The 43,457-nt window shown below is 59.9% G+C and carries 37 protein-coding genes; 26 read left to right on the plus strand and 11 right to left on the minus strand.

The window, feature by feature from the left end; all coding sequences use genetic code 11:
- Positions 1 to 119: 119 nt before the first annotated feature.
- From ssb to KBF66_RS08375, 6 genes are all read left to right on the plus strand, one after another.
- Positions 120 to 629, plus strand: coding sequence for a single-stranded DNA-binding protein (gene ssb, locus KBF66_RS08350; protein ID WP_296655008.1), 510 nt, complete (start codon positions 120 to 122; stop codon positions 627 to 629).
- Positions 630 to 746: 117 nt separating this feature from the next.
- Positions 747 to 1,850: an efflux RND transporter periplasmic adaptor subunit gene (locus KBF66_RS08355; RefSeq protein ID WP_296655011.1), complete on the plus strand. Its 1,104-nt coding sequence runs from the start codon at positions 747 to 749 to the stop codon at positions 1,848 to 1,850.
- A 7-nt stretch (positions 1,851 to 1,857) separates the two neighbouring features.
- Positions 1,858 to 5,157: an efflux RND transporter permease subunit gene (locus tag KBF66_RS08360; RefSeq protein WP_296655015.1), complete on the plus strand. Its 3,300-nt coding sequence runs from the start codon at positions 1,858 to 1,860 to the stop codon at positions 5,155 to 5,157.
- Between the two features lie 29 nt (positions 5,158 to 5,186).
- Entirely contained in the window at positions 5,187 to 6,473 is a 1,287-nt protein-coding gene (locus KBF66_RS08365; protein ID WP_296655018.1) for an FAD/NAD(P)-binding oxidoreductase, read from the plus strand.
- A 27-nt stretch (positions 6,474 to 6,500) separates the two neighbouring features.
- Entirely contained in the window at positions 6,501 to 6,725 is a 225-nt protein-coding gene (locus KBF66_RS08370) for a DUF2892 domain-containing protein (RefSeq protein ID WP_296655020.1), read from the plus strand.
- Between the two features lie 42 nt (positions 6,726 to 6,767).
- Positions 6,768 to 7,058: a metal-sensing transcriptional repressor gene (locus tag KBF66_RS08375; RefSeq protein ID WP_296655023.1), complete on the plus strand. Its 291-nt coding sequence runs from the start codon at positions 6,768 to 6,770 to the stop codon at positions 7,056 to 7,058.
- Between the two features lie 6 nt (positions 7,059 to 7,064).
- Here the strand turns inward: KBF66_RS08375 and mnmA are convergent, their stop codons facing one another.
- Complete coding sequence (mnmA, locus tag KBF66_RS08380) at positions 7,065 to 8,195, minus strand: tRNA 2-thiouridine(34) synthase MnmA (protein WP_296655026.1); 1,131 nt, start codon at positions 8,193 to 8,195, stop codon at positions 7,065 to 7,067.
- Positions 8,192 to 8,707, minus strand: a complete 516-nt coding sequence (locus KBF66_RS08385) for an NUDIX hydrolase (protein ID WP_296655029.1) — start codon at positions 8,705 to 8,707, stop codon at positions 8,192 to 8,194. Before KBF66_RS08385 ends, mnmA begins: the two co-directional genes overlap by 4 nt.
- A gap of 132 nt (positions 8,708 to 8,839) precedes the next feature.
- On the opposite strand from KBF66_RS08385, the gene KBF66_RS08390 reads away from it, so the two are divergent.
- From KBF66_RS08390 to KBF66_RS08405, 4 genes are all read left to right on the plus strand, one after another.
- The gene (locus KBF66_RS08390; RefSeq protein ID WP_296655031.1) at positions 8,840 to 10,486 is read left to right on the plus strand and encodes a Re/Si-specific NAD(P)(+) transhydrogenase subunit alpha; all 1,647 of its coding nucleotides are present in this window, start codon (positions 8,840 to 8,842) and stop codon (positions 10,484 to 10,486) included.
- A gap of 11 nt (positions 10,487 to 10,497) precedes the next feature.
- Entirely contained in the window at positions 10,498 to 11,910 is a 1,413-nt protein-coding gene (pntB, locus tag KBF66_RS08395; protein WP_296655034.1) for a Re/Si-specific NAD(P)(+) transhydrogenase subunit beta, read from the plus strand.
- A 150-nt stretch (positions 11,911 to 12,060) separates the two neighbouring features.
- Positions 12,061 to 13,734, plus strand: coding sequence for a long-chain-fatty-acid--CoA ligase (locus tag KBF66_RS08400; RefSeq protein WP_296655037.1), 1,674 nt, complete (start codon positions 12,061 to 12,063; stop codon positions 13,732 to 13,734).
- Between the two features lie 11 nt (positions 13,735 to 13,745).
- On the plus strand, positions 13,746 to 14,507 hold the full coding sequence (locus KBF66_RS08405) for a 5'-methylthioadenosine/adenosylhomocysteine nucleosidase (protein WP_296655039.1): 762 nt from the start codon (positions 13,746 to 13,748) through the stop codon (positions 14,505 to 14,507).
- A gap of 36 nt (positions 14,508 to 14,543) precedes the next feature.
- On the opposite strand, the gene corA is transcribed toward KBF66_RS08405, so the two are convergent.
- A complete protein-coding gene (gene corA / locus KBF66_RS08410) occupies positions 14,544 to 15,530 on the minus strand; it encodes a magnesium/cobalt transporter CorA (RefSeq protein ID WP_296655041.1) in 987 nt (328 codons plus the stop codon).
- A 290-nt stretch (positions 15,531 to 15,820) separates the two neighbouring features.
- Between corA and raiA the strand changes: the two genes are divergently transcribed.
- The 3 genes from raiA to hprK all read left to right on the plus strand — a co-directional run bounded on the left by raiA (position 15,821) and on the right by hprK (position 17,684).
- Positions 15,821 to 16,150, plus strand: coding sequence for a ribosome-associated translation inhibitor RaiA (gene raiA, locus KBF66_RS08415; RefSeq protein ID WP_296655045.1), 330 nt, complete (start codon positions 15,821 to 15,823; stop codon positions 16,148 to 16,150).
- Positions 16,151 to 16,231: 81 nt separating this feature from the next.
- Entirely contained in the window at positions 16,232 to 16,699 is a 468-nt protein-coding gene (locus KBF66_RS08420; RefSeq protein ID WP_296655047.1) for a PTS sugar transporter subunit IIA, read from the plus strand.
- 34 nt (positions 16,700 to 16,733) lie between these two features.
- Positions 16,734 to 17,684: an HPr(Ser) kinase/phosphatase gene (hprK, locus tag KBF66_RS08425; RefSeq protein WP_296655049.1), complete on the plus strand. Its 951-nt coding sequence runs from the start codon at positions 16,734 to 16,736 to the stop codon at positions 17,682 to 17,684.
- 19 nt (positions 17,685 to 17,703) lie between these two features.
- Here hprK and fur read toward each other — a convergent pair whose 3' ends face one another.
- Entirely contained in the window at positions 17,704 to 18,129 is a 426-nt protein-coding gene (fur, locus tag KBF66_RS08430) for a ferric iron uptake transcriptional regulator (protein WP_296655052.1), read from the minus strand.
- 97 nt (positions 18,130 to 18,226) lie between these two features.
- Between fur and KBF66_RS08435 the strand changes: the two genes are divergently transcribed.
- The 6 genes from KBF66_RS08435 (at position 18,227) to lptE (ending at position 24,111) form a co-directional block, all read left to right on the plus strand.
- Positions 18,227 to 18,757 carry an outer membrane protein assembly factor BamE gene (locus KBF66_RS08435; RefSeq protein WP_296655054.1) on the plus strand — a complete coding sequence of 177 codons (531 nt, stop codon included), beginning with the start codon at positions 18,227 to 18,229 and terminating at the stop codon, positions 18,755 to 18,757.
- A 30-nt stretch (positions 18,758 to 18,787) separates the two neighbouring features.
- Complete coding sequence (gene dapB / locus KBF66_RS08440; RefSeq protein ID WP_296655056.1) at positions 18,788 to 19,597, plus strand: 4-hydroxy-tetrahydrodipicolinate reductase; 810 nt, start codon at positions 18,788 to 18,790, stop codon at positions 19,595 to 19,597.
- Complete coding sequence (locus KBF66_RS08445; protein WP_296655058.1) at positions 19,594 to 20,244, plus strand: MotA/TolQ/ExbB proton channel family protein; 651 nt, start codon at positions 19,594 to 19,596, stop codon at positions 20,242 to 20,244. Before dapB ends, KBF66_RS08445 begins: the two co-directional genes overlap by 4 nt.
- A gap of 18 nt (positions 20,245 to 20,262) precedes the next feature.
- Positions 20,263 to 20,697 carry a biopolymer transporter ExbD gene (locus KBF66_RS08450; RefSeq protein WP_296655060.1) on the plus strand — a complete coding sequence of 145 codons (435 nt, stop codon included), beginning with the start codon at positions 20,263 to 20,265 and terminating at the stop codon, positions 20,695 to 20,697.
- A 99-nt stretch (positions 20,698 to 20,796) separates the two neighbouring features.
- Complete coding sequence (gene leuS, locus KBF66_RS08455) at positions 20,797 to 23,526, plus strand: leucine--tRNA ligase (protein ID WP_296655062.1); 2,730 nt, start codon at positions 20,797 to 20,799, stop codon at positions 23,524 to 23,526.
- 3 nt (positions 23,527 to 23,529) lie between these two features.
- On the plus strand, positions 23,530 to 24,111 hold the full coding sequence (gene lptE, locus KBF66_RS08460; protein WP_296655064.1) for an LPS assembly lipoprotein LptE: 582 nt from the start codon (positions 23,530 to 23,532) through the stop codon (positions 24,109 to 24,111).
- Here the strand turns inward: lptE and KBF66_RS08465 are convergent.
- Positions 24,095 to 25,198: an ornithine cyclodeaminase gene (locus tag KBF66_RS08465; protein WP_296655092.1), complete on the minus strand. Its 1,104-nt coding sequence runs from the start codon at positions 25,196 to 25,198 to the stop codon at positions 24,095 to 24,097. The genes lptE and KBF66_RS08465 overlap by 17 nt on opposite strands.
- A 137-nt stretch (positions 25,199 to 25,335) precedes the next feature.
- Here KBF66_RS08465 and KBF66_RS08470 point away from each other — a divergent pair, with 137 nt between their 5' ends.
- A complete protein-coding gene (locus tag KBF66_RS08470) occupies positions 25,336 to 25,761 on the plus strand; it encodes an Lrp/AsnC family transcriptional regulator (RefSeq protein WP_296655066.1) in 426 nt (141 codons plus the stop codon).
- A gap of 13 nt (positions 25,762 to 25,774) precedes the next feature.
- On the opposite strand, the gene KBF66_RS08475 is transcribed toward KBF66_RS08470, so the two are convergent.
- Entirely contained in the window at positions 25,775 to 26,755 is a 981-nt protein-coding gene (locus tag KBF66_RS08475; RefSeq protein WP_296655068.1) for a MurR/RpiR family transcriptional regulator, read from the minus strand.
- A 165-nt stretch (positions 26,756 to 26,920) separates the two neighbouring features.
- Between KBF66_RS08475 and KBF66_RS08480 the strand changes: the two genes are divergently transcribed.
- Both KBF66_RS08480 and holA read left to right on the plus strand, forming a co-directional pair.
- Positions 26,921 to 28,798: a S9 family peptidase gene (locus KBF66_RS08480; protein WP_296655095.1), complete on the plus strand. Its 1,878-nt coding sequence runs from the start codon at positions 26,921 to 26,923 to the stop codon at positions 28,796 to 28,798.
- 5 nt (positions 28,799 to 28,803) lie between these two features.
- Positions 28,804 to 29,862: a DNA polymerase III subunit delta gene (holA, locus tag KBF66_RS08485; RefSeq protein WP_296655072.1), complete on the plus strand. Its 1,059-nt coding sequence runs from the start codon at positions 28,804 to 28,806 to the stop codon at positions 29,860 to 29,862.
- Positions 29,863 to 30,020: 158 nt separating this feature from the next.
- Here holA and KBF66_RS08490 read toward each other — a convergent pair whose 3' ends face one another.
- Positions 30,021 to 31,724 carry a GMC family oxidoreductase N-terminal domain-containing protein gene (locus KBF66_RS08490; RefSeq protein ID WP_296655074.1) on the minus strand — a complete coding sequence of 568 codons (1,704 nt, stop codon included), beginning with the start codon at positions 31,722 to 31,724 and terminating at the stop codon, positions 30,021 to 30,023.
- A 125-nt stretch (positions 31,725 to 31,849) separates the two neighbouring features.
- Here KBF66_RS08490 and KBF66_RS08495 point away from each other — a divergent pair, with 125 nt between their 5' ends.
- Genes KBF66_RS08495 through KBF66_RS08510 form a run of 4 tightly spaced genes read left to right on the plus strand, consistent with a single transcriptional unit; the run spans position 31,850 to position 35,507 of the window.
- Positions 31,850 to 32,977 carry an ABC transporter permease gene (locus KBF66_RS08495; protein ID WP_296655076.1) on the plus strand — a complete coding sequence of 376 codons (1,128 nt, stop codon included), beginning with the start codon at positions 31,850 to 31,852 and terminating at the stop codon, positions 32,975 to 32,977.
- Entirely contained in the window at positions 32,974 to 33,777 is an 804-nt protein-coding gene (locus KBF66_RS08500; RefSeq protein WP_296655078.1) for an ATP-binding cassette domain-containing protein, read from the plus strand. Before KBF66_RS08495 ends, KBF66_RS08500 begins: the two co-directional genes overlap by 4 nt.
- Before the next feature lie 23 nt (positions 33,778 to 33,800).
- Positions 33,801 to 34,769, plus strand: a complete 969-nt coding sequence (locus KBF66_RS08505) for an MlaD family protein (RefSeq protein WP_296655080.1) — start codon at positions 33,801 to 33,803, stop codon at positions 34,767 to 34,769.
- Between the two features lie 12 nt (positions 34,770 to 34,781).
- Positions 34,782 to 35,507 carry an ABC-type transport auxiliary lipoprotein family protein gene (locus KBF66_RS08510; RefSeq protein WP_296655083.1) on the plus strand — a complete coding sequence of 242 codons (726 nt, stop codon included), beginning with the start codon at positions 34,782 to 34,784 and terminating at the stop codon, positions 35,505 to 35,507.
- A gap of 68 nt (positions 35,508 to 35,575) precedes the next feature.
- Here the strand turns inward: KBF66_RS08510 and KBF66_RS08515 are convergent, their stop codons facing one another.
- From KBF66_RS08515 to KBF66_RS08530, 4 genes are all read right to left on the minus strand, one after another.
- Positions 35,576 to 38,737: an EAL domain-containing protein gene (locus KBF66_RS08515; protein WP_296655086.1), complete on the minus strand. Its 3,162-nt coding sequence runs from the start codon at positions 38,735 to 38,737 to the stop codon at positions 35,576 to 35,578.
- Entirely contained in the window at positions 38,734 to 39,585 is an 852-nt protein-coding gene (locus tag KBF66_RS08520) for a PhnD/SsuA/transferrin family substrate-binding protein (RefSeq protein WP_296655088.1), read from the minus strand. The genes KBF66_RS08515 and KBF66_RS08520 overlap by 4 nt, the downstream gene beginning before the upstream one ends.
- 247 nt (positions 39,586 to 39,832) lie before the next feature.
- Positions 39,833 to 41,329 carry an aldehyde dehydrogenase family protein gene (locus tag KBF66_RS08525; RefSeq protein ID WP_296655097.1) on the minus strand — a complete coding sequence of 499 codons (1,497 nt, stop codon included), beginning with the start codon at positions 41,327 to 41,329 and terminating at the stop codon, positions 39,833 to 39,835.
- 248 nt (positions 41,330 to 41,577) lie between these two features.
- Positions 41,578 to 43,359 carry a nickel-dependent hydrogenase large subunit gene (locus KBF66_RS08530; protein WP_296655090.1) on the minus strand — a complete coding sequence of 594 codons (1,782 nt, stop codon included), beginning with the start codon at positions 43,357 to 43,359 and terminating at the stop codon, positions 41,578 to 41,580.
- Between the last annotated feature and the right edge of the window lie 98 nt (positions 43,360 to 43,457).

A 43,457-nucleotide genomic window follows, 5' to 3' on the forward strand; every position in this document is an offset into this window, starting at 1 on the left:
TGTGTGGCGCACTGATGATCGTCTGGCTGCTGTTGGCGTGGCGTATGCCGCCAGTTATGCCGACCAAGCCGCAGACCAGCGGCAAAGCCGTTTAAACTGAAACTTTTGAGGGACTCACCATGGCATCAGTGAACAAAGTTATTCTTGTCGGCAATTTGGGGCGAGACCCGGAGGTGCGTACTTTCCCCAGCGGAGACCGCGTGGCCAATGTCACGATTGCCACCACAGACAAATGGCGCGACAAGCAGACCAATGAGATGCGTGAAGCCACGGAGTGGCACCGTATCCAGTTCAATGGCCGCCTGGCTGAGATCGCCGAGCAATACCTGCGCAAGGGATCGCAGATTTACGTCGAAGGCAGTCTGCGCACGCGCAAGTACACGGACAAAGATGGTATCGAGAAATACACCACCGAGATTCGTGCGGATCAAATGCAGATGCTGGGTAGCCGACAAGGCATGGGCGGACCATCCGGTGACGACGACAGTTTCGACAGCCCACCTGCCAGCAACTACAGCCAGCGCGCGCCTGCTGCCAGACCCAGTCCGGCACCGGCTCGGACCATGGCCCCGCCAGCAACCCGCCCGGCCAGCGGCTTTGATGACATGGACGATGACATTCCGTTTTAGCGCGAAGTTTTGAGAAAACCCACGTTTTCTCAGCGGCGATTGCGGGAATTTTGCGTCATTTTCACAGCCAAAGCGAGATTCCAATATACTCCCGGCCGTATTTATCAAGGAAGCGTCATGTCTGACTCGTTATTGGCCGATCTCAAGGACAGCACATCGTCCCGCTGTGCAAGCATCTGCCTGTGGGCCGTCCTGTCGAGCACGGCCACGTTTGCCCAGAGCACAGTTCAGGTGCCGGTGGCGGCCGTGCAAGTGAAATCTGTCGGCACCGGATTTGAAATGGACGGTGTGGTGCAACCCGTTAAACAGGCCACCATCGCGGCGCAGACCGGAGGACGGCTGATTTCGATGCCGGTCAAAACGGGAGACAGGGTTCGCGCTGGCCAGCTGCTTGCCACCATCGACGACAGTGAGACCCAAACCGGTGTCCAGCGCAGCCAGGCGCAGATCGCCCAGACCCAAGCGGAAATGCGCAATTCTCAGCTGAATCTGGATCGCACCCGCGACTTGATGCGCCAGGGATTTGTCAGTGCCGCAGCGTTGGACAATGCCGATGCCCAGCTCAAAGGTGCCACTGCAGCGCGCGACCAGGCCGTTGCCGTCGCCAAGCAGGCCAGTCTCGCGAACGCCTACACCCGCGTCACCGCACCGTTTGATGGCTGGGTCTTGCAGACCGAGGCCGAGGCCGGTGATTTGGCTATGCCTGGCAAGCCGCTGTTGACGCTTTATGCGCCGTTGCCAATGCGTGCGGTGGTGCAAGTCCCGGTTTCCCGCTCAGGCCAGGTCGGTGCCAGCAGCTTGATTGAGCTACAGGTTCCCGGTGCTGACGGCGCACAGCAATGGATCCGTCCGACACAGACCAGCAGGATGCCAAGCGCGGATGCAGTTTCTCAAACCATCGAATGGCGGCTGGATCTACCCGGTTCTACCGCGAGCACCTTGCTGCCTGGCCAGCAGATTCGCGTGCGGTTTGCCGCTGGATCCACCAAACGCCTGACCATACCCGCCGCTGCGGTTCTGCGGCGTGGTGAACTCACTGCGGTCTATGTGGTTGAAAACAAAGGCTTTGTTCTCAAGGCAGTGCGCCTGGGAAGTGACCATGGTGCTCAGGGTTATGAGGTGCTGGCCGGCCTCAAGGAGGCCGATTTGGTGGCCCTTGACCCGGTCAGGGCTGGCTTGAGCGCAGCGCAGGCTGCCCCCGCCAGCGTGGCCCCTCAGTGAGATGAGTATGCAGGAACCAATCCAACTGGGCGTTTCTGGCCGTCTGGCGAAAGCGTTCAAGCTCAACGCCATGACCCCGCTGCTGGCGCTGGTGGCTCTTTTGCTGGGCGCTTTTGCGGTTTTTGTGACACCCCGCGAGGAAGAGCCACAGATCAATGTGACGATGGCCAACGTGCTGATACCGTTTCCCGGCGCCAGCAGCGTTGATGTGCAAAACATGGTCGCGCGGCCGGCCGAGCAGGTTTTGAGCCAGATTGCCGACATAGAGCACACCTATTCTGTGTCACGGCCTGGCATGGCGATCATGACCGTGCAATTCAAGGTCGGTATCCCCCGCACCGAGGCATTGGTCAGACTTTACGATGTGCTCAATGCCAATCAGGACTGGTTGCCTCGGGAACTCGGCACCTTGAGCCCCATCGTCAAGCCAAAGGGAATTGACGATGTGCCGGTGCTGGCAGTGACCATGTGGAGCCGGGAAGCCATTCCGGCCGTGGACCTGGAGCGGGTAGCCCACGCCATGGAAACGGAGATCAAGCGCGTCCCCGGGACACGTGAAGTCCAGACCATTGGCGGACCCTCACGTGCGGTGCAGGTCTGGCTTGAGCCGGTTCGCCTGCGTGAACGCGGCATTGACGTGTTGACCATCAAATCGATGCTGGCCGCCGCAAATGTCAGTATGCCGTCTGGCTCGGTCATTCAAGGAGGCGCCCAGAATGCTGGGCAGATGTTGAAGGTGGAGACGGGTGAATTTCTGCGTACACCCGAGGACGTTGGGGATCTGGTGGTGGGCGTGAGTCAGGGGGCGCCGGTGTTCCTGCGAGAGGTGGCACGTATCGAGTCCGGCGCCCAATTGCCGCAACGTTATGTCTGGTTCACACCCGGTACGGCACAGGCATCAAGTGCCTCGCCCGGCCAAGGCGCGGCATTAAGTCCAGGCGGCGTTTATCCGGCCCTGACGCTGACAGTCACCAAAAAGCCCGGGACCAATGCGGTTGATGTGGCCAGTGCGGTACGAGCACGCGTTACAGAACTGCAAAACACCATCATTCCGGCCAACATCGAAACCAACATCACCCGTGACTACGGTGAAACCGCGGCCGAAAAGGCCAATAAGTTGATCCAGAAACTGGCTTTTGCAACGGGTTCTGTGATTTTGCTGGTGGGTTTTGCGCTTGGCCGTCGCGAAGCCGTGATTGTTGGCTCAGCCGTCATCCTGACGCTGGCGGCCACTTTGTTCGCCTCCTGGGCGTGGGGTTTCACGCTGAATCGCGTCTCACTTTTTGCTTTGATTTTCTCGATTGGTATTTTGGTCGACGATGCCATTGTGGTGGTGGAGAACATTCACCGGCATCAGCAACTCAGACCCGGTGTGCCCTTGCGGGAGATCATTCCGCTGGCGGTCGACGAAGTGGGCGGCCCGACCATCCTGGCCACCTTGACGGTCATTGCCGCCCTGTTGCCCATGGCTTTTGTGAGTGGCCTGATGGGGCCATACATGAGCCCGATACCAATCAACGCCAGCCTTGGCATGGCGCTTTCGCTTGGCATCGCCTTCACAGTGACGCCCTGGCTGGCCCTGAAGTTGATGAAATCACATGGCCACGCGGCTACGTCGGACAATGCAGTAGACGTGGTGAAAATTTCTCGCCTGCAGAGATTGTTTGCCGGCCTGCTGACTCCTTTTCTGAACAGTGCGCGCAAACGCTGGCTGCTGCTGCTGGGTATCCTGATTGCATTGGTCTTGTCAGTTGGGCTGGCCCTGGTAGAGTGGGTGGTACTCAAGATGCTGCCTTTCGACAACAAGAGCGAATTCCAGGTCGTGGTTGAAATGCCGGCAGGCACACCTCTGGAAAATACGGCGGCCGCCTTGCATGAGCTTGGGGCACATCTGGCACGCCAGCCAGAAGTCCTCAATCTGCAGGCCTATGTCGGCACCGCCTCCCCAATTACTTTTAATGGCTTGATCCGGCAGTATTACCTTCGCGCCGACGCGGAACAAGGGGACTTGCAAGTCAACCTGGTGGATAAAAAACATCGCCATGATCAAAGCCATGTGATCGCGCAGCGCCTGCGCCCCGAGCTTGAGAAGATCGGGCAACGCCATCAGGCACGTATCAGCGTGGTGGAAGTGCCTCCGGGTCCGCCGGTGATGTCGCCCTTGGTGGCTGAGGTCTACGGACCTGACGAGGCCGGGCGCCAACAACTGGCCAGCCGGATCGCTAAAGCGTTTGCGAGCACCCCCGATATCGTCGGCGTGGATACCTCCCTGGAAGAGGATGCACCGCGCGCCTACCTGCGGGTTCGTCGGCAACGTGCTGAGTCGTTGGGAATTCCAGTTGCCGCAGTGGCGCAGACGGCCGCCATGGCACTGACCGGCTCCGACGCCGCCTACTTGCATGACGGCCACACCAAATATCCGGTGCCGGTGCGCTTGCAATTGCCGTTGAGCGCCCAAATCGGCTTGGACGATATCTTGGCCATGCCATTGCGCACCGCCAGCGGCAGGATGGTGCCCTTGTCCGAGTTGGTCCAAGTGGAACACGGTGTCATCGACAAGCCCCTTTTCACCAAGGACTTGCAGGCTTTGAGCTATGTGTTTGGTGACATGGCGGGTAAGCTCGACTCACCTTTGTATGGATTGTTTGCCATTCGCAACAAGCTCCAATCGGCGGCCTTGCCGGGTACCGGTGAACTTGGCGAATACTGGATCAGCCAACCCACGGATCCGTATCGCCAGTACGCCATCAAATGGGACGGCGAATGGCAAGTCACGTATGAAACCTTCCGCGACATGGGCGCGGCGTATGGTGTTGGTCTGGTGTTGATTTATCTACTGGTGGTGGCTCAATTCAAGAGCTACCTGACACCGCTGGTGATCATGGCCCCCATCCCACTGACCCTCATTGGTGTTATGCCAGGGCATGCCTTGCTTGGTTCACAGTTCACCGCAACCTCGATGATCGGCATGATCGCGCTGGCGGGCATTATTGTGCGCAACTCGATTTTGCTGGTTGACTTTATCGAGCTGCAGGTTTCCCAAGGAATGGCCTTCAAAGACGCGGTCGTGCAATCCGCTGCAGTGCGTGCACAGCCCATCGCGCTGACCGGTCTGGCGGCCATGATTGGCGCGTTTTTCATTCTGGACGACCCCATCTTCAATGGTTTGGCAATTTCCTTAATTTTTGGTATTCTGGTTTCGACGGTGTTGACGCTGGTCGTCATCCCGGTCCTGTATTACGCGATGTACTGGCGGCATATCCAGTCGCGCGAAAGTGCGGCAGTTTCAGACGGTAACCCTCATTAATTCAATCATTCAACAACCGGAGACAACACATGGCTCACATCGTCATCATGGGTGCAGGCATTGGCGGCATGCCCGCTGCATACGAAATGCGCGAGATCCTGCCCAAAGAACATCGCGTGACCGTCGTCAACAGCACCGACTATTTTCAGTTTGTGCCCAGCAACCCCTGGGTCGCGGTAGGCTGGCGAACCCGTGACGCCGTGACTTTACCGATTGCGCCTTACCTGCAACGCAAAGGCATCGGCTTTATTCCCAAAGGCGTGACACACATCGATGCGGCGGCCAGCAAGTTGACGCTGGCGGGCGGTGAAACCCTGGATTACGACTACCTTGTCATCACCACCGGCCCCAAACTGGCCTTTGACGAGATTGCGGGTGCTGGTCCGGTCAGTTCTGGCGGTGGTGGCAATACCCATTCGATCTGTCATGTCGACCATGCACTGGAATTTTTTGCAGATTACGAGAACTTTCTCAAAAACCCCGGCCCGATCGTGGTGGGCGCGATGCCCGGTGCAAGTTGTTTTGGTCCGGCCTATGAATTTGCCATGATCCTGGACACCGACTTGCGCAAGCGCAAGCTGCGCAGCAAGGTGCCAATCACCTTTGTGACCAGTGAACCCTACATTGGCCATCTCGGTCTCGGTGGCGTGGGCGACAGCAAGTCGATGCTGGAGTCCGAGATGCGCAATCGGGACATGAAATGGATCACCAACGCAAAGACCACCAAGGTTGAGCCGGGCAAAATATTCGTCACCCAGATCGATGATCAGGGCAATCTGGTGAAGGAGCACGAGGTGAGCTTCAAGCTTTCCATGATGCTGCCAGCATTCAAGGGTGTGGATGCAGTGGCTGCGGTTCCCAACCTGTGTAACCCGCGTGGCATGGTGCTGATCGACGAGTTCCAGCGCAGCAAAGCTTACCGCAACATCTTTTCGGCAGGTGTTTGCGTCGCCATTCCACCGGTTGAAGTGACCCCCGTGGCCACCGGAACGCCCAAGACGGGTTACATGATCGAAAGCATGGTCGGCGCCATTACACACAACATCGCTGACGAATTGGCCGGCAAACCCATTGTGGCCAAGGGCACCTGGAACGCCATTTGTTTGGCTGACATGGGTGATACCGGTGCGGCATTTGTGGCATTGCCGCAAATCCCGCCACGCAACGTCAACTGGTTCAAGAAAGGCAAGTGGGTACATCTGGCCAAGATTGCTTTCGAAAAATACTTCATCCGCAAGATCAAAAAAGGTACTTCAGAGCCGGTCTATGAGAAGTACGTGCTCGGATTGCTCGGTATCAACCGGGTCGACAAGTAGTCTTCAACCCTATCAGGAGCTATCAATATGACAGTGCAACGCTACGTTTTTGTCATTGCAGGTTTTTTCATCATGTGCTCCCTGGCCCTCGGGGTCGAGTCGAGTCCGCTGTTTGTCAGCCGATGGGCGCTTGCCTTTACCGCCTTTGTTGGCTTGAATCTGTTTCAGTATGGCTTCACCGGATTTTGTCCGATGGCCCTGATTCTGAAAAAACTGGGCGTACCAGAGTCCCGCGGCAATTGTGCGGTTTGAGCTCGTCTTGTTGGCAACCACGACACTGAAAAGGATCTGCACATGCCAGCATTGACCAACGAGGCAGATCGTACCGATGTGCTGAACCGGTTGCGACGGGCCGAGGGACAGATACGCGGTGTCCAGCGCATGATTGAGGAGGGTGAAAGCTGTCTGAAAATCGGCCAGCAGTTTTCGGCGGTACGCAAGGCACTGGACAGTACTTATGTGCGGATGACCATGTGTTTTATGGAGCAGGAGCTGGGTAACTGCCTGCAAGCGGACGAAGATCAGAAGGACGGTGTCAAGGTCATGCTCAAGGACATGGAGTCCTTGTTGGCACGCATGACCTGAGCCGCGTCACCAAGCGGTTTGGGGGGTGGCGATCACACCACCCCCCAAGCAGACATCCCCGTGGTACAGAACGGCCGATTGCCCGGGCGTGACGGCCCATTGAGGATCTTTAAAGCACAGCTCAAAACAATCTGCTGCCTCGAGCGACATGGTGCAGGCAGCATCTTTTTGCCGATAACGGGTCTTGGCTGCCAGTGCATGTGCCTGATATGGAGCGCCAGACACCCAAGCGACGTCCTGCGCCAGCAATCTGGACGACTGTAGCCACGGATGGGCATGGCCCTGTACGACCCACAAGGTGTTTTCTGCAAGGTCTTTTCGGGCCACAAACCAGGGCAAATGAGCACCGCCGCCGCGCTGCGCACCTTTGGATTTGAGTCCACCGATACCAAGCCCCTGGCGTTGACCCAGCGTGTAAAAACTCATTCCCATATGTTGGCCGATGACTTGCCCCTTGTCGTTCTTGATGGGACCCGGCTCAGTGCGGATGTAGCGATTCAAGAACTCACGAAAGGGCCGCTCGCCGATGAAACAAATGCCTGTGGAATCACGTTTTCCGGCATTGGGCAAGCCGGCTTCGGTGGCGAGGCGACGCACCTCGCTTTTCGGCAACTCACCCACGGGAAACATGGTTTTTGCCAGTTGAGCCTGGGTAAGCCGGTGCAGAAAATAACTTTGATCCTTGCTGGCGTCAGCGCCTTTGAGCAACTCATGGCGTTGGGTCTGCAGATTGAGCCGCGTGCGGGCATAGTGTCCTGTCGCAATCCTTTCCGCGCCCAAACGCAAGGCATGATCCATAAATGCCTTGAACTTGATCTCCGAGTTGCAAAGAACATCCGGATTGGGTGTCCGGCCTGCACGGTACTCCTGCAAGAAAACAGAAAAGACTCGGTCCTTGTAGTCGGTCGCAAAGTTGACGTGTTCGATCTCGATGCCAATCACATCGGCCACCGAGGCCGCGTCCACAAAGTCGGCATTGGACGAGCAATACCCATTGTCGTCATCGTCCTCCCAGTTTTTCATGAAAACACCGACCACCTCATGCCCTTGTTGCTTGAGGAGAAGCGCCGTCACCGCAGAATCGACCCCTCCGCTCATGCCAACCACAACCCGGTGATGTTTCAACGATGGGTTCATGCTGCACCAGTCCCCGGCCAAACACTGCCCACGACCGAAAGGTCGGTATGGAGCAGGCTCAAACCAAAGCGCTGACCCGCCAGATAGTCTTCCACACAGCGCAGTACCATCGGGCTGCGGTGCAGAGTCTGGGTACAGCGAACCTCATCGGCGGTGAGCCACAAGGTCCGAACGATGCCGGGGTCGAGCACGCGATCTGGCTGCAAATCACCCAACTGGCCACAAAATGCGAAGCGCAGATAGGTCACACTTGGTGTCGCCCTATGGTCACGCTCCGGCCGTTCGACCCGTGACAGGTACACGCCAACCAGCGACTGCGGCGCAAAGGCGTACAAGGTCTCCTCCAGCGTCTCGCGGACACAGGCGGCGATCAGGCTTTCTCCCTCATCGAGGTGACCGGCCGGGTTGTTGAGCCGCAATCCATCGGGTGTGTGCTCCTCCACCAGCAAAAATCTTCCGTCGCGCTCAATGATTGCCGCCACAGTGGCGTTTGGTTTCCATCGGTTCGTCATGCCCAATTATCCGAAACATTGCGAACTTGAGTGCTGTTGATTTTAGTCAAGAGTCAATCGGTATAAAGGCAAAGAAACTGATGTAAGCTCAACAGGTTGTCTGATTTCCAATAAAAGCGAGGAGTCGCCCCCATGCAAGCCAGTGCCGCCACTGATGGTTCGTCAGGTCAAGCCGTCGTTGCTCTCCCCCCGGTTACGCCCAAAGTTGCACAGCGAATAGGTGTACCGCGAGAAGTTTTCCCCAATGAAAAGCGCGTCGCCACGGTACCCGAGGTGGTTGAAAAGCTGATCAAACTTGGCTTCGCCGTGTCAGTGGAGTCCGGCGCAGGCGATGCGGCCAATTTTTCCGACGACACCTACCGTGCAGCCGGCGCACAAATTGTTGAGGGTGCCGCCGCCTTGTGGGCCGCGTCAGACATCGTTTTCAAAGTGAGTGTGCCAACCCCTGCAGAGATTGACCTGATGCGCGAAGGCGGCATCCTGATTGGTTTCATCTGGCCGGCGCAAAACCCCGAGTTGATGCAGCAATTGGCCGCCAAGAAGGCGACCGTGCTGGCCATCGACTCCTTGCCACGCATGCTCAGTCGAGCCCAAAAGATGGATGCCCTGACCTCGCAAGCCGGCGTGGCCGGCTACCGTGCTGTCGTCGAGGCTGCCAACGCTTTTGGTCGATTTTTTGCCGGGCAGATCACGGCCGCTGGCAAGGTTCAGCCTGCCAAGGTCTTTATTGCTGGCGCTGGTGTAGCCGGATTGGCAGCCATCGGTACCGCCGTTGGTTTGGGCGCGATCGTCCGTGCCAATGACACGCGGGCCGAGGTGGCCGACCAGGTGATCTCCATGGGCGGTGAGTTTGTCAAAGTCGATTTTGAGGAAGAAGGCGGCGGCGGCGGCGGTTATGCCAAGGTGATGAGCGAGGGCTTCCAGCAGGCCCAGCGCGACATGTACGCCAAGCAGGCCCGAGAGGTGGACATCATCATCACCACAGCGTTGATTCCTGGCAAACCGGCACCCAAGCTGATCACCGCTGAGATGGTCAAGAGCATGAAGCCCGGCAGCGTCATCGTTGACATGGCCGCCGAGCGGGGTGGCAACTGCGAACTGACCGTGCCAGGTGAAGCCGTCGTGCGGCACGGTGTGACCATCGTCGGGTACACCGACCTGGCCTCACGCCTGGCCAAGCAATCATCAACGCTGTATGCCACCAATCTGTTTCGCCTCTCGGAAGAGCTGTGCAAGGCCAAGGACGGGGTCGCCAATGTCAACATGGACGACGACGCCATCCGTGGCCTCACCGTCATCAAGGAAGGTACCGTAACCTGGCCACCTCCTGCGCCCAAACTGCCGGCGGCGGCCACTGCGCCAGCCAAATCGGCGGCGGCACCTGCCAAGAAGGGTGGCCATGGCCATGGTGCGGCCAGCGAACCCATGTCAGGCAATAAGCTGGCCATCATGTTCGGCGTCGCGGCAGCCCTCTTCTGGTTTGTCGGAGCCAACGCGCCCGGGGCGTTCCTGGCTCACTTCACGGTGTTCGTGCTGGCCTGCTTTGTCGGCTACATGGTGGTCTGGAACGTGACACCCGCACTGCACACACCGCTGATGAGTGTGACCAACGCGATCTCGAGCATCATCGCCATTGGTGCACTGGTGCAGATCGCGCCTCCGGCAGGCACCACCGACTGGATTCGCTGGCTCGCTGTGGCTGGTATTGTGCTGACCACCATCAATATGTTTGGCGGCTTTGCGGTCACGCAACGCATGCTGGCCATGTTCCGTAAATAAAGGAGACCCTCATGAGCGAAAGTCTGGCGACCGTCTCCTACATTGGAGCGACGATTCTTTTTGTGTTGAGTCTGGGTGGTCTTTCCAACCCGGAGACATCGCGGCGGGGCAACCTGTACGGGATGATCGGCATGACCATTGCCGTACTGGCCACGGTGTTTGGTCCGCGCGTTTCTGCGGCTGGCATCCCCTGGATCATTGGTGCCATGGTGGTGGGGGGTGCCATTGGTATCTACGCAGCGCGTACCGTACAGATGACGCAGATGCCCGAACTGGTGGCCTTGATGCACAGCCTGGTTGGTATGGCTGCCGCGCTGGTGGGCTTTGCCAGCTATTTCGACCCGACATCGAATCTGCAAGGTGCCGAGAAATCCATTCATGAAATCGAAATCTACGTCGGCATCCTGATCGGTGTGGTGACCTTCACCGGCTCACTGATCGCCTTTGGCAAGCTCAACGGCAAAATTGGTGGCGCGCCGCTGACACTGCCCGGGCGCCACTGGATGAATCTGGTCGGGCTTTTGGTGGTGATCTACTTTGGCGGTGTTTTCATCAACTCCCACAGCATTGCCGACGGCATCACCCCGCTGATTGTCATGACCGTCATTGCCGGTCTGTTTGGCATTCACATGGTGATGGCCATTGGCGGCGCTGATATGCCGGTGGTGGTGTCGATGCTCAACAGCTACTCCGGCTGGGCGGCAGCGGCCACTGGTTTCATGCTGTCCAACGACTTGCTGATTGTGGTCGGTGCCCTGGTCGGCTCCAGCGGTGCCATTCTCTCGTACATCATGTGCAAAGCCATGAACCGCAGTTTCATTAGCGTGATTGCGGGCGGCTTTGGTACGGCGGGCGGAACCTCGGCACCCAAAGGTGACGCCGCGCAACCGGCCGGCGAGGTGACGCCAATCTCCAGCACCGAAACGGCTGAATTGCTGCGTGACGCCAAGAGCGTGATCATTGTTCCCGGTTACGGCATGGCGGTGGCACAGGCCCAGCACACGGTGTACGAGATCACCAAGTTGCTGCGCGAGAAAGGCGTGAATATCCGTTTTGGCATCCACCCCGTGGCCGGGCGCATGCCAGGCCATATGAATGTGTTGCTGGCCGAGGCCAAGGTGCCCTATGACATCGTGCTGGAAATGGATGAATTGAACGACGATTTCCCGCAAACCGACGTTGCCATGGTGATTGGTGCCAACGACATCGTCAACCCAGGCGCACAAGACGACCCGAGCAGCCCGATTGCCGGTATGCCAGTCCTTGAGGTCTGGAAAGCCAAGACATCCATCGTCATGAAACGCAGCATGGCCAGTGGCTACGCCGGTGTGGACAACCCCTTGTTCTACAAGGACAACAATCGCATGTTGTTTGGCGATGCGAAAAAGATGCTCGATGAGGTCCTGAGTTCTCTCAAAGCCTGACGCCAGCGATCATCGCTTTGGCATGACGAAGGGCCGTCCAGCGAGGGTAAACCCTCGCTGGACGGCCCTCTCTAATTAGGGAAAACATAGCTTACAAAAACTGACTGACGGGTGAGAATGGGCGTTTTGCCCCCTAATTGGAGACCTGTTATGAACGATCGCATCTGGCTGAAAACCTATCCCCCAGGCGTTCCCGCCGATATCGATGTCAATCGCTATGGATCAGTGGTTGAGATGATGGAAGAAAGCTTTCAGAAGTTTGCCAACCGAAGCGCTTTCAGTTTCATGGGCAAAGAGCTGAGTTACAAGCAGATTGATGAGCTCAGCCAGACCTTTGGTGCCTACTTGCAAGGCCTGGGACTGGCCAGGGGTGACCGGGTCGCGGTGATGATGCCCAACGTGATGCAATACCCCATCGCCGTGGCGGGCATCATGCGCGCCGGTTACACGCTGGTCAATGTGAATCCGCTCTACACCGCGCGGGAGTTGGAGCATCAACTCAAGGACTCTGGTGCCAAGGCCATCGTCATTCTGGAGAACTTTGCCGCCACGCTTGAGAAATGCCTGGCAGCAACTCCGGTCAAACACGTGGTGCTATGTGCCATGGGTGACCAACTTGGTTTGCTCAAGGGTGCACTGGTGAATTATGTGGTGCGCAATGTCAAGAAAATGGTGCCGGAGTTCAGTTTGCCCCAAGCCGTGCGATTTAACGCGGCCATTGCCAAAGGCAGCAGCGCGAGTTTCAAGAAGGCGGCAGCCAAGGCAGATGACGTGGCGGTGTTGCAGTACACCGGCGGTACCACCGGCGTGTCCAAAGGTGCAGTTTTGCTGCACAGCAATCTGGTCGCCAACCTGCTTCAGGCAGACGCCTGTTTTCAGCCAGCGCTGAAAAAGATCCCGCCGGATGTGCAGATGAATGAGGTCTGCGCCCTGCCGCTGTATCATATTTTTGCCTTCACGGTCGGCATGATGCTGTCCATGCGACTAGGCGGCAAACTGATTTTGATCCCCAATCCGCGGGACTTGCCAGCGGTGCTGACCGAACTGGCCAAACACAAAGTTCATGTTTTCCCGGCTGTCAACACCCTCTTCAACGGGCTGGCCAATCACCCGGATTTCGGCAAAGTTGACTGGAGCCATCTGCTGGTGTCTGCCGGCGGCGGCACTGCCGTGCAAAGTGCTGTTGCCAAGCTCTGGTTCGAGAAGACCGGATGCGCCATTTGCGAAGGTTATGGTCTGAGCGAAACTTCACCGATTGCCACCAGCAATCCTGTCACCATCACCGAGTACTCGGGCTCAATTGGTGTGCCGGTTCCAAGCACCTGGCTGAAGCTGCTTGATGACGATGGCAATGAGGTGGCACCGGGTCAATCGGGCGAGATTGCCATCAAAGGACCACAGGTGATGGCCGGCTACTGGCAGCGTCCGGACGAAACAGCCAAGGTCATGACCCCGGATGGGTATTTCAAGTCGGGGGATATTGGCGTGATGGATGAAAACGGCTACTTCAGGATTGTCGATCGCAAAAAGGACATGATCCTGGTCAGTGGTTTTAACGTTTTCCCAACTGAGCTGGAAGACGTCGTGTCCCAGATGGACGGCATCTTGGAGTGCGCCTGCGTGGGGGTGCCGGATGCAAAATCGGGCGAGGCCGTCAAACTGGTCATTGTGCGCAAGAACCCTGACATCAGCGAGGAGCAGGTGCGCGCTTACTGCAAGGAGAACCTCACCGGCTACAAGCAGCCCAAGCTGATCGAGTTCCGCAATGATCTGCCGAAGACGCCGGTTGGAAAAATCCTGCGGCGCGAGCTGCGCGACAAATAGAAAGACAGCCTTTGAGCACCCTGGCCATCGTCAGCGCCTTACTGGATGAACAGCGAGGCTTGCTGGAGCAGCTCAGCCACGCCAAAAAAAGCATCCGGGCCGGGCGAACTTTCTGGTCCGGGCAGTGGGACGGACGCGATGTGGTTCTTGTGCTGTCACGGGTCGGCAAGGTGGCCGCTGCCAGCACGGCCACCACGCTGATTGAGGCCTTTGGGGTCAGGCAAATCCTGTTCACCGGTGTCGCTGGTGGCCTGGGTGACGGGGTAGCCGTCGGTGATGTTGTGGTGGCAGAGGAGTTTGTGCAGCACGACCTGGACTCATCACCGCTGTTTGCGCGTTATGAGATTCCTTTGTATGGTCGCGCGAAACTGCCGTGCGACCCTCACCTGACCACTATTTTGTTGGAAGCATCAAAGGTAGGACTGAAAAGCGCTGGAGGTCATTTTCATCGTGAAAACCTGATCCATTCGCCCAGAGTTCACAGCGGCCTGATCGCCAGTGGTGACCAGTTTGTCGCCAGCGCTGCAGCCGTCATGCAGTTGCGCAGCGACCTCGCCGGTGCCGGGCACCAGCCGCTGGCTGTGGAGATGGAGGGCGCCGCCATTGCGCAGGTGTGTTTTGATTACGGAGTGCCATTTGCGGCGATGCGCACGGTTTCAGACCGCGCCGACGACGACGCGCACGTCGACTTTTCAGCCTTTGTGCAACAGGTCGCCAGTCCCTATGCGTTGGCGATTGTCCGCCACTTCATGCAACTGCTGCCCGCAGCTTGAGGGATCACACGCGACGGACCGACGCCGCCGTCAGCTTTACTTCAGCCAGCCACGTTTCCTGAAGTACCACATCGGCACCAGGGCACTGGCCAGCATTAACCCCAGCGCAAACGGATAACCCGCCTGCCAGTCCAACTCAGGCATGTACTTGAAGTTCATGCCGTATAGACTGGCGATCAGGGTTGGCGGCAGCAAGGCCACGCTGGCGACCGAAAAAATCTTGATGATCTTGTTCTGGTTGATGTTGATGAAACCGACGGTGGCGTCCATCAGGAAGTTGATCTTGTCAAACAAAAACGCCGTATGGGAGTCCAGTGAATCAATATCACGCAGGATCTGCCGTGCCTCTTCAAACTGTTCACCATTGAGCATCTTGCTGCGCATCATGAAGCTCACCGCGCGCCGTGTGTCCATGGCATTGCGCCGGATCCGGCCGTTCATGTCCTCGTGCCGTGCAATGGCCGCCAGCACTTCGCCGGCCAACGCATCGGTGACATCCCCGGACAGCACTTTCTGGCTGGCTTTTTCCAGTTCGTCATAAATTTCCTCAAGCGTATCGGCTGAGTACTCGGCGTCTGCGTCGAAGAGCTTGAGCAGGACCTCCTTGGCATCTTCGATGAGGCCAGGCGCCCGCCGCGCCCGCATGCGCAGCAAGCGGAACACCGGAATATCCTCATCATGGATGGAGAACAACACACCCTTGCTGCGGAGTTCATCGTTGACCAGATTCAGAATGAATGCGACACGAACGGTATGTGGATCGTCATCGTCCGCCACCAGGAAGTCACTGCGAATATGCAATTCGCCGTTATCCTCCTTGTAAAAACGCGCTGACTCCTCGATGTCCTCGTCCATCGCGTCTTCCGGAATTGACAGGCCAAAGTACTGCTTGATCCAGCGCTTCTCTTCTGGCGTCGGGGCTTCCAGATCAACCCAGATGGGCTGAAAACGCGACAACTCCTCCAGGGATTCAATTTCCTCCTGAAACAAGCGTCCGCTGGCAAGGGTGAAGATATTGAGCATGCGCTCACTCCCAAAATAGGTCAGGCATCGGGGTTGTGTGGGGTGTGGCTCCCAACCCCTGATGCCATTTGGGGCTGAAAGCTACCGAGGCGGGTAGGCTTCCAAGATAGGTCTGTCCATGAGTTACAACCCATGGATTATCGCACCGCCCACGTGATGACGCCCGTGCTCACCGGTGATGACCATGATGCCCAATCCCGCTACAGAAAATCATTGCAATAATGTGTCTTGCGGCGCATAGTGGCATCAGCCAAGCGATTTTTCACAACCAAAAGCTTAGGAGGCTTTGTATGAACTTGACAATCAGCGGTCACCATCTCGAAGTTACACCAGCCCTGCGTTCCTATGTCACCAACAAACTGGATCGCATCAAACGGCACTTCGATCAGGTGGTGGATGTCAAAGTACTGTTGACGCTGGAAAACCAGAAGGAGAAAGAACGTCGCCAGAAGGCCGAATGCAATATTCACATCAAAGGTATCGAACTGTTTGCCGAAAGTGCCCACGCCGACTTGTACGCTGCTGTGGATGAACTGGTCGACAAATTGGACCGACAGGTGGTGCGTCACAAGGACCGCCTGCAATCCCACCACCATGACGCCGCCAAACGTCTGATGTAATCTAAACTCTCACAAGCCGCCCGCTGGTGCGCGCGGCTTTTTTTGCGCCCGAAATTCACGGTGCATAATTCGAGCCATATCATGAATCGACTCGCGTCCATCCTTTCCGCTGCTCAGGTGCTTGTTCAAGTCGACGTTTCAAGCAAAAAACGCGCTTTTGAAGAAGCGGGCCTGTTATTTGAAAACCTGCATGGCCTGAGCCGCGCCTTGGTCACCGACAGCCTGTTTTCCCGCGAGCGACTCGGTTCGACCGGCTTGGGGCACGGCGTGGCGATCCCGCATGGGCGCATCAAGGGTCTCAAGTCGCCCATGGCAGCGGTGTTTCAGCTGGCCCATGCCATCGGCTTTGAAGCGCCCGATGACCTCCCGGTGGGCATCATGATCTTTTTGCTGGTCCCTGAAGCCGCCACACAAAAACATCTGGAAATTCTCTCCGAGATCGCCGAGATGCTGAGTGATGCCGCCTTGCGCGACAGAATGCTGACCAGCACTGACGCCGCCGGGCTGCACCAGCTGATTTCAGACTGGCAATCCGCCGGATCAAACTGATCCATCTGCCAGAGCTTGCGATGGGGCTCACCGCTTGAAACCAACCGTCATCAGCGCAGATTTGTTGTTTGAGGCGTTTCGTGCGAGTCTGCGTTGGGAGTGGATCGCCGGACTCGGCGCGTCTGAGCGCCGTTTCGACGAGGTCGTGGTACGCGCTGCCCGATCCGGTGCCGACCTGGTGGGCTACCTGAACTATATTCATCCCTATCGGGTACAGATTCTGGGCGAACGCGAAATCGCCTACCTGACCAACGCCACCGCCGAGGACTGCTCGCGGCGCATCGCCCGCATTGTGACCCTGGAACCCCCCGTATTGGTCCTGGCAGACCGCCAGGTGGCGCCGCCATCGCTGCTGTCGATGTGTGAGCGTGCGCAATTGCCGATGTTCTCAACGGCCAGTTCGTCCGCCTTCGTCATTGATGTACTGCGCGCCTACCTGTCCAAACACTTTGCCGACCGTTGCACCATGCACGGCGTATTCATGGACATTCTGGGTTTGGGCGTCATGATCACGGGTGAGTCCGGCCTGGGCAAAAGCGAACTTGGACTGGAGCTGATTTCGCGTGGCAACGGCCTGGTGGCTGACGATGCCGTGGATCTGTACCGCATCAATCAGGACACCATCGAGGGCCGCTGTCCGGAACTGCTGCTCAATCTGCTCGAAGTCCGCGGTATCGGGCTGCTGGACATCCGCTGCATTTTTGGTGAAACCGCAGTGAGGCGTAAAAAACGCCTGCAATTGATCGTGCATCTGGTGCGCCGCGAGACGCTTGAACGCGACTACGAGCGCATTCCGCACGAACCGCTGACGCAGGACGTACTGGATGTGCCGGTACGCAAGGTGGTAATCCAGGTGGTGGCCGGACGCAATATCGCGGTACTGGTGGAAGCCGCCGTGCGCAACACCATTTTGCAGATTCGTGGTGTGGACACGTATAAAGAATTTGTCGAGCGGCATCGCAAGGCGATGGAAGCGTCAGCCTGAGCGGTCGGCCGGTCCGGCCTCAACGGCGATGGGCGCAGTTCCCCTGGGTGCAATGGGCGTACAGGCTCAAAGCATGATCCGCGATCGCAAAACCCTTGGCAAGCGCCACGGCCCGCTGGCGTTTCTCAATTTGCGCGTCATAGAACTCCTCGACCCGGCCGCAGTCCAGGCATACCAGATGGTCATGGTGCTGGCCTTCGTTGAGCTCATAGACGGCCTTGCCACTTTCAAAATGGCTTCTGGACAAAATATCTGCCTGCTCAAACTGCGCCAGCACGCGATAGACCGTGGCCAAACCCACATCTGCCTCTTCGTCCAGCAGCACGCGGTAGACGTCTTCAGCCGTCATGTGCCGCTGTACGCCTTTCTGGAAAATTTCCAGAATCTTGAGCCTCGGCAATGTGACTTTGAGCCCGGTGTTTTTGAGTTCGTCAATCTTGGTCATTCAGGATTTCCAGTTGTCGCGTTGGGAGCAGGCCTCTGAACCTGACAAAAAATGCTGCCAGTACAATGCGCCGATCATATCGTTCACTGCCCGGCCCATGTTTGAAATACTCGCACGCAGCTTTCGCCTGACCTGTCTATCCGCCGTGACTGTTGGCCTGGTTGCCTGTGGCAGCGTCGACAGCGCCAGCAAGCGCGTCGTCGGTTGGGTCACGCCCTACAAAATCGACATTGTGCAGGGCAATTTTGTGTCGCGTGAGCAGGCCGCTGCCCTGCAAGAGGGCATGAGCCGTACCCAGGTGCTGGAGATTCTGGGTACTCCCCTGCTGACCAGTATTTTTCACGAGAACCGCTGGGACTACGTCTTCACGTTCAAGCGGCAGGGCACAGAGCCGCAATCACGACGCGTTACCGTATTCTTTCAGGGTGAGTCGTTGAAACGCGTTGAGGCCGACGCCCTGCCAAGTGAGGCCGAGTTTGTGGCGTCGCTGGACACCACGCGCAAGCTCGGCAAAGTGCCGGTGCTCGAGGCACCTGCCGACAGCCTCAAGTCCGTCACACCCGCGTCACCGGTGCCGGCAACCAAAGCGCTGCCAGCTGCCCGCAGCAGCTATCCACCGCTGGAGTAAACCCGTTGCTGAGCTTTCAGCCACCTGATCATGTCTAATCTCCACCAAGTTTGTGTTGCTGGCGCCAGCGGTCGGATGGGCCGAATGCTGATCGAAGCGATCCACACGGCTGATGACTGCCAGCTCTGTGGTGCGCTCGACCTGCCAGTCAGCGCCGCCTTGGGGCAGGATCCGGCAGCATTTCTGGGCCATCACAGCGGTATTGGCATCACGGCGGATATTCAGAATGGTTTATCAACGGCAGAAGTGCTGATTGACTTCACCCGCCCGGAAGGCACGCTGGCCCATCTGGCTGTTTGCCGCCAGTTAGGGGTGAACCTGATCATTGGCACCACCGGCTTTACCGATGCTCAAAAGGCGGAAATCGCCGCCGCCGCCCAAGACATCGCCATTGTCATGGCACCCAACATGAGTGTTGGGGTCAATGTGACGATGAAGCTGCTGGAAATGGCAGCCAAGGCACTGTCCAGCGGATACGACATTGAAGTGATTGAGGCGCACCACCGCCACAAAGTGGACGCCCCGTCGGGCACGGCCCTGAAAATGGGCGAGATCATGGCCAAAGCACTGGGGCGCGACCTCAAGGACTGCGCGGTCTACACCCGTGACGGTGTCACTGGCGAGCGCGACCCCTCCAGCATTGGCTTTGCCACCATCCGGGGGGGCGACATTGTGGGTGACCATACGGTGCTGTTTGCCGGTACCGGCGAGCGTATCGAAATCACACACAAGTCCTCCAGCCGTGTCACCTACGCCCAGGGCAGCTTGCGCGCCGTGCGGTTTTTGCGCGGCCGCAAAGCCGGCCTTTTTGACATGGCAGATGTGCTTGACCTGAAATGACGCTGGTCCAGCTGTTCTGGCAAGGCGACCTTTTGGCACGGGGGGTCGCGGTGCTGTTGCTGGCCATGTCAGTCGCGAGTTGGGTGGTGATTCTCTGGAAGTCCTGGCTGTTGCAGCGTGCCAGCGGCGATGTGGCGCGCTGCATTGCCACGTTCTGGCAATCTCCAAACCTGGCAGATGCCAACGTAAAAATCAAAGCTTTTGACCGTGAAGCGATTGTACAGCCTATGCTAGATGCTATCATTATTGATGATTCCGGCACGCTGGCGGGCAGCGGTGACCGGGCGCAGCAGCTGACCCGGGTGCTGCGAAATGCCCTGCACCGCGTGGTGGCCAGGCTGCAGTATGGGCAAGTTTTGCTCGCGACTGTGGGCGCCACTGCCCCGTTTGTGGGTCTGCTTGGCACGGTGTGGGGGATTTACCATGCGCTGATCGGCATCGCCCATGCGGGTCAGGTCAGCATTGACAAAATATCCGGCCCGGTGGGTGAGTCGCTGATCATGACCGCGGCCGGTTTGATGGTCGCCATTCCGGCGGTGCTCGCCTACAACGTGCAAGGGCGCAGCATTGGCCACATCGAAGCCGAACTGGAGGGGTTTGCCCGTGACCTGCGCGAACTCCTGGGCGGCCCGCACGCCCGGCGATAACCCATCGCAGCCCCCGATATGGCATTTGGTCGCCTCGAACGCAGCGCCGTCCCGTCGCCCATGAGCGACATCAACATGACACCTCTGATTGACGTCATGCTGGTGCTGGTGGTCATTTTTATCATCACCGCGCCTTTGCTGGCCAGCACCATCGCGCTTGACCTGCCCAAGGCATCGGCAGCGCCGGCCGCCCACACCCCACCTGTGGTCAGTGTGGCAATCGACGCATCCGGCAATATCTACCTCAACAACCAGCCCATGGGTCTTGATGCCTTGGCAGACCGGTTTGCCAGCGCCCGACTGCAGCATCCGGACACCGAGCTGCAGCTTCGCGCCGACCAATCAGTGGCCTATGGCCGAGTGGTCAGTGTCATGGCGGCAGCGCAGAAGGCCGGCCTGAACCGCATCGGCTTTGTCACAGACCCGCCCTCCGAGCGTGCCAGCAAACCCTAAAATCAGCACCCGTTACCCAGGTGCCTGCCCGCCCCTGAGTCCGCCCCTCACTTAACCCCATTCGCCAACGCGGCACAGTGCCCGCACCGATCGATCGCCATGCAAGACAAATACCAGCACCTTGACGTAGAACCCGCCGCCCAGGCCCACTGGCAGGGCACAGACGCCTACCGGGTCAACGAACACGCGCAGGACGCAAGCGGCCAGGCCAAAAGGAAGTTTTACGCCTGCTCGATGCTGCCCTACCCCAGCGGCAAGCTGCACATGGGCCATGTGCGCAACTACACCATCAACGACATGCTCACGCGCTACCTGCGCATGAACGGCTATAACGTGCTAATGCCCATGGGTTGGGATGCCTTTGGCCTGCCAGCCGAAAACGCGGCGCTGAAAAACCGTGTGCCGCCGGCCCAATGGACCTTTGAGAACATTGCCTACATGAAGCAGCAGATGCAGGCCATGGGTCTGGCCATCGACTGGAGCCGTGAGGTCGCCACCTGCACGCCCGAGTATTACAAGTGGAACCAGTGGCTGTTCTTGAAAATGCTGGAAAAAGGCATTGCCTACCGCAAGACCCAGGTGGTCAACTGGGACCCGGTGGACATGACGGTGCTGGCCAACGAGCAGGTCATCGACGGCAAGGGCTGGCGCACCGGGGCAGTGGTGGAAAAGCGTGAAATTCCGGGTTATTACCTGGCCATCACCCAATACGCTGAAGAATTGTTGGCCAATGTCACCGGCGACAAGATGCCAGGGTGGCCCGAGCGCGTCAAGCTGATGCAGGAAAACTGGATCGGCAAGAGCGAGGGCGTGCGTTTTGCCTTTCCGCACAGCATTTCGGATGCATCGGGCCGCTTGATTGGCGATGGCCGGATGTATGTGTTCACCACCCGGCCTGACACCATCATGGGGGTGACCTTTTGCGCGGTGGCGCCGGAGCATCCGATCGCGGCACATGCTGCGGCGGCCAATCCGGCGCTGGCTGCGTTCATCGACGAATGTGGCAAGGGCGGCACCACCGAGGCCGAGATGGCGCTAAAGGAAAAGGTGGGCATGCCCACCGGCCTGTCTGTGACGCACCCACTCACTGGCGAATCGGTCGCGGTCTGGGTGGGCAACTATGTGCTGATGGGCTATGGCGATGGCGCGGTGATGGGGGTGCCCGCGCATGACGAGCGAGATTTCGCGTTTGCCTTGAAGTACGCGTTGCCGATCAAGCCGGTTGTGGCGGTCCTGAACCCGGCTGGATCTGTGTCCGCGCCAGCCTACCGCGGCTTCGATACGACTGTCTGGCAGGACTGGTACGCCGAAAAGGGTTCTGGCATTGCCGTCAATTCTGGCAAATACGATGGACTGGTGTTCAAGGACTGTGTCGCGGCCGTGGCGGCTGACCTGGGTGCGCTCGGTCTGGGCGAGACAAAAATCACCTGGCGGCTGCGCGATTGGGGCATCAGCCGCCAGCGCTACTGGGGCACGCCGATTCCGATCATTCACTGTGAGGATCATGGCGCAGTGCCGGTACCCGAAAAAGACTTGCCCGTGGTGCTGCCCGATGACCTGGTCCCGGACGGCTCGGGCAACCCGTTGAACAAATGTGAGGCGTTCCATGCAGGGGTGACATGCCCGATCTGCGGCAAAGCTGCGCGGCGCGAAACCGACACCATGGACACCTTTGTCGACAGTTCCTGGTACTTCATGCGCTACTGCGACCCGACCAATGCCGACAGGATGGTGGCTGACGGTGCGGACTACTGGATGCCGATGGACCAGTACATCGGCGGCATCGAACACGCGATCCTGCACCTGCTGTACGCGCGCTTCTGGACCAAGGTGATGCGTGATCTGGGGTTGGTCAAGGTCGATGAACCGTTCACCAAACTGCTCACACAGGGCATGGTGCTTAACCACATCTACAGCCGGCGCACCCCTCAAGGCGGAAAAGACTACTTCTGGCCCAAAGATGTCGAGCATGTGCTTGATGCCACGGGCAAAGTCGTCGGCGCACGGTTGATCCATGCGGTGGCCGATTTGCCGGTGGGTACGGCCATCGACTATGAAGGTGTGGGCACCATGAGCAAGTCGAAGAACAATGGTGTTGATCCGCAGGACCTGATCGAGAAATATGGTGCCGACACCGCACGCCTGTACACCATGTTCACCGCCCCGCCGGAGGCTACGCTGGAGTGGAACGACGCCGCCGTGGAAGGCAGTTACCGCTTCCTGCGCCGCGTTTGGGCATTTGGTGTCAAACTTTCCACTATGAATATGGAAGCTGCAGAGGCAATTGCAGTAAGCGCTGGGAGCCTGAATGATGTTGAGTTTGGCAAGGAGGCCAAAACCTTGCGCCGCGAGATTCACACGGTACTCAAACAGGTCGATTACGACTACCAGCGGATGCAGTACAACACCGTGGTGTCAGGCACGATGAAGATGATCAACGCGCTGGAAGACTTCAAGGCCCTGGACTGCGCCGGAGCGCAGGTGGCGTTGGTGGAGGGTTTTGCCATACTGCTGCGCTGCCTGTACCCGGCCACCCCCCACATCACCCATGCGCTGTGGTCCGACCTGGGTTATGCAGGGGTACTGGGTGACCTGCTCGACACCGGGTGGCCAAAGGTGGACGCCGTGGCGCTGGCCACCGACGAGATCGAGCTGATGTTGCAAATCAACGGCAAGCTGCGCGGTGCCATCGTGGTCAGCAGCAACGCCGACCGGTCGACCATCGAACAGGCGGCAATGGCCCATGAGATGTTCCAGAAGTTCTCTCAGGGTGCTGCCCCAAAAAAGGTGATTGTGGTGCCTGGGCGCCTCGTCAATCTGGTGGTTTGAGCCATGACCATACGCCTTGACTCTGAAAACCGCGACGCAAGTGCTGCGCCCATGACCAGCGGCGTGGCGATGGCCGCGACCGTCGGACTGCGCCGCCGTCGGTTTGCCGCCGCCCTGGCACTGAGCGCGTTGGCGGGCGGGTGCGGCTTCAAACTGCGCGGCAGTCAGCGCTTTGCCTTCAGCGAAATGGCCCTCCAGCCCAGCCCCGGCGGTCCGGTGGTGCAGGAGTTGCGTGCCGCACTCAGCGGATCGGTGCGCATACTCGGCGCCGACGTGCCATCGGACAAGGCGCCCCTGCGGCTGGAAATTTTGAGTGAGCAGCGTGAAAAGACCGTGGTCGGCGTCAACACATCCGGTCAGGTGCGCGAGTTTCAGTTGCGCCTGCGCGTCAGCTTCAAGCTCGATGTCTCGCAAGGGCGTGAGTTGATTGCGCCCGAGACCATCGTGCAGTTGCGCGACATCAGCTACAACGAAACTTATGCGCTGGCCAAAGAAACCGAGGAGGCCCAGCTTTACCGCGACATGCAAAGCGACGTGGTGCAACAAATCCTGCGCCGACTGGCTGCCATCAAGCTGCCACCTTGACGGAGTCGAACGCCTCCTTGGCGTCTGCGGGCAACACCCTGGCTCGCACCAGTTGGTACAGGTCCCTGGGATCTGTCAGCTGCACCATCAAGGCCAAAGGGTCGCCAAGGTGCAACTTTTGCGCCTGTGCCTGGAGGTAACGCAAGGCGGAAAAGTCTTCCATGGCAAAACCGACCGAGTCAAAGACCGTGACCTCGTGTGCGTCCTGCCGCCCAGGCGCGCACCCTTGAAGCACGCGCCAGAGTTCGGTCACGGCAAAGTCGGCTGGCAATTGCTGCAAATCCCCCTCAATGCGGGTTTGGGGTTCAAACTCAACAAATACCCGTGCCGCACGCAAGACGTCAGGATGTATTTCAGTCTTGCCCGGGCAGTCACCACCCACCGCGTTGATGTGCATCCCGGGCTCGAGCATGTCGACGGTGACGATGGCGGCATTGGTTTTGTCGGCGGTGATGGTGCTCACAATGTCGGCGCCGCGCACTGCTTCGCGAATACTGCCGCAGCGGATCAGGCGCAGGGGCGATGCATCGGGGCGCTGCTGCAGGTTGCGCAACAACTTGACCGTCGCTTGGGGATCAATGTCGAACGCCCGAATTTCCTCGATCCCCAGCAGGTGATGAAACGCCAGAGCCTGGAACTCGCTTTGTGCACCGTTGCCAATCAATGCCATGACCTTGCTGTCTGGCCGCGCCAACACCCGTGCCGCCAGCGCCGATGTGGCCGCCGTGCGCAAGGCCGTGGTCAGTGTCAGTTCGCTGACCAACAGTGGGAATCCCGTTGCCACGTCAGCCAGCACCCCAAACGCCATCACGGTTGGCAAACCCTGGGTGGCGTTTCCTGGATGCCCGTTGACGTACTTGAAGGTATAGGTGCGCTCGTCGGCAATGGGCATGAGCTCAATCACGCCCAGGGCCGAATGACTTGCCAGACGGGCTGACTTGTCAAAACTTTGCCAGCGCAAAAAATCATACCGAATGCAGTCCGCCATCCCTTGCAGAGTGGCAGCCATGCCGTTGTGCAAGACGATCTCTGACACGTCGAGCGGGCTGAGAAAACGGGTCGTCAGGTTGGGATTGGGGGTGTGCATCATGCTCTGTCTGCTCTGGTCAATGGGTTCTGTTCACGGGTTGCACAGAGTTTGATCGGTTTTCACAACAATAACAATCGTCAACAATGACTAAAAATAGTCACATAATTGACGTTTTGACAGCACTGATTGCCACTATGGATGAAACAGACCAACAACTGCTCTCGCTCTTGCGTCAGGACGCACGCCTGTCGGTGGCGGCACTGGCCCCCAAGCTCAAGGTTTCGCGTGGCACCGTCACCAACCGTATCCGGCGGCTGGAAGATGATGGGGTCATCGTCGGCTACACGGTGCGGCTGCGCCCGGATGTACAGCATGATCAGATCACTGCCTGGATGAGTATTGCGGTCGAGGGCAACCAGACCCGTGTCGTGATTGCCGCATTGCTCGGGGAACCGGGGGTGGCCACCCTGCACGACACCAACGGGCGCTGGGACCTGCTGGCCGAATTGCGCGCTGAGAGTTTGCAGGAGCTGGCCAAGGTGCTGGAACGCATTCGACTGCTCAAGGGGATCAGCAACACCGAAACCAGCATCCACCTGGAAACCTACCGTCTGGCTTGACGGGTGGTGACGCTCAGGACTTCTTTTTCTTGCGTGCCGCTTTGCGCTCGTTGCCCGGACGGTCACGGTACAGGTAACTCGACACCGCATCGGCCAGGCGGGTCGCTTGCGCCACATGGTTGCTGCCACCGAGCATCAGGCTGGTGATCAAGGCCTCGACCACCAGCACGGCACCGGTATAGCTGCTGGAGAGCACCGGATGTGAGGCGGCTGCCAACAGCACATCGTGGGACCACGGCACCAAGGGCGATGCCACCGAATCGGTGATCGCCACAATCCGGGCACCACGGTCCCTTGCGTAACGTGACAACGTGATGGCATCGCTGGCATAACGTGGGAAGGCGATGGCAATCAGCAAGTCACTGGGGCCGATGTTCATCAGCCGTGTGGCGGCCACGCCGGTTCCACCAAACTCCACCACATTGATGGTCTGTCGGCAAAACGGCTGCAGGTTGAACGCCAGCAGCGCCGCCAGATGGGCACTGGCACCAAAGCCCAAGGTGTAGACCGTTTCCGCTGCCAGCACACGCCGCGACACGGTGTTGAGCCGCGACAAGTCCAAACCCGCCACGGTGCCACTCAGGTTGCTCAGGTTGGCCTGCAGACTTTCGGACAGCACCGGATTGACCCCACTGCTGCCGGGTTCGCGCTGCAACGCGCCACGGAGTTTCTCGACCGGCTGAAACACCGGCTGCATCGCCTTGTGCAGCACCTCGGCCATGGCCGCACGCAAGGCGGCAAAGCCTTCAAAACCCAGCTTGCGCGCAAACCGGCTCAAAGTGGCCGTCGAGGTCTGCACCTGATTGGCCAGCTCCTCTATCCCCCAGGCAGTGGCACGCACTGGATTGCGCAGCAAAAAGTCAGCAATCATGGCATCACTGCCGCGCCCCTTGGCCAGCAATTGCTGCAATTGCTGACCCAGTGCAGAACCCGCAAACTGGGTATCGACCTGCAATGTGGCGGGCGGCTGGGTTTGGGCTGGAGCGTCATCCATGGCAGGAGTTTAGCGCTGCGACGACCAACACCAGATGCCACCCGTCATACCGCCGCTCCTATACTCGCACACCCTGCTCCAAAGGAATGCTTCATGCGCTTCACGCCTATCGTCGGCACCACTTGCCAAACGCTGCTGCTGGCAGCGGCCACACTGGCCATCTCCATGCCGCTGCAAAGCTCGGCGCAAACCACCGCCACCCCCAAGGCCTACCCCATCCGGGATTTTTTCAGCAACCCCGAAAAGGGCTATTTCCGGTTGAGCGACGACGGTCGCACCTTGGGTTTCATGCAGCCGGTGTCGGTCAAAGGTGCGGCACGACGCATGAATGTGTTTGTGCAGCCGCTCAAAGGCAGCACACCGGTAGGCCAGGCGCGCCGCCTGACCGCCGAGACGGCACGTGACATCAACATCTATCACTGGAAAGGCAGCAGCCGCATCCTCTACACCAAAGACTTTGGCGGTGACGAGAACTTCCATGTAGTCGCCATCGACGTCAAAACCGGCAAGGTGACCGACCTGACGCCAGGCGACAAGGTGCGAGCCGAACTCCTGGACGACCTGCCCGATGATCCGCACCACATCCTGGTCAGCCACAACCGACGCAACGCCGAAGTGTTTGACGTCTATCGCATCGACCTGCGCACCGGGCGCGAACAGTTGGTGGCTCAAAACCCGGGCGACATCGTCGGCTGGACCACCGACCACGCCGGCAAAGTGCGCGGCGCGGTTCGTACCGATGGACTCAGCACGGTTCTGCTGTACCGCGCCAACGAGCGCGACGCGTTCAAACCCATCATCACCACCGACTACAAGACCGAAGTCGACATCGCCGCCTTTACCGCCGACAACAGGAAGTTCTACGCCATCAGCAACCGGGGGCGCGACAAGAAAGCGCTGGTCACCATTGACCCGGTCAAACCCGATACCGAAGAACTGGTGTATGCACACCCCGATGTCGATGTGGCCGGCCTGAGCTGGTCTCGGCTGCATAAGAAAATCACCGACCTGACCTATGTGACCGACAGGAGCCAGCGCCAGTATTTTGATGCCGCGACCGAGCAGCGCTACCGCAGAATCGAGGCCAAAGTACCCGGCATGGAGGTCCACCTGCAAAGCGGCACGCGGGCCGAGGACAAGTTCATTGTGGCCGCCAGCAACGACCGCACACCCGGTACGCGCTACATTTTTGATGCCAAAAGTGATTCGCTGAGCAAGCTTGCCGACATCAACCCCAAGATTGCCGAGCAGGACATGGCTGCGATGCAACCGGTCACGTACCCAAGCCGTGACGGCCTGACGCTGCATGGCTACCTCACCTTGCCGCCGGGACGGGGCAAGCAGAACCTGCCGTGCATCATCAATCCACATGGCGGCCCCTGGGCACGCGACGACTGGGGTTACAACCCCGAAGTGCAGTTTTTGGCCAACCGCGGCTACTGTGTGCTGCAAATGAACTTTCGTGGCTCCACCGGCTACGGGCGCCAGTTCTGGGAAGCGTCGTTTGGCCAGTGGGGCCTGAAGATGCAGGATGACATCACCGACGGGGTGCAGTGGTTGATCAACCAGGGCACGGCCGATCCCAAGCGCATCGCCATTTACGGTGCCAGCTACGGCGGTTACGCTACGCTGGCCGGCGTCGCGTTCACGCCTGACCTGTACGCCGCGGCAGTCAACTACGTGGGGGTCAGCAATCTGTTTACCTTCATGAACACCATCCCACCCTATTGGCGCCCGCAACTGCCCAAGTTCTACGACATGGTCGGCCACCCCGAAAAAGACAAAGAACGACTGACGCGCACCTCACCTGCGCTCAACGCCGACAAGATCAAAACCCCCCTGCTGGTGGTGCAAGGCGCGCGCGACCCACGGGTGAACAAGGCCGAGAGCGACCAGATGGTGCAGGCGCTGCGCGCGCGCGGCGTGGAGGTGCCTTACCTGGTCAAAGACAACGAGGGCCATGGTTTTCACAACGAAGAAAACCAGTTCGAGTTTTACGAAACCATGGAGGCCTTCCTGGCCAAACACCTTAAACCTCAATAACGGGTATGCAGATCAGCCCCTCTGCACTTGCAGCCCATTTGCAAAAGGGGCTCAAAAGCCTTTACACCCTGCATGGTGACGAGCCCTTGCTGATTCAGGAGGCGCTTGACACCATCCGCGTCGTGGCGCGGGCGCAGGGGTTTTCCGAGCGCACCTCCCACACCGTCGCAGGGGCTCACTTTGACTGGAGCGAAGTGCTGGCAGCCAGTGGCTCGTTGAGCCTGTTTGCCGACAAGCAGATGCTTGAGCTGCGCATTCCCAGTGGCAAACCCGGCAAGGACGGCAGCGCCGCCTTGCAACAGCTGGTGGACCAATCACGCGGCAGCGATGCCACCCTGACACTGGTGGTCTTGCCGCGGCTTGACAAGCTGACCAAATCCAGTGCCTGGTTCGCCGCGCTGGAGACCGGCATCACACTGGAAGTGAGTCCGGTGGACCGTGCGGCGCTGCCGCAGTGGATCGCCCAGCGCCTAGCGCTGCAAGGTCAGCGTGTGACGGCGGGTGAAGCGGGTCAGCGTACCCTGCAGTTTTTTGCCGACCGGGTGGAAGGCAATCTGCTGGCCGCGCATCAGGAGATTCAGAAGCTCGCGCTGCTTTACCCTGGCGGTGAACTCGGCTTTGCGCAAATCGAGGCTGCGGTATTGAACGTGGCACGTTACGACGTGTTCAAGTTATCTGAGGCGGTGCTGGCGGGCCAGTTCGGCCGCGTGCAACGGATGCTCGACGGCTTGCAGGCCGAAGGCGAAGCCGAGGTGCTGGTGCACTTCGCACTGGCGGAAGACATTCGCGCCCTGAAACGCGTCAAGGACGCCATGAACCAGGGCAAACCGCTGCCGATGGCGCTGCGTGAACAACGGATCTGGGGTCACAAGGAGCGCTTGTTTGAGCGCGTGTTGCCACGCCTGGGCGATGCCACCCTGGCGCAGTTGCTACTCCAGGCGCATCAGGTCGACGGCATTGTGAAAGGGCTCAAGCTTGCACAATGGCCCAGCGATGGCTGGCAGGCGCTGCAGCGGCTGGCCATGTTGTTGTGCCGTGCCTGTCAGCCGGAGCCGACCCAATAAAAAAGGCACCGGGGTTGCCGATGCCTTCTTTGTTGTCTGGCCTGTTGGGCCGATCTCCTGGGGTCTTTCACCTTGCGCGGGCACATGTCCCGCAAGTGATGGCCAGACTTTACGCCCCAAACCAGTGCTGTGCCATTGGGAAATACCCTTGCGAAAGATCAAATTTTGTGCGTTGTGGCGTCTTCGAGAATCCAGCGCGCCGCCTTCTCCGCCATCATCAAGGTGGGTGCGTTGGTGTTGCCGCTGGTGATCAGCGGCATGGCGCCGGCGTCCACGACACGCAAGCCCGCCACCAGGCCCGTGGGGCCACGCACCCGCATCCGTGCGTCCAACACCGCCAGCGGGTCGTCGTCCCGGCCCATCTTGGTGGTGGCCACCGGATGGAATATGGTGGTGGCAATGTCACCGGCCAGACGCGCCAACTCGTCATCGGTCTGGAACTGCAAGCCCGGCTTGAACTCCTGCGGCAGGTACCGGGCCAAGGCCGGCTGCCCCACAATGGTGCGCGTGAGACGCAGCGAATCGGCCGCCACCTTGCGGTCGGCGTCGGTGCTGAGGTAATGGGGCGCAATAAGCGGTGGCACAGCAAAGTCGGGCGAGCTGATCTGTACGTGGCCGCGGCTGGTCGGATTGAGGTTGCACACGCTGGCGGTGAATGCCGCAAAATCATGCAGCGGCTTGCCAAAAGCCTCCAGACTCAAGGGTTGCACGTGGTACTCGATATTGGGGTAGGGCTGACCGGGGTCACTGCGGGTAAAGGCACCGAGTTGACTGGGCGCCATGCTCATGGGGCCGGTGCGCTTCATGGCATATTCCAGGCCAATCATGGCCTTGCCCCACCAGGAACTGGCCAGGGTGTTGAGGGTTTGGACACCCTGCACCTTGAACACCGCGCGGATCTGCAGGTGATCCTGCAAATTGCCACCGACGCCCGGCGCATCGTGCAACACGCTGATGCCATGACGCTGCAATAATGCTCCGGGTCCGATGCCCGAAAGTTGCAACAGCTGCGGCGAGCCAATACTGCCCGCGCTCAAAATCAGCTCGGCACTGGCGCTGACAGTCAGCATCTCGCCGCCCTTGAGGACCTGTACCCCGGTGCAGCGCAGGCTGCCGTCACCCTGTTGCACCAGTTCCAGACGCGCCGCCTGCGCCTGCGTCCACACCTGCAGGTTGGCGCGACCGTCACAGGCCGGGCGCAAAAACGCCTTGGCGGTATTCCATCGCCAGCCGGAGCGCTGGTTGACTTCGAAGTAACCCACCCCCTCGTTGGAGCCGGTATTGAAGTCGTCGGTGGCGGCAATGCCCGCCTGTTGTGCCGCCTGGGCAAAGGCGTCGAGCACATCCCAGCGCAGCCGTTGCTTCTCCACCCGCCACTCACCGCCGCGGCCGTGAAACTGTGCAAAAACTTCACGACTTTTTGCGCTAAAGCGCTTATCTGTATTCACTTCTTCGCCATCCAATCGATAGTGACTTTCATGGCGAATAAAGTCCGGCAGGCAGTTCTGCCAGGCCCAGGCCGGCTCGCCCGTGAGCTGTGCCCAGGCATCGTAGTCCCGCGCCTGCCCGCGCATGTAGATCATGCCGTTGATGCTGCTGCAGCCGCCCAAAGTCTTGCCGCGCGGATACAACAGGGAGCGCCCATTGAGCCCGGCATCGGGCTGCGTGCGGTACAGCCAGTCGGTACGCGGGTTGTCGATGCAGTACAGGTACCCCACCGGAATGTGGATCCAGGGGTAACTGTCTGGCCCCCCCGCCTCCAGCAGCAACACCCGTTTGCTCGGGTCGGCGCTAAGCCGGTTGGCAAGCAGACATCCGGCCGTGCCGGCACCGACAATGATGTAGTCAAAGTGTGTACCCATACTGCCTCGCTTTCCGTCAGTCTGCGCCCGGCCCGAGCGGCCCCTTTGCGGGCATTTTGCCGCAATGCGGGTGTGTCTCTGCAGCAGCATTGCCGTTACGATGCACATACCTTGAAATTCACGCCATGAACGAGCCCGCCCCGACCCTGGTTCTGCAGCCCTGCACCGACGGCACTTGTGCCGTGCTGGGCGGTTGCTGGGGTGCGGCGCGCCTGGCCGAACCTGCCAACTGGTCCCGTGTGACACAGGAGCTCGGCGCTTGCCAGGCGCAAACGGCCAGTTACCGCTGGGACCTGCGCGGTATCAAGCGGCTGGACCACACGGGTGCCCAACTGCTGTGGAACCACTGGGGACACCAATGGCCCGCCCGACTCGACCTGCAACCCGGCCAGCGCGCCATGCTGGAACGGGTCGCCCGCTACACCACCGTCGCACCCAAACCACCCCCCTGGAACGCCTGGGTGAGTTTTCTGAAACTCGGCGAAAAGGTCTGGGTGTTGATCGACCACGCGCAAGGCTTGCTGCGCCTGCTGGGTCAATTGCTGCTGGACCTGCTGCATCTGCTGCGCTCACCCCGGCGTGGGCCGTGGCGCGATGTATCGGGCCATCTGTACCACATTGGTGCCACTGCGCTGCCCATCACCGCGCTGGTGGGTTTCATGATTGGCATTGTGCTGGCGTATCTGATGTCGCGCCAATTGCGCCAGTTTGGCGCCGACACCTTCATCGTCAACATTCTGGGACTGGCGCTGATCCGCGAGCTGGGACCGATGCTGGCGGCCATTCTGATCGCCGGTCGTTCAGGCTCAGCCATCACCGCGCAGATCGGTGTGATGCGCGTCACCGAGGAGCTCGACGCCATGCGCGTCATGGGCATCCCGAAAGGATACCGACTGGTGTTGCCTCGCGCACTCGCCATTGCGCTGGCGATGCCGCTGATTGCCGTGTGGACCACCGCGTCGGCCATGTTGGGCGGCATTCTGGCGGCCGATCTGGTGCTGGGTGTCACACCGGCCTACTTTTTTGCCACCCTGCCCAACGTGGTCGAAATCAGCAACCTGTGGCTGGCGCTGGGCAAGTCAGCCCTGTTTGGCGTGCTGATTGCGCTGATTGGCTGTCACTTTGGCCTGCGTGTCAAACCCAACACCGAGAGCCTCGGCCAGGGCACCACCGCCTCGGTGGTGACCAGCATCACGGTGGTGCTGCTGGTGGACGCGCTGGCGGCGGTGGTGTTCAAGAACATCGGACTATGAATCTGCCCGACCGTCGCGCGCCAGTGGTGCAGATCAAACAGCTGTGGTCGGTGTTTCACAGTGCCGGGCGAGATGTGGTGATCCACCAGAACCTCGATCTGAACATTGCGCAGGGCGAAATGTTGTCGATTGTGGGCGGCTCAGGCTCGGGCAAGACAGTATTGCTACGCCAGATTCTCGGGCTGGCGCACCCCAACCGCGGCAGCGTCACGGTGCTGGGTGAACCGGCCGAACAGCTTGGGCGCGAAGGGGCTGCCAGCCGCGTCGGCATGCTGTTTCAGCACGGGGCGCTATTTTCGGCGTTCAGTGTCATCGACAACATCGCCTTTGCGCTGCGCGAACTCGGCACCTTGCCCAAAGACCTGATCCGCGACGTGGCGATGGTCAAGCTGCAAATGGTGGGGCTGGACGTATCGGCCGCGCACAAGATGCCAGCCGACCTCTCGGGCGGCATGATCAAACGGGTGGCCCTGGCACGGGCACTGATCATGGACCCGCCGCTGCTGCTGCTCGACGAACCCACCGCCGGGCTCGACCCCGGCAGCGCCGACGAGTTCTGTGCCCTGCTGAAGGCATTGCACCAGGAACTGGATCTGACCGTGGTGATGGTGACGCACGACCTCGACACCCTGCTGGAACTGTCCACCCGCATTGCCGTGGTGGCCGACAAACACATCGTCGCGCTGGGCAGCGCTGCCCAGGTGATGGCGCATCCGCACCCGTTCATCAAGGAGTTTTTTCTCGGCGAACGGGGTCTGCGGGCCGCTGCGCTGTTGCAAGACAACCCAAAAGCAGGTTAAAACCCCGCCTACACACACCACTTATGGAAAACAAATCCCACGCGCTCGCTGCCGGCGCCTTTGTCCTGTTGATGATGGCCATGCTGGTGGCAGCGGCCGTCTGGCTGACCCGCGACACCAGCGCCATGACCCTCTACGAACTGACCGGGCGTATCAACGTGACGGGTCTGCAGCCACAAGCCAGTGTGCGCCTGCGTGGCGTGCCGGTCGGCAAGGTGACACAGATCCGGCTCGACCCCGAGATACCCGGACAGGTGCTGGTGGGCATTGCCGTGAATGAGCAGACCCCGGTCAACAGTGACACCTTTGCCACCCTGGGTTATCAGGGCGTGACCGGGCTGGCGTTTATCCAGCTCGATGACGCGGGTAGTGTTGCCACCCCGTCCCGGCCGATGTCCGGCGGACGCATCCCGCTGCGGGCAGGTTTGATCAGCAAACTCAGCGACCAGGGCGAACGCCTGTTGGGTCAGATGGAACAAGCCAGTGCCCGCCTGAACCAGCTGCTGGCACCGGACAACCAGCAAACGCTATTCACCGCCATTGCCCAGATCGGCCGCACCGCCAGCGAGCTGCAAACGCTTACGGCACAGGCACGCCAGACCTTGCCCGAGATGGCGCAAGGTGGCCGCGAGACGCTCGATGTGCTCAAACTCACCTCCAGGCGGGTGGGCGACAGCGCCGACGAGGCGCGTGCCTCAGCGCGTGCCTTCCGGCTGGTGACCGAACGCATGTATGCACCAGGCGGCACACTCGACCAGTTGGACCTGGGTGCCAGTATTCTGGTGGCTACCGGCAGCAGCCTGCGCATCAGCACCTTGCCCAGGGTGGACCAGGCCATCACCGAGGCCACCCACACCACCCACCAGCTGGGCGAACTCACACAGACCCTGACCGACAACCCGCAAGCCATTTTGCTCGGTAAACCGGTGGCCACACCCGGACCCGGTGAGCCGGGTTTTGCGTCACCCGTCCCCGTTGGCGCTCGACCCTGAGACTATTTTGATATGAATATCGCAGCTATCAATGCCGTACAGATATGCGCTAGAGGCATATTTGTCACCTTTTTCTTACTCCTGAGTGCCTGCAGCCTGCCACGCCCGGCACAAGCTCCAGTGGTGTATGACTTTGGCCCTGGCGCACGGCAACAGGCCGCAACCCACCGCATGGCACCGTTGCCACCATTGGAGGTCAGTGCACCCCGCGCCAATGCGGCACTGTCAGGACAGGCGGTGCTGTACCGGCTGACCTATGCCGACGCGCAGGCTCTTAAGCCCTACACGTTGGCGCGCTGGAGCATGCCACCGGCGCAGCTGATCGACCAGCGTTTGCGCGAGCAGCTGGGCCTGCGCCGCGCTGTCCTGGGTACCGGCGAACTGATGCCCACCCCGGCCGCCCGGCGTGCTGCCTCTGCCGCTGCGGGCACCGCAGCCCTGGCGCCGTCAGTGAGCACCGCCGTGCCGATGAACCTGCGCCTGGAACTTGAAGAGTTCAGCCAGTTGTTTGATACACCGGAGCAAAGCCATGCCCTGCTGCGACTGCGCGCCACGTTGACCCGGCGCAGCGCCGGCGGCGACACCCTGCTGGCGCAACGCAGTTTTGTCGTGCAACTGGCCGCAGCCACCGCTGACGCCGCCGGCGGGGTGCGCGCGCTGGCGGCTGCGGCAGATCAGGCCGTCAGCGAGATCGAGCGCTGGCTCGAACAGGTGCCGGCCGCGGAGCGCACGCCATGACCCGCCATGATGCCCCTTGCCCAATGGCGCGACTGATCGTCTGACGCTGGGACGCTGATCAGCCGGCGTCAAGGCCCGTCCGGGCGTGCCAGGCGTCGACGGGACAAGAAAAACTCCGCCGGCTCCGGTCGCCCGTACAGGTAACCCTGATGCACCACTTCGGCGCGAGCGTTGAGAAAATCGGCCTGCGCCTGGGTTTCCACACCCTCGGCCACCACTTTGAGATGCAGGTGCCGCGCAATCGCCAGAATGGTTTCCACCAGTGCGCCGTCGTCGGGGTTACTCGGGGCGTCCTGCACAAAAGTCTTGTCGATCTTCAGCTCATCAATCGGCAGGCGCTTCAGGTACGCCAGTGACGAGTAGCCAGTGCCAAAGTCATCGATCGAAAAGTGCACGCCCAACTTGGACAGGCGGTTCATCTTGGCAATCAGTTCGTCGATGTTGTCAATCACCATGCCTTCGGTGATTTCGAGGGTCAGGTAGGCCGGGTCACATCCTTCCTGCTGCATCAGTCCCAGTAACCAGTTGACAAAGCCGCTCTGGCGAAAATGGCGTGGACTGATGTTGACCGACAGGCGCAGTGGGTAGCCGTCCAGTTCTTCGCGGGCCAGCAGACGGCAGGTTTCGCGGGTCACCCAGTTTTCCAGTTCGATGATCAGGTCAGACTCTTCAGCGATCGGAATGAATACACCCGGTGGCAACAGGCCGCGCTCTGGGTGCTGCCAGCGCACCAGTACCTCGCCACTGACCAGTTGTCGGCCGGCGTCGACCTGTGGCTGGATGTACAGCCGCAACTCACCCGCACCGATCCCCTGGCGCAACGCGTGTTCGATCTGGAAACGCTGCTGCGTCAACTCGCCCATCGCCACGTCGAAAAACGCGCTCTGGTTGCCACCGGCATCTTTGGCACGGTGCAGCGCCGTGTCGGCGCGGCGCAGCACCTCCTGGGGTGAGTCTTCCGCACCCAACGGAAAATGGGTGATGCCCAGACTGGCGGTGACCAAGGACACCTCGTCGCCAAAATCAAAGGGCTGCAACAGCGCCTCATGGATCCGCTCCGATACGCTCAGGGCATGGCGACTGGCGGTCACCGCAGTACCCTGCGCCACCAGCAGCAGGATGGCAAATTCGTCAGCGGCCACGCGGGTCAGCAGGTCGCCCTCGCGCAGCAGATGGCCAAGCCTCTCGCTGACCGCGATCAGCAGCAAGTCACCTTGTCGGTGACCACGGGCGTCGTTGAGATTCTTGAACCGATCGATATTGAACAGGATAAACGAGTTCTCCATCTGCTGTCGCTTGGCCAATGCCAGGGCCAGCTCCAGTCGCTCCAGCAGCATCACCCGGTTGGGCAAACCGGTCAGCGTGTCATGGTAGGCCAGGCGATAGATCTGCGCCTGGGTCTTGCGCTGCTCGGTCACGTCCTGCTTCACCGCCAGGTAATGGTTGATGTTGCCATCGGCGCCACGCACCGGCGCGATGGTGGCGGTCTCGGTGTATTCACTGGCGTCCTTGCGCCGGTTGATGAATTCACCGCGCCAGATTTCACCGGCCTTCAGGGCCGTCCACAGCACCGGGTAGGTCTCGGGCGGGGTCTTGCCCGACTTGAACACTCGCGTGGTGTTGCCCAACAACTCGTCACGGCTGTACCCGGTGTTGGTGACCAGCGCAGCGTTGACGTACTCGATGCGCCCTGCCAGATCGGTGATGACGATGTTCTCCGGGCTTTGTTCCACCGCCAGCGACAGCTTGCGCAGCTGGCTCTCGGTCTGCAGGCGTTCGGTGATGTCGCGTGCAATCACCATCAGCGCCAAACGGCTGCCATCGGCGGCAAAAATCGGCATCTTGCGCACTTCGCTGATGCGCGGCGTGTCGCCTTGCGCAAAAATGTGCTCCGTGCTCAACGCCAGGGCGGCGCTCTGCCAGGCGTGTTCGTCGCTTTGTTGTGCCTCTTCGTGAAAAGCCTGAAACGCTGGTCGCAGTTGTGCCAGCTCGGCGTTGTTTTTGCCCATCCAGTCACAATCATCGAGCGCCAGTGCTTCACGCGCGGCAAGGTTGACCAGTTGCCAACGGCTTTGACCATCCTTGATGACCACGATGTCGGGCAAAGCATCGATAAAGTTGCTCAGTCTTTGATGACTCTCCTGAAGTGCACGCGCCGCTTCACGGCTTTCTGAAATATCCCTGAACGCCACCACCGCGCCCTGTATCACGCCATCGGCCAGCAACGGGGTCACGATCAAGGCCACCGGAAACCCGCGCCCATTCTGGCGCCAGAACCAGTCCTCGGACTGTCTGGGTTGACCGTCCAGCGAGGTCTGGTGTGCCGGGCAGTCGGCCACGGCATAGGGCACACCATCGGCACGGCTGTGGTGGAACAAGGCATGGGGATCAGCACCCAGGGCCTGGCCCTCGGTCAAGCCGAGCATGGCCAGTGCCGCCGGATTGATGAAGGTGCACCGCCCATACCGGTCCTGACCATAAACCCCTTCACCCAGCGCCTGCAGGATGATTTTCTGTCGCGCCAGCAGTTCACCCAACTCCGCCACGCGCGACTGCACCGCCTCCGCCATGTGATTGAAATTCTGCGTCAACTGGCCAACCTCGTCGTTCGAGGTGTGGGGCACGCGAATCTGGTAATTGCCTGCGGCGATGCGACTGCTGGCCTCGGTCAGATGCGCCAGGTGTCGCGTCAGCCAGTAGCCCACACCGTAGAGCACCAGAAAACTCAGCAACAGTTCAATCGAGGCGATCAGTGCACCCTGAAACATCAGGTCACGTCGCGCCGTCTTGAGAAATTCCATCGACAGGCCATAGTGCACCATGCCATAACTCTGTCCCAACACATCGACCGGAAACCGCACGTGCAAGACATCAACGTTGCTGAAATCCGCCGACGGCTCTGGCAATGCCTGATCTTCGGGCCAGTTGGACGACGCCAGCGTGTTGGTCAACGGGTCCGTCACCACCAGGTAGGTGATGTCTTCTGCCTGCCGCCAACCGTCGAGCACATCACGCAGTGAGGCGTAATCGCGCGCCGCCAATGGCAAGGCGACTGCAGTTTTATAGGCCAGTTCAATGGCGGTGAGGCGGCGCTCGGTTTGCCGCACCAAATGGGTGTCGATGAGCCGCAGGCTGTTGCCCACCAGCACCACCATCATGACCAGTTCGATCAGCAGGCTTGCAATGAACAGCCGAAAACGCAGTCCACGTGCAAAGCGCGGCCATGTCATCTGGCTTGCCTCATCATCTCGACCGTCAGGGCCACAAAGGGCTTGAGGGCCAGCACGTCAGCGGGTGTGACGTCCACATAGGACTGATAGCCGGTATCTTTGAAGAACTGCTGCCCGCCAGTGCTATCCGCAAAGGCTCGCAAACCCTGGCGGACCCGCTCCACCATGGCCGCCCCGAGCCGCGTGTTGGCCAGCGTCATCAAATGGGGCGCGTGAATATTCACCGGCAGCACGCGGATCTTGGCGCGCACATCGGGCGGAATCTGATTCAGCGGGGTGTGGGTGGTGATGGCAGCGTCGTACTCACCGACCGCCACCGAAGCAATCGCCGCGCCATGGGTGCTGCGCTCAAAAAGCTGGTAATCCTGCCCCAGCCTGAGACCACTGTCCTGCAACCACTTCACGCCCCCCATCGACGACATGGACAGGCGGCTCGACAGCACAACACGCAGGCCTTTGAGATCCATCGGGGACTTGATGGCCGAATCGTCGCGCACCACGAAGACTGACTGAAGGTCGGCACGGTAACGCGCCAGAATGCTCATGCCGCGCTCTTGCGCCATCACGCCAAAGTGCGGCCCGGCAATGGCCAGGTCAAACTGCCCGTCGAGCAACTCGTTCACAAAGGTAAAGTAGTCGCCTGCGGTAAACACATTGATGCGTCGCCCAACGGTTTTTTCAAGGTGCTGGATCAGCGGCTGGTGGGTTTTGATGAGCGCCAGCGTGCTGTTAAAAGGCATGATCCCCATCTTGAGGGCTGGCGTCTGGGCACGAAGGCCCAGCGACACGGGCAAAAGCCCTGCGGCGGTGCCGCTCAGGAACAGACGACGATTGGGACTGGAGGCCATCAGGAACCCCTCCTATTTCTATCTAACGATCCAACAACACGAATTACCGTGCCCCCGATTGTGCCGCCACTCGCACCGATTCCGATCCTGCACGATCAATCGAATAACATCAATTTGACCGATTCGTCGCAGGCAAGCACGGTTTCCAGTACCAGATCATCTGTGTCTGGGTGCGAAGCCGCTGGCGGTGATGACGCACGACAGGGCGTTGCAACAACGATACCGATGATTCAGAAATGAAGGGGCCCTACAGATCAAACTGCACGCCCTGGGCCAGTGGCAAGGCACGCGAATAATTGATGGTGTTGGTGACCCGGCGCATGTAGGACTTCCAGGCATCCGAGCCAGACTCGCGGCCCCCACCCGTTTCCTTTTCGCCGCCAAAAGCGCCGCCAATCTCGGCACCCGAGGTGCCAATGTTGACGTTGGCAATGCCGCAATCGGACCCAGCGGCAGACATAAAGACCTCTGCCTCGCGCAAGTCGGTGGTAAAGATGGCCGAAGACAAGCCTTGTGGCACCGCGTTGTTGAGTGCAATGGCTTCCTCAAGCGTCTGGTACTTCAGCACATACAAGATGGGCGCAAAGGTTTCGTGGCGCACCACGCCGGTTTGCGCGGGCATCTCGACCAGTGCCGCACGCACATAATACGCATCCGGAAACTGGTCCGTCAAAACACGCTCACCCCCAGTCACAATGCCACCTTCCTGCTTTGCTTGTTGTAGCGCCTCCTGCATCCCGTCAAAAGCCGCCTGATCGATCAGTGGCCCCAGCAGGGTGCCAGGCTGATCGGGCGCACCAATACGAAAACTGGCGTAAGCCTTTTTCAGTCGCGCAAGCAGTTCGTCATAAACCGACGCATGCACGATCAGCCGGCGCGCCGTGGTGCAACGCTGCCCTGCAGTGCCGGCAGCTGCAAATGCCACCGCGCGCACCGCCATGTCGAGGTCGGCCGACGGGGCCACGATGATGGCGTTGTTGCCCCCTAACTCCAGCAAGCTGCGGCCAAAGCGCGCCGCCACCGCCTGCCCCACGGCTCGGCCCATGCGCGTGCTGCCTGTGGCTGAGACCAGCGCCACTTTGGGGTGGTCCACCAGCCCCTGGCCCACATCGGCGTGCCCAAGCACCAGCTGCGACAGATCTTGGGTAAGCTCGGGGTGGTTGAATTTGCCACACGCTTGCTCCAACAGCGCCTGCACGGCCAGCGCGCAAAGGGGTGCTTTTTCAGACGGCTTCCAGACCACGGCGTCGCCGCACACCAGCGCCAGCGCAGCGTTCCAGGCCCATACCGCCACCGGAAAATTGAACGCGGTGATCACCCCGACCACGCCCAGCGGCTGCCAAGTCTCCATCATGCGGTGGCCCGGGCGCTCGCTGGCAATCGTCAAACCATGCAACTGGCGCGACAGGCCGACGGCAAAGTCGCAGATGTCGATCATCTCCTGCACCTCACCCAGCCCCTCGGAGGACACTTTGCCCACTTCGAGCGTCACCAGTTCACCCAGCGCCTGTTTGTTGGCGCGCAGCACCTCACCGAGCAGGCGCACCAGTTCGCCGCGCTGCGGCGCGGGTACGCTGCGCCAGCGCAAATAGGCGGCGTGGGCGCGCTCAACGGTCTGCGCCACGGCAGCGGCCTCGGTGGCACGAACCCGCGCCAGCGCAACCCCATCGATCGGGGAAAACGTGGCCAGCTGGCCATCCGCGAAAACACCCGGACGCACACCCAAAGATTGCAACAAGGTCATCGCCGACATAGAAGAACTCCGCAGTCAAAGAAAAGCCAGATTGTGCGGTGGAAAATGGCTTGTGTTGCGCACGGCAACCCGCCTTTTGACCCGCCATCATTGATGGTCAGAACCATCATCGCTGCGCGACCCGGTTCGGACGCCATTCCTGGCGATAAGGCACTTAACTCCGCTGTCGCGGCACGACCCGACAAATTGGCTGCCAGCGCTTGTTTTTAAAACGCTGGTAGCTCTTTGTTTTGCAGCGATCAATTCACCTTGACCTGCACCAGTTCCTCGCCTTGCGGGTCGGTCACATGGATGGCGCAGGCGATGCACGGATCGAAACTGTGCACGGTGCGCAGAATTTCAAGAGGCTGCTTGGTGTCGATCAACTGGTGGTTGTGCTGCAGCGCGGCTTCATACGGCCCGGGCTGGCCCTTGGCGTCACGCGGGCCGGCGTTCCAGGTGCTGGGCACCACCGCCTGATAGTTGCTGATCTTGCCATCGTCGACCACGATCCAGTGCGACAGGCCACCGCGCGGGGCTTCCATCAGACCGACACCGTGCATGTGACTGGGCCAGCTTGAGGGGCTCCAGTACTGGTCGTTGAAGGTCCGCACATCGCCGGCCTTGATGTTGGCGATCAGCGCGTCATACCAGCCTTGCATCGAGTCGGCAATCACCTTGGATTCCAGGCCCCGGGCGGCGGTGCGCCCGAGTGTGGAGAACAGGGCGGTGACCGGCACGTCAAGCTTCTTCAAGGTGCCATCGACCAGCTCTTTGGTCTGCTTGTGGCCATTGGCGTACATCAGCAGCACACGCGCCAGGGGCCCGACTTCCATGGCCTTGCCTTGCCAGCGGGGCGACTTGATCCACGAGTATTTCTGCTCCACCTCGAGCTGCTCGTAAGGTGGCTTGGGGCCAGTAAAGTTGAGCTCGGTCTCGCCCTTGAAGGGGTGCAGACCCTGCGCATCGCCCGCGCCGTACTTGTACCAGGAGTGGCTCACAAACTCCTGGATTTCGTCTTCCTTGTCAAAGTCGATGGGGTGAATTTTTGAGACATCACCACCCAGAATGACCCCGCGCGGAATCAGGAACGCATCCGCGTCCCACATCGACTTGCCCGGCAGGTCGCCAAACGACAAAAAGTTGCCGCCAGTGTTGCCAATGCCGCCCCAGTCTTTGTAAAACGAGGCAATCGCCAGCAGGTCGGGAACATACACCTGATCGACAAACTCCTGCATTTGTTTGATGACGTTTTGCACCAGCTGCAACCCGACCAGGTTGACCGCCGTGGCCGCCTGCCCGCCGCCTGAGTTCATCGGCCCGGCCGCCGTCTGCACCGAAATGGCCGAGGGCACACCACCCACAACAAAATTGGGGTGCGGGTTTTTGCCGCCAAAAATGGCGTGCAACTTGACCACGTCGCGCTGCCAGCTGAGCGCTTCGAGGTAATGGGCGACTGCCATCAGATTGGCTTCGGGTGGCAGTTTGTACGCTGCATGGCCCCAGTAGGCGTTCGAAAAAATGCCCAGCTGTCCTTGCTCGACAAAGTTTTTGACCTTCTTTTGCACATCGGCAAAGTAGCCAGGCGATGATTTGGAGTAGCTGCTGATGCTTTGCGCGAGCTCAGAGGTGGCCTTGGGGTCGGCCTTGAGGGCAGACACCACATCGACCCAGTCAAACGCATGCAAATGGTAAAAGTGCATCACATGGTCATGGATGTACTGCGTGGCGATCATCAGGTTGCGGATGAGCTCGGCGTTGCGCGGGATGCTGTAGGTCGGGATGGCACGGTGCAGCGCGTCTTCAACCGAGCGCACCGAGGCAAGCCCATGCACCAGCGTGCAGACGCCGCAAATGCGTTGGGCAAACGCCCAGGCATCACGCGGGTCACGCCCACGCAGGATGATCTCGATGCCGCGCACCATGGTGCCGGCGGAATAAGCTTGGGTGATCTTGCCGTCGGCGTCGGTTTGCGCCTCGATACGCAGGTGGCCTTCGATGCGGGTGACCGGGTCCACCACAATGCGTTGTGTGTTGCTCATACAGGTGGTCCTCAGCTTTGCAGAAAGGTTTCGAGAATCTGATGTTGCGCAGCCGACTCGTCGTTGTCGGTGCCTTCGCCTTGGGCCACCATCTGGCA

This window comes from Rhodoferax sp. (assembly GCF_018063565.1).
Taxonomy (GTDB): domain Bacteria; phylum Pseudomonadota; class Gammaproteobacteria; order Burkholderiales; family Burkholderiaceae_C; genus Rhodoferax.

Coding starts and splice junctions, on each gene's coding strand:
- fur (WP_296655052.1), bottom strand. CDS start 18,129: ATGACCAAGATTGACGAACTCAAAAACACCGGGCTCAAAGTCACATTG.
- raiA (WP_296655045.1), top strand. CDS start 15,821: ATGAACTTGACAATCAGCGGTCACCATCTCGAAGTTACACCAGCCCTG.
- KBF66_RS08490 (WP_296655074.1), bottom strand. CDS start 31,724: ATGGGTACACACTTTGACTACATCATTGTCGGTGCCGGCACGGCCGGA.
- KBF66_RS08510 (WP_296655083.1), top strand. CDS start 34,782: ATGAATATCGCAGCTATCAATGCCGTACAGATATGCGCTAGAGGCATA.
- KBF66_RS08360 (WP_296655015.1), top strand. CDS start 1,858: ATGCAGGAACCAATCCAACTGGGCGTTTCTGGCCGTCTGGCGAAAGCG.
- corA (WP_296655041.1), bottom strand. CDS start 15,530: ATGCTCAATATCTTCACCCTTGCCAGCGGACGCTTGTTTCAGGAGGAA.
- KBF66_RS08420 (WP_296655047.1), top strand. CDS start 16,232: ATGAATCGACTCGCGTCCATCCTTTCCGCTGCTCAGGTGCTTGTTCAA.
- KBF66_RS08515 (WP_296655086.1), bottom strand. CDS start 38,737: ATGACATGGCCGCGCTTTGCACGTGGACTGCGTTTTCGGCTGTTCATT.
- ssb (WP_296655008.1), top strand. CDS start 120: ATGGCATCAGTGAACAAAGTTATTCTTGTCGGCAATTTGGGGCGAGAC.
- holA (WP_296655072.1), top strand. CDS start 28,804: ATGCAGATCAGCCCCTCTGCACTTGCAGCCCATTTGCAAAAGGGGCTC.
- KBF66_RS08375 (WP_296655023.1), top strand. CDS start 6,768: ATGCCAGCATTGACCAACGAGGCAGATCGTACCGATGTGCTGAACCGG.
- KBF66_RS08385 (WP_296655029.1), bottom strand. CDS start 8,707: ATGACGAACCGATGGAAACCAAACGCCACTGTGGCGGCAATCATTGAG.
- KBF66_RS08400 (WP_296655037.1), top strand. CDS start 12,061: ATGAACGATCGCATCTGGCTGAAAACCTATCCCCCAGGCGTTCCCGCC.
- KBF66_RS08465 (WP_296655092.1), bottom strand. CDS start 25,198: ATGCACACCCCCAATCCCAACCTGACGACCCGTTTTCTCAGCCCGCTC.
- KBF66_RS08505 (WP_296655080.1), top strand. CDS start 33,801: ATGGAAAACAAATCCCACGCGCTCGCTGCCGGCGCCTTTGTCCTGTTG.
- lptE (WP_296655064.1), top strand. CDS start 23,530: ATGACCATACGCCTTGACTCTGAAAACCGCGACGCAAGTGCTGCGCCC.
- leuS (WP_296655062.1), top strand. CDS start 20,797: ATGCAAGACAAATACCAGCACCTTGACGTAGAACCCGCCGCCCAGGCC.
- KBF66_RS08435 (WP_296655054.1), top strand. CDS start 18,227: ATGTTTGAAATACTCGCACGCAGCTTTCGCCTGACCTGTCTATCCGCC.
- KBF66_RS08355 (WP_296655011.1), top strand. CDS start 747: ATGTCTGACTCGTTATTGGCCGATCTCAAGGACAGCACATCGTCCCGC.
- KBF66_RS08475 (WP_296655068.1), bottom strand. CDS start 26,755: ATGGATGACGCTCCAGCCCAAACCCAGCCGCCCGCCACATTGCAGGTC.
- KBF66_RS08530 (WP_296655090.1), bottom strand. CDS start 43,359: ATGAGCAACACACAACGCATTGTGGTGGACCCGGTCACCCGCATCGAA.
- mnmA (WP_296655026.1), bottom strand. CDS start 8,195: ATGAACCCATCGTTGAAACATCACCGGGTTGTGGTTGGCATGAGCGGA.
- KBF66_RS08520 (WP_296655088.1), bottom strand. CDS start 39,585: ATGGCCTCCAGTCCCAATCGTCGTCTGTTCCTGAGCGGCACCGCCGCA.
- KBF66_RS08390 (WP_296655031.1), top strand. CDS start 8,840: ATGCAAGCCAGTGCCGCCACTGATGGTTCGTCAGGTCAAGCCGTCGTT.
- KBF66_RS08500 (WP_296655078.1), top strand. CDS start 32,974: ATGAATCTGCCCGACCGTCGCGCGCCAGTGGTGCAGATCAAACAGCTG.
- KBF66_RS08365 (WP_296655018.1), top strand. CDS start 5,187: ATGGCTCACATCGTCATCATGGGTGCAGGCATTGGCGGCATGCCCGCT.
- KBF66_RS08370 (WP_296655020.1), top strand. CDS start 6,501: ATGACAGTGCAACGCTACGTTTTTGTCATTGCAGGTTTTTTCATCATG.
- KBF66_RS08495 (WP_296655076.1), top strand. CDS start 31,850: ATGAACGAGCCCGCCCCGACCCTGGTTCTGCAGCCCTGCACCGACGGC.
- KBF66_RS08470 (WP_296655066.1), top strand. CDS start 25,336: ATGGATGAAACAGACCAACAACTGCTCTCGCTCTTGCGTCAGGACGCA.
- KBF66_RS08480 (WP_296655095.1), top strand. CDS start 26,921: ATGCCGCTGCAAAGCTCGGCGCAAACCACCGCCACCCCCAAGGCCTAC.
- dapB (WP_296655056.1), top strand. CDS start 18,788: ATGTCTAATCTCCACCAAGTTTGTGTTGCTGGCGCCAGCGGTCGGATG.
- pntB (WP_296655034.1), top strand. CDS start 10,498: ATGAGCGAAAGTCTGGCGACCGTCTCCTACATTGGAGCGACGATTCTT.
- KBF66_RS08525 (WP_296655097.1), bottom strand. CDS start 41,329: ATGACCTTGTTGCAATCTTTGGGTGTGCGTCCGGGTGTTTTCGCGGAT.
- KBF66_RS08445 (WP_296655058.1), top strand. CDS start 19,594: ATGACGCTGGTCCAGCTGTTCTGGCAAGGCGACCTTTTGGCACGGGGG.
- KBF66_RS08450 (WP_296655060.1), top strand. CDS start 20,263: ATGGCATTTGGTCGCCTCGAACGCAGCGCCGTCCCGTCGCCCATGAGC.